51 protein-coding genes, 1 tRNA gene, 1 pseudogene and 1 riboswitch (1 of these 54 running past the window's edge) are annotated in these 55,997 nt (G+C 73.3%); of the genes and pseudogenes, 32 read left to right on the top strand and 21 right to left on the bottom strand.

Annotated elements, in window-relative coordinates; all coding sequences use genetic code 11:
* Positions 1-1,251, top strand: the 3' portion of a protein-coding gene (locus tag ACN20G_RS16725) for a DEAD/DEAH box helicase (RefSeq protein ID WP_424213590.1). The gene continues 534 nt to the left of window position 1, outside the view; the window shows 1,251 of its 1,785 coding nt (coding positions 535-1,785); its start codon lies beyond the left edge, outside the window; the stop codon is at positions 1,249-1,251.
* Positions 1,252-1,489: 238 nt separating this feature from the next.
* Here ACN20G_RS16725 and ACN20G_RS16730 read toward each other — a convergent pair whose 3' ends face one another.
* Entirely contained in the window at positions 1,490-2,560 is a 1,071-nt protein-coding gene (locus tag ACN20G_RS16730) for a hypothetical protein (RefSeq protein ID WP_424213591.1), read from the bottom strand.
* 372 nt (positions 2,561-2,932) lie between these two features.
* Here ACN20G_RS16730 and ACN20G_RS16735 point away from each other — a divergent pair, with 372 nt between their 5' ends.
* Together ACN20G_RS16735 and ACN20G_RS16740 are read left to right on the top strand one after the other, a co-directional pair.
* Complete coding sequence (locus ACN20G_RS16735; protein WP_424213592.1) at positions 2,933-3,574, top strand: IclR family transcriptional regulator; 642 nt, start codon at positions 2,933-2,935, stop codon at positions 3,572-3,574.
* A gap of 2,073 nt (positions 3,575-5,647) precedes the next feature.
* Entirely contained in the window at positions 5,648-6,445 is a 798-nt protein-coding gene (locus ACN20G_RS16740) for a S16 family serine protease (RefSeq protein ID WP_424213593.1), read from the top strand.
* Between the two features lie 1,738 nt (positions 6,446-8,183).
* Here the strand turns inward: ACN20G_RS16740 and ACN20G_RS16745 are convergent.
* From ACN20G_RS16745 to ACN20G_RS16760, 4 genes are all read right to left on the bottom strand, one after another.
* Positions 8,184-8,453, bottom strand: a complete 270-nt coding sequence (locus ACN20G_RS16745; protein WP_424215696.1) for a hypothetical protein — start codon at positions 8,451-8,453, stop codon at positions 8,184-8,186.
* A 557-nt stretch (positions 8,454-9,010) separates the two neighbouring features.
* Complete coding sequence (locus ACN20G_RS16750) at positions 9,011-9,331, bottom strand: hypothetical protein (protein WP_424213594.1); 321 nt, start codon at positions 9,329-9,331, stop codon at positions 9,011-9,013.
* Positions 9,332-10,403: 1,072 nt separating this feature from the next.
* Positions 10,404-11,054, bottom strand: coding sequence for an ArsR/SmtB family transcription factor (locus ACN20G_RS16755; protein ID WP_424213595.1), 651 nt, complete (start codon positions 11,052-11,054; stop codon positions 10,404-10,406).
* Between the two features lie 99 nt (positions 11,055-11,153).
* Positions 11,154-11,627 carry an Lrp/AsnC family transcriptional regulator gene (locus ACN20G_RS16760; protein ID WP_424215543.1) on the bottom strand — a complete coding sequence of 158 codons (474 nt, stop codon included), beginning with the start codon at positions 11,625-11,627 and terminating at the stop codon, positions 11,154-11,156.
* A 125-nt stretch (positions 11,628-11,752) separates the two neighbouring features.
* Here ACN20G_RS16760 and hppD point away from each other — a divergent pair, with 125 nt between their 5' ends.
* Positions 11,753-12,898, top strand: a complete 1,146-nt coding sequence (hppD, locus tag ACN20G_RS16765; protein ID WP_424213596.1) for a 4-hydroxyphenylpyruvate dioxygenase — start codon at positions 11,753-11,755, stop codon at positions 12,896-12,898.
* Positions 12,899-13,061: 163 nt separating this feature from the next.
* On the opposite strand, the gene ACN20G_RS16770 is transcribed toward hppD, so the two are convergent.
* Complete coding sequence (locus ACN20G_RS16770) at positions 13,062-14,828, bottom strand: tetratricopeptide repeat protein (protein ID WP_424213597.1); 1,767 nt, start codon at positions 14,826-14,828, stop codon at positions 13,062-13,064.
* Between the two features lie 98 nt (positions 14,829-14,926).
* Between ACN20G_RS16770 and ACN20G_RS16775 the strand changes: the two genes are divergently transcribed.
* Entirely contained in the window at positions 14,927-16,405 is a 1,479-nt protein-coding gene (locus ACN20G_RS16775; protein WP_424213598.1) for an FAD-binding oxidoreductase, read from the top strand.
* Positions 16,406-16,487: 82 nt separating this feature from the next.
* Here the strand turns inward: ACN20G_RS16775 and ACN20G_RS16780 are convergent, their stop codons facing one another.
* Positions 16,488-16,985 carry an SsgA family sporulation/cell division regulator gene (locus ACN20G_RS16780; RefSeq protein WP_424213599.1) on the bottom strand — a complete coding sequence of 166 codons (498 nt, stop codon included), beginning with the start codon at positions 16,983-16,985 and terminating at the stop codon, positions 16,488-16,490.
* Between the two features lie 256 nt (positions 16,986-17,241).
* On the opposite strand from ACN20G_RS16780, the gene ACN20G_RS16785 reads away from it, so the two are divergent.
* Positions 17,242-18,600 (top strand): RDD family protein, encoded by a 1,359-nt coding sequence (locus ACN20G_RS16785; RefSeq protein ID WP_424213600.1) that lies wholly within the window; start codon positions 17,242-17,244, stop codon positions 18,598-18,600.
* 103 nt (positions 18,601-18,703) lie between these two features.
* The gene (locus ACN20G_RS16790) at positions 18,704-19,438 is read left to right on the top strand and encodes an RDD family protein (RefSeq protein WP_424213601.1); all 735 of its coding nucleotides are present in this window, start codon (positions 18,704-18,706) and stop codon (positions 19,436-19,438) included.
* 27 nt (positions 19,439-19,465) lie between these two features.
* Here the strand turns inward: ACN20G_RS16790 and ACN20G_RS16795 are convergent, their stop codons facing one another.
* A complete protein-coding gene (locus tag ACN20G_RS16795) occupies positions 19,466-19,759 on the bottom strand; it encodes a hypothetical protein (protein WP_424213602.1) in 294 nt (97 codons plus the stop codon).
* A gap of 527 nt (positions 19,760-20,286) precedes the next feature.
* On the opposite strand from ACN20G_RS16795, the gene ACN20G_RS16800 reads away from it, so the two are divergent.
* Both ACN20G_RS16800 and ACN20G_RS16805 read left to right on the top strand, forming a co-directional pair.
* A complete protein-coding gene (locus ACN20G_RS16800) occupies positions 20,287-22,671 on the top strand; it encodes an immune inhibitor A domain-containing protein (RefSeq protein WP_424215544.1) in 2,385 nt (794 codons plus the stop codon).
* A 401-nt stretch (positions 22,672-23,072) separates the two neighbouring features.
* Positions 23,073-23,375 (top strand): hypothetical protein, encoded by a 303-nt coding sequence (locus tag ACN20G_RS16805; protein WP_424213603.1) that lies wholly within the window; start codon positions 23,073-23,075, stop codon positions 23,373-23,375.
* 14 nt (positions 23,376-23,389) lie between these two features.
* Here the strand turns inward: ACN20G_RS16805 and ACN20G_RS16810 are convergent, their stop codons facing one another.
* Together ACN20G_RS16810 and ACN20G_RS16815 are read right to left on the bottom strand one after the other, a co-directional pair.
* Entirely contained in the window at positions 23,390-23,992 is a 603-nt protein-coding gene (locus tag ACN20G_RS16810) for an isochorismatase family protein (protein ID WP_424213604.1), read from the bottom strand.
* Positions 23,993-24,166: 174 nt separating this feature from the next.
* Positions 24,167-25,495 (bottom strand): nicotinate phosphoribosyltransferase, encoded by a 1,329-nt coding sequence (locus tag ACN20G_RS16815; RefSeq protein WP_424213605.1) that lies wholly within the window; start codon positions 25,493-25,495, stop codon positions 24,167-24,169.
* A gap of 80 nt (positions 25,496-25,575) precedes the next feature.
* On the opposite strand from ACN20G_RS16815, the gene clpS reads away from it, so the two are divergent.
* From clpS to ACN20G_RS16855, 8 genes are all read left to right on the top strand, one after another.
* A complete protein-coding gene (gene clpS / locus ACN20G_RS16820; RefSeq protein ID WP_424213606.1) occupies positions 25,576-25,890 on the top strand; it encodes an ATP-dependent Clp protease adapter ClpS in 315 nt (104 codons plus the stop codon).
* Positions 25,887-26,510 carry a DUF2017 domain-containing protein gene (locus ACN20G_RS16825; protein ID WP_424215545.1) on the top strand — a complete coding sequence of 208 codons (624 nt, stop codon included), beginning with the start codon at positions 25,887-25,889 and terminating at the stop codon, positions 26,508-26,510. Before clpS ends, ACN20G_RS16825 begins: the two co-directional genes overlap by 4 nt.
* A gap of 354 nt (positions 26,511-26,864) precedes the next feature.
* Complete coding sequence (locus ACN20G_RS16830) at positions 26,865-28,304, top strand: amino acid permease (protein ID WP_424213607.1); 1,440 nt, start codon at positions 26,865-26,867, stop codon at positions 28,302-28,304.
* A gap of 77 nt (positions 28,305-28,381) precedes the next feature.
* Positions 28,382-28,804, top strand: coding sequence for a Mov34/MPN/PAD-1 family protein (locus tag ACN20G_RS16835; RefSeq protein WP_424213608.1), 423 nt, complete (start codon positions 28,382-28,384; stop codon positions 28,802-28,804).
* Between the two features lie 87 nt (positions 28,805-28,891).
* Positions 28,892-28,987 carry a putative leader peptide gene (locus tag ACN20G_RS16840; RefSeq protein ID WP_424213609.1) on the top strand — a complete coding sequence of 32 codons (96 nt, stop codon included), beginning with the start codon at positions 28,892-28,894 and terminating at the stop codon, positions 28,985-28,987.
* Between the two features lie 138 nt (positions 28,988-29,125).
* On the top strand, positions 29,126-29,404 hold the full coding sequence (locus ACN20G_RS16845) for a MoaD/ThiS family protein (RefSeq protein WP_424213610.1): 279 nt from the start codon (positions 29,126-29,128) through the stop codon (positions 29,402-29,404).
* Entirely contained in the window at positions 29,404-30,354 is a 951-nt protein-coding gene (locus tag ACN20G_RS16850) for a PLP-dependent cysteine synthase family protein (RefSeq protein ID WP_424213611.1), read from the top strand. The genes ACN20G_RS16845 and ACN20G_RS16850 overlap by 1 nt, the downstream gene beginning before the upstream one ends.
* A gap of 843 nt (positions 30,355-31,197) precedes the next feature.
* The gene (locus ACN20G_RS16855; protein ID WP_424213612.1) at positions 31,198-31,965 is read left to right on the top strand and encodes an MBL fold metallo-hydrolase; all 768 of its coding nucleotides are present in this window, start codon (positions 31,198-31,200) and stop codon (positions 31,963-31,965) included.
* An 86-nt stretch (positions 31,966-32,051) separates the two neighbouring features.
* On the opposite strand, the gene ACN20G_RS16860 is transcribed toward ACN20G_RS16855, so the two are convergent.
* Together ACN20G_RS16860 and ACN20G_RS16865 are read right to left on the bottom strand one after the other, a co-directional pair.
* Positions 32,052-33,320, bottom strand: coding sequence for a PTS transporter subunit EIIC (locus tag ACN20G_RS16860; protein ID WP_424213613.1), 1,269 nt, complete (start codon positions 33,318-33,320; stop codon positions 32,052-32,054).
* A gap of 329 nt (positions 33,321-33,649) precedes the next feature.
* Positions 33,650-34,948: a PTS transporter subunit EIIC gene (locus tag ACN20G_RS16865; RefSeq protein ID WP_424213614.1), complete on the bottom strand. Its 1,299-nt coding sequence runs from the start codon at positions 34,946-34,948 to the stop codon at positions 33,650-33,652.
* 243 nt (positions 34,949-35,191) lie between these two features.
* Between ACN20G_RS16865 and ACN20G_RS16870 the strand changes: the two are divergent.
* The 4 genes and pseudogenes from ACN20G_RS16870 to rdgB all read left to right on the top strand — a co-directional run.
* Positions 35,192-35,431, top strand: a pseudogene (locus ACN20G_RS16870) (glucose PTS transporter subunit EIIB); the annotation flags it as partial.
* A gap of 178 nt (positions 35,432-35,609) precedes the next feature.
* Positions 35,610-36,347 (top strand): ribonuclease PH, encoded by a 738-nt coding sequence (gene rph / locus ACN20G_RS16875; protein WP_424213615.1) that lies wholly within the window; start codon positions 35,610-35,612, stop codon positions 36,345-36,347.
* Between the two features lie 168 nt (positions 36,348-36,515).
* The gene (locus ACN20G_RS16880; RefSeq protein WP_424213616.1) at positions 36,516-36,920 is read left to right on the top strand and encodes a hypothetical protein; all 405 of its coding nucleotides are present in this window, start codon (positions 36,516-36,518) and stop codon (positions 36,918-36,920) included.
* 17 nt (positions 36,921-36,937) lie between these two features.
* Complete coding sequence (gene rdgB, locus ACN20G_RS16885) at positions 36,938-37,543, top strand: RdgB/HAM1 family non-canonical purine NTP pyrophosphatase (protein WP_424213617.1); 606 nt, start codon at positions 36,938-36,940, stop codon at positions 37,541-37,543.
* Between the two features lie 72 nt (positions 37,544-37,615).
* On the opposite strand, the gene ACN20G_RS16890 is transcribed toward rdgB, so the two are convergent.
* From ACN20G_RS16890 to bcp, 4 genes are all read right to left on the bottom strand, one after another.
* Positions 37,616-37,701 (bottom strand) — tRNA-Leu (locus ACN20G_RS16890).
* A gap of 20 nt (positions 37,702-37,721) precedes the next feature.
* Positions 37,722-38,420 carry an HNH endonuclease gene (locus ACN20G_RS16895; protein WP_424213618.1) on the bottom strand — a complete coding sequence of 233 codons (699 nt, stop codon included), beginning with the start codon at positions 38,418-38,420 and terminating at the stop codon, positions 37,722-37,724.
* Positions 38,417-39,034, bottom strand: a complete 618-nt coding sequence (locus tag ACN20G_RS16900) for an HNH endonuclease signature motif containing protein (RefSeq protein ID WP_424213619.1) — start codon at positions 39,032-39,034, stop codon at positions 38,417-38,419. The genes ACN20G_RS16895 and ACN20G_RS16900 overlap by 4 nt, the downstream gene beginning before the upstream one ends.
* A gap of 193 nt (positions 39,035-39,227) precedes the next feature.
* Positions 39,228-39,695, bottom strand: coding sequence for a thioredoxin-dependent thiol peroxidase (gene bcp, locus ACN20G_RS16905; protein ID WP_424213620.1), 468 nt, complete (start codon positions 39,693-39,695; stop codon positions 39,228-39,230).
* Positions 39,696-39,824: 129 nt separating this feature from the next.
* Between bcp and ACN20G_RS16910 the strand changes: the two genes are divergently transcribed.
* From ACN20G_RS16910 to ACN20G_RS16920, 3 genes are all read left to right on the top strand, one after another.
* On the top strand, positions 39,825-40,145 hold the full coding sequence (locus ACN20G_RS16910; RefSeq protein ID WP_424213621.1) for a DUF3618 domain-containing protein: 321 nt from the start codon (positions 39,825-39,827) through the stop codon (positions 40,143-40,145).
* Between the two features lie 48 nt (positions 40,146-40,193).
* Positions 40,194-40,538 carry a GroES family chaperonin gene (locus ACN20G_RS16915; protein WP_424213622.1) on the top strand — a complete coding sequence of 115 codons (345 nt, stop codon included), beginning with the start codon at positions 40,194-40,196 and terminating at the stop codon, positions 40,536-40,538.
* Between the two features lie 74 nt (positions 40,539-40,612).
* Positions 40,613-40,675: riboswitch (guanidine-III (ykkC-III) riboswitch) on the top strand.
* 33 nt (positions 40,676-40,708) lie between these two features.
* The gene (locus ACN20G_RS16920; RefSeq protein ID WP_424213623.1) at positions 40,709-41,029 is read left to right on the top strand and encodes a DMT family transporter; all 321 of its coding nucleotides are present in this window, start codon (positions 40,709-40,711) and stop codon (positions 41,027-41,029) included.
* Between the two features lie 96 nt (positions 41,030-41,125).
* Here ACN20G_RS16920 and ACN20G_RS16925 read toward each other — a convergent pair whose 3' ends face one another.
* Entirely contained in the window at positions 41,126-43,447 is a 2,322-nt protein-coding gene (locus tag ACN20G_RS16925) for a transglycosylase domain-containing protein (protein WP_424215546.1), read from the bottom strand.
* A gap of 350 nt (positions 43,448-43,797) precedes the next feature.
* Between ACN20G_RS16925 and ACN20G_RS16930 the strand changes: the two genes are divergently transcribed.
* From ACN20G_RS16930 to ACN20G_RS16950, 5 genes are all read left to right on the top strand, one after another.
* Positions 43,798-44,610, top strand: a complete 813-nt coding sequence (locus ACN20G_RS16930) for an ABC transporter permease (RefSeq protein ID WP_424213624.1) — start codon at positions 43,798-43,800, stop codon at positions 44,608-44,610.
* Positions 44,603-45,508: an ABC transporter permease gene (locus ACN20G_RS16935; protein WP_424213625.1), complete on the top strand. Its 906-nt coding sequence runs from the start codon at positions 44,603-44,605 to the stop codon at positions 45,506-45,508. Before ACN20G_RS16930 ends, ACN20G_RS16935 begins: the two co-directional genes overlap by 8 nt.
* A gap of 38 nt (positions 45,509-45,546) precedes the next feature.
* Positions 45,547-46,506, top strand: coding sequence for an ABC transporter ATP-binding protein (locus ACN20G_RS16940; protein WP_424215547.1), 960 nt, complete (start codon positions 45,547-45,549; stop codon positions 46,504-46,506).
* Positions 46,507-46,636: 130 nt separating this feature from the next.
* On the top strand, positions 46,637-47,539 hold the full coding sequence (locus ACN20G_RS16945; protein ID WP_424213626.1) for a DUF1707 domain-containing protein: 903 nt from the start codon (positions 46,637-46,639) through the stop codon (positions 47,537-47,539).
* 661 nt (positions 47,540-48,200) lie between these two features.
* Positions 48,201-49,643: a DUF445 domain-containing protein gene (locus tag ACN20G_RS16950; protein WP_424213627.1), complete on the top strand. Its 1,443-nt coding sequence runs from the start codon at positions 48,201-48,203 to the stop codon at positions 49,641-49,643.
* Positions 49,644-49,748: 105 nt separating this feature from the next.
* On the opposite strand, the gene ACN20G_RS16955 is transcribed toward ACN20G_RS16950, so the two are convergent.
* Both ACN20G_RS16955 and ACN20G_RS16960 read right to left on the bottom strand, forming a co-directional pair.
* Positions 49,749-50,105: a hypothetical protein gene (locus ACN20G_RS16955; protein ID WP_424213628.1), complete on the bottom strand. Its 357-nt coding sequence runs from the start codon at positions 50,103-50,105 to the stop codon at positions 49,749-49,751.
* A gap of 129 nt (positions 50,106-50,234) precedes the next feature.
* Positions 50,235-50,411, bottom strand: coding sequence for a hypothetical protein (locus ACN20G_RS16960; RefSeq protein ID WP_424213629.1), 177 nt, complete (start codon positions 50,409-50,411; stop codon positions 50,235-50,237).
* An 85-nt stretch (positions 50,412-50,496) separates the two neighbouring features.
* Between ACN20G_RS16960 and ACN20G_RS16965 the strand changes: the two genes are divergently transcribed.
* Complete coding sequence (locus tag ACN20G_RS16965) at positions 50,497-51,708, top strand: hypothetical protein (protein WP_424213630.1); 1,212 nt, start codon at positions 50,497-50,499, stop codon at positions 51,706-51,708.
* A 34-nt stretch (positions 51,709-51,742) separates the two neighbouring features.
* Positions 51,743-52,303 carry a very short patch repair endonuclease gene (locus ACN20G_RS16970; protein WP_424213631.1) on the top strand — a complete coding sequence of 187 codons (561 nt, stop codon included), beginning with the start codon at positions 51,743-51,745 and terminating at the stop codon, positions 52,301-52,303.
* 106 nt (positions 52,304-52,409) lie between these two features.
* Here the strand turns inward: ACN20G_RS16970 and ACN20G_RS16975 are convergent, their stop codons facing one another.
* Positions 52,410-53,582: a DNA cytosine methyltransferase gene (locus ACN20G_RS16975; protein ID WP_424213632.1), complete on the bottom strand. Its 1,173-nt coding sequence runs from the start codon at positions 53,580-53,582 to the stop codon at positions 52,410-52,412.
* Between the two features lie 321 nt (positions 53,583-53,903).
* Positions 53,904-54,917: an SEC-C domain-containing protein gene (locus ACN20G_RS16980; RefSeq protein WP_424213633.1), complete on the bottom strand. Its 1,014-nt coding sequence runs from the start codon at positions 54,915-54,917 to the stop codon at positions 53,904-53,906.
* A gap of 56 nt (positions 54,918-54,973) precedes the next feature.
* On the opposite strand from ACN20G_RS16980, the gene ACN20G_RS16985 reads away from it, so the two are divergent.
* Positions 54,974-55,969 carry a class E sortase gene (locus ACN20G_RS16985; RefSeq protein WP_424213634.1) on the top strand — a complete coding sequence of 332 codons (996 nt, stop codon included), beginning with the start codon at positions 54,974-54,976 and terminating at the stop codon, positions 55,967-55,969.
* Positions 55,970-55,997 lie beyond the last annotated feature (28 nt).

Genomic DNA, 55,997 nt, shown 5'->3' on the forward strand with positions numbered 1-55,997 from the left:
ACCAACCCCATCCCGTTCGTGACGTACGAGGAGGGCCACGACGGCATCCGCCGCTCCTCCGCCGACTACACCTACGGCTACGGGCACGCGCTGGGCGACGGCGTCGTCCGCCCCGTGATCTTCCTGTCGTACAGCGGGAACATGCGCTGGCGCACGAAGGCCGGCGACGAGATCGCGGCCCGGCTCGGCGAACCCATGACGAAGGACGCCATCTCGCAGGCGTGGCGCACGGCGCTCGACGCGCGCGGCGAATGGATGCCGAACGTGCTGCGCGCCGCCGACCAGCGGCTGACCGAGGTCCGCAAGGGCATCCCCGACGCCGGCGGCCTCGTCATCGCCGCCGACCAGGACGCGGCCCGCGCCTACGCCAAACTGATCCGCGAGATCACGGGCACCAAGCCGACGGTGGTCCTCTCCGACGACACCGGCGCCTCGAAACGGATCGACGAGTTCGCGGCGAGCCAGGACCGGTGGATGGTCGCGGTCCGGATGGTGTCCGAGGGCGTCGACGTGCCGCGCCTGGCGGTCGGCGTGTACGCGACGACGATCTCCACCCCGCTGTTCTTCGCGCAGGCCGTGGGCCGCTTCGTGCGGTCCCGCCGGCGCGGCGAGACGGCCTCGGTGTTCCTGCCGACCATCCCGTACCTGCTGGGCTTCGCCAACGAGATGGAGGTCGAACGCGACCACGTCCTCGACCGGCCCAAGAAGCAGGGCGAGGAGGACCCGTACGCCCAGTCCGAGGCGGAGATGGCCGAGGCCAACCGCCAGGAGGACGAGGACACCGGCGACGACGAGCAGATGTCCTTCGAGGCGCTGGAGTCCGACGCGGTCTTCGACCGGGTCCTGTACGACGGCGCCGAGTTCGGGATGCAGGCGCACCCGGGCAGCGAGGAGGAGCAGGACTACCTGGGCATCCCGGGCCTGCTGGAGCCGGACCAGGTGCAGATGCTGCTGCGCAAGCGGCAGGCCCGGCAGATCGCGCACTCGCGGCGCAAGCCCGACGCGGAGGCCGACCTGCTCGAACTCCCGGCGGAACGGCGGCCGGTGGTCTCCCACAAGGAACTGCTGGAGCTGCGGAAGTCGCTGAACACGATGGTCGGCGCGTACGTGCACCAGAGCGGCAAGCCGCACGGCGTGATCCACACCGAACTGCGTCGACTGTGCGGCGGCCCGCCCAGCGCCGAGGCCACGGCCGGCCAGCTGCGGGAACGCATCAAGAAGGTCCAGGAGTGGGCCACCCGCATGCGCTGACCGGACGGGGAACGAGAACGAGAACGGGGAACGGCGGAGGGGCCCGGACGCACGAAGCGTCCGGGCCCCTCTCGTCACCCCGTGCCGCGCACGGCGGTCCGCACGCCCGCACGGCCCGTGCGGCCGGCGGCGCACCGACCCGGTGCCGGGGGTCGGGGCGGCCGCGGGCCGTCGGCGGGCGCGTGACGTCGGGCGCGCGCGGTGTCAGGCACGTGGTTCAGGCGCGAGCGGCCGGACCTCAGACGGTCTGGCGGCGACGCTTGCCGGTGCCCGCGACGAGCGCGACACCCATGGCGACGGCGATGCCGGCGCCACCGAGGGCCCAGGTCGACGCGGCGTCGGCCCCGGTCTCGGCGAGCTCGCCACCGGGGGTGGTGGTCCCACCGTTGCCGCCACCGGCGTTCCCGCTGTTGTTGCCGCCACCGTTGTCGACGATCGGCTTGGAGCCGCCACCGTTCGGGTCGGGCTGGTTCCCACCACCGGTGTTGCCACCGCCGGTCTCGCCGCCGCCGTTGCCGCCGCCGTTGTTCCCGCCGCTGGTCTTCTCACCGATGCGGGACTTGTGGACGGAGGAGAAGGCGGTCGGCTCGTCCGGGGCGTCCTCGGCGAGGGAGATACCCATGGCCTGCAGGGTGATCGCACCCTTCTTGGCCTGCTTGTCGAACTTCAGACGGACGTCGACGCCGAAGGCCTCGCCCTTCTTGAGCTCGTCCGAGCCGACGGGGATGAGCGCGGCGTAGCCCATCTCACCCTCGAGGGGGATGATGAACAGGTCTTCCCACTCGTCGCCCGTGCCGAGGGCGTCGATGGAGATCTGCGCCCGCATGTGGTCGGGGTTGAAGTTGCCCCCCAGCACGAGGGCGACGGCGTAGCCCTTCTTGTGGGCCTTGCCCTTGCTGTTGTCGATGTCGACCTGGATCGTGCTCCACTTGCCCGGGGTGAAGGACTTCGGCACCCCGTGCAGGCTGAGCTCGGGGTCCTTCGCGAGCTTGCTCTGCTCGGCGCCCGGCTTGCCCTTGTCCTTGCCGGCCTCGGCGACGGGCTTGGTGTCCGGCTTGGCGTTCGGGACCTCGGGGGCGGGCTTGACGGCCTCGCCGGTCTCCGGGCCGGGAACGCCCGGCTTGACCTCGGGGGTCTTGGGGGTTTCGGGGGCCGGGGCCTCCGCGGCGGGCTGCGCGTCCGCACCGGGCAGGTCCGGGGTCGAGACGGGAGCCGAGGGGGCCTCGTCGGCCATCGCGGGGGTGGCCATGAGGACGGTGGGACCGACCACCGCGGCGGCGGCCACGGCGGCTATGCGCTTCAGCTTCACTGTGTGCTTCCCTCCACGGGCAGCCCGAAAGGACTGGCCGTCCCCCCGATCCACCCAAGCTTTTTGAACGTGATCAGCGTAATGGACTTGTAAAGTGTTGAACTGATAATTCGGTCACGATCTGTGTCACATCGCGATCACGAATGCCACATACGGGTGCCAGGCGCCCGGATTCTGGACGAGGTCTTCCGCTGAGCGAACCCGCTCGCTACTGTCCCCGCATCGAAACGCCCCGTGGCAGCGCCGCCGCGGGAGCGCAGCCGGTGCCATGGCCTTGAAACCGGCGGCCTCTCCGTGCGTCGCCGAATGGGACCGGCGGCGCCTCCGCCCCGCGAGAGCAAACCGCCGCTCACCGAAAGAGGGAGAGGCGTCGTGACCGCGGAAACCTCCCAGACTCTCGACCGAGGACTCAGAGTCCTCAAACTGCTTGCCGACACCGACCACGGACTGACCGTCACCGAGCTCTCCAACCGCCTCGGAGTGAACCGCACGGTCGTCTACCGCCTTTTGGCCACCCTCGAACAGCACGCCTTGGTCCGCCGTGACCTCGGCGGCCGCGCGCGGGTCGGCCTCGGGGTGCTCCGCCTGGGCCGCCAGGTGCACCCCCTCGTCCGCGAGGCGGCGCTGCCCGCGCTGCGCTCGCTCGCGGAGGACATCGGCGCGACCGCCCACCTGACCCTCGTCGACGGCACCGAGGCACTCGCCGTCGCCGTCGTCGAACCGACCTGGACCGACTACCACGTCGCCTACCGGGCCGGCTTCCGCCACCCGTTGGACCGCGGTGCGGCCGGACGGGCCATCCTGGCCGCCAGGCAGGGTGCGCTCATCGAACCCGGCTACACCCTCACCCACGGCGAACTGGAAGCCGGCGCGAGCGGGGCCGCGGCCCCCCTCGTCGGGGTCACCGGCCTCGAAGGGAGCGTCGGCGTCGTCATGCTCTCCGACGCCATCCCCGAACGCGTCGGCCCCCGCGTCGTGGACGCGGCCCGCGAAATCGCGGACGCCCTTCGCTGACCACACACGGCCCCGCCCGATCCCCCGACCACCCGCCGGGACCGGGCCCGGCCGCCCCCACCCACCCAAGCCCACCAGGGCCCCACCCACACCCCGTGACCCCGCCCGCCCCCACCCGGGCGGGCTTCGTCACACCCACCCCACGGAACACGCCAAGCCCCCCACGGACAACCCCACCGCACCGCCGGCCACCCCCGAAACCAATCCCCCCACCAACCACCCCGGGCAAGCCGACCGAGGCGGGAATTCCCCACGGAGAATCCCGGTACGGAAATCACCCCCCCCCGCGTGCGCGAAGAGAGGTTCCCTCACGCGACCTCGGCGGCGTGGCGATGGGAACATTCCCGCGCGTGGGGAGCGGCCGCTGGTCCGGAGTTCCAAGACCTTGCCCGGGAACATCCCCGCGTGCGCGGGGAGCGGGCGCCGGGGTCCCAGTGATCGTTCCCCGGCACGGGAGCATCCCCGCGTGCGCGGGGAGCGGGCGCCGGGGTCCCAGTGATCGTTCCCCGGCACGGGAGCATCCCCGCGTGCGCGGGGGCCGGCCCGTGATCAGTCCGGGGAGGTCGTCGCCGGTGGAACATCCCCGCGTGCGCGTGCGCGGGGGCTGAAGATCCACCGCCGGCGAACAGGGGAACATCCCCGCGTGCACGGGGGCTGGTCGGCCCCGGTCCCTTCGGGGCCCAGCCGGGGGAACATCCTCGCCTGCGCCTGCGCCTGCGCGGGGGCCCGTGGCTCCGGTCGGGCCCGCAGGCCCAGGGAACATCCCCGCGTGCGCGGGGGCTGGAGTCTTTCACCTGTGGGTTTGTGGCGGCCAGGTGGGGTTTTTGGCAAGAATTGGGGAATCCGGCATTTCGGGCATGGTAGGGGGCTTTATGGGGCGGGGTGTTCGGCTGTTGTCATCGTTGCGGATTTTCTTGGCGGGTGGGGCGCGTATGTCGGGATGGGGCGAGGTCCGCGCGCGTTGGAGCGGTCGTTCGGGGTTGGGGTGGCCGCCTGCCGGCGGCGGGTAGGTCAAAAGCTTTTCCCGGTGGCGGCGGGGGAGGGGCGCGGGGTTTCGGTGCGTGGCCGGGTGCGGCTGAGTGGGTGGGGGCCACGGGCTCGGGCGTGGTCGGGCTTTTCCGGCGTGGCGCGTCGGCAGGGGGAGGGGAAGGGGCCGGGCGGTGTCCACAGCGGTGGCCGTTGTGACCTTGGTTCTGGGTGCTCGGGCCGTGGCGGATCCCGTGGCCCGGGGCTTCCGGGGCTTGAGTGGGCGTTTCGGCTGGTGGGGGTGAGTGGGGGCGGGGCCCCGTGTGGTCTGGGTTCGTGGGGGTCACGGGCCCGGGTGGGGCGAGCTTGTTGGCTGGGTGGGGTTGGCCCTGCCACGGGACGGCCTGAGCACGGGTACCGAACCTGCCCCCCCGGCCCCCCTCCGCCGCCCCTGGGAAAAGCTTTTGACTTGCCCGCCGCCGGCAGGCGGCCACCTCGGCCACCGACGAGCCGCCGCTTGGCCGACCAGGGAAGCACTTGCGGCGTATTCCACCGCCGACCGCCGACCGCCGACCGCCGACCGCCGACCGCCGACCGCCGACCGCCGACCGCCGACCGCCGCCGACTGACGACGCGCCGACGCGCTGACGCGCGGGCGGGTTCGAGCCCGGCGGACGGTCTGGGCGCCTGCGGGATTCGGGCGGGCTGTGTGTTTGGCGGGGTTGGGTGGGTCCCGTCCGCGTGGGGGATTACCCGGTGCGGTGCGGTGCGGTGAGGTGCGGTGGGGTGGTGGGCCGGGCTTGGAGCCTTGCGTGGGGTGGCGTGGGCTTGTTGGCGTGTTTCGGGTGCCGGGTGCCGGGTGCCGGGTGCCGGGTGCCGGGTGCCGGGTGCCGGGTGCCGGCGTCGGGCGTCGGGCGTCGGGCGTCGGGCGTCGACGTCGGCGTCGGCGTCGGGCGTCGGGTTTGGCGGTCGGGCGTGCCTGCGCGTTCAAGACGATGTGCGGGGGCTCGCGCTCTCGGGTGGTGGCCGGCCGGCCTCGTGTGGTCGGCGGGGTGTGCCGGTGGGTGGTGGGGCCGTGGGGTGGGGGTGGGCGGATAGATTGGCCGGGTGCTGACTCGTCTGTCGCGCCTTCCGCGCCCCCTCGCCCTCGCCGTCTGCGCCGTGCCGCTGCTCGCGCTCTGCGCGGTCGCGGCCTTCGCTCCGCTGCCGTTCGTGGTGGCACGGCCGGGGCTCACCGCCGACGTCCTCGGCGCCCGCGACGGCAAGCCCGTGATCACCGTCACCGGCGCCCCGACCCGCAAGACGGACGGCCAGCTCCGCATGACCACCATCCTCGCCACCGGACCCTCCAGCACGATCACCCTCCCCGACCTGATCGGCGACTGGTTCGACACGAACCGCGCCGTCATGCCCCGCGAGTCCGTCTACCCGGCCGGTGACGACGACGCGGCGGTCGAGAAGCACAACCTGGAGGAGATGACCAAGTCCCAGACCGGCGCGGCCGAGGCCGCCCTGGGCTATCTGGGCAAGAAGCCCGGGGACGTGAAGGTGGAACTGAACCTCGCCGACGTGGGCGGCCCCAGCGCGGGCCTGCTCTTCGCCCTCGGCATCGTCGACAAGCTCGACGGGGACGGCTCGGGCGGCGGGCTCACCGGCGGCCGGATCATCGCCGGCACGGGCACCATCGCCGCCGACGGGACCGTCGGAGCGGTCGGGGGTGTCGCCCTCAAGACGCAGGCCGCCAAGCGGGACGGCGCGACCGTGTTCCTCGTCCCCAAGGCCGAGTGCTCCGACGCCGCCGCCGAGCTCCCGGACGGCATGCGGCTGATCCCCGTGGAGACCCTGAAGGGCGCGGTGGAAGCGTTGCGGGCCCTGAACAAGGGCGGCGACGTTCCGTCCTGCTGACCGTCGGCACGGTGCGTGTGGTGGTGTTCGGGCGCGGTGTGCGCCGGGGTCGGTGGGCGGGCCGGCGGGTTCGCCGGGGTTCGGAGACGGCCGGTGTGCGGTGGGCGTCCTGGCCGCGCCATGACGGCGGCAACGCCGGCCGCAGGATCCGCGAGCCAGGTCCGATCGCCCACCCGTCCATCCACCCGTCCACCCACACGCCCACAGGGCCTGCGTACGCCCTGCCGGGACACCGACAGCCTGGCCCCCGGGCCGCCCGGCGGCATGGCGATTCGGCAGGCCGCCGATGCCACCCCGGACACTTGGGCCCGCAGTAGTCGCTCCGGCACCCGCTCGAAGGCGACCGCCGTGAGGATCGGGTTCAGCACCCCCGCGCCCAGCCCGGCCGCCGCCATCGCCACGAGCGGTGGCGGATGCCGTCGGTGAGCGCGGCGACGACGAAGCGCGGCGCTTCGCACGGGAGGTGGGCGGCGGCGAATACGGGCCGCCGGGGCGGCCGCTCGCCACAAGGCCGCAGAGGGCCACGCTCGGCAACGCGGCCCCACCGAAGGCCGCCGCCGGTATCCCGCCCCGCCCCGCCCCGCCCCGCCTCGCCTTGCCCGCCCGGCCCTCGCCCGGCCCTCGCCCCGCCCCCGTCCCGGCCCTCGCCCCGCCCCCGTCCCGGCCCTCGCCCCGTCCCCGACCACGCTCCGGCCCTCGCCCCGCCTCCGTCCCGGCCTCCGCCCCGTCCCTCGCCCCGGCCTCCGCCCCGTCCCTCGCCCTGGCCTCCGCCCCGTCCCTCGCCCCGCTTCCGCCCCGGCCCCCGTCCGTCCCGGCCGCCGCCCGGTCCTGGCCCTCGCCCGCCCCTCGGCTCTCGATCCTCGCCCCGTCTCGGCCGCCGCCGGGTGCCCGGCCTCCGTCCCGGCCGCCGTCTGTCCCGGCCGCCCCGCCCCGCTCCGGCCCTCGCCCGGCCCGCCGTCACCGGCGCCGCACTCGGCCGCCGCCCGTCCCGGCCCCCGGTCCCGGCCCTCGGCTCTCGGTCCTCGCCCCGTCCAGGCCGCCGCCGGGCGCTTGGCCCCCGGCCCTCGCCCGATCCCCGGCCTCCGGCCGCCGGACCTCGCCCGGTCCTGGCCCTCGGTCCTCGCCCCGTCCCGGCCGCCGCCGGGCGCCCGGCCCCCGACCCCGCCCCCGTCCCCGACCCGGCCGCTGCCCGGCCCCCGGCCGCTGCCCGGCCCCCGGCCTCCGGCCCCCGGCCTCCGGCCCCCGGCCTCCGGCCCCCGGCCTCCGGCCCCCGGCCTTCCGGGCCTCGCCCGGTCCCGGCCCTCGGTCCTCGCCCCGTCCCGGCCGCCGCCGGGCGCCCGGCCCCCGACCCCGTCCCCGACCCGGCCGCTGCCCGGCCCCCGTCCGTCCCGGCCGCCGCCCCGCCCCGGGCCTCGCCCGATCCCCGGCCTCCGGCCCCCGGGCCTCGCCCGATCCCCGGCCTCCGGCCCCCGGGCCTCGCCCGGTCCCCGCCCTCGGTCCTCGCCCCGTCCCGGCCGCCGCCAGGCGCACGGCCCCCGACCCCGTCCCCGCCCCCGTCTGTCCCGGCCGCCCCGTTCCGCCCCGGCCCTCGCCCGGCCCGCCGTCACCGGCGCCGCACCCGGCCGCGGCCCGTCCCGGCCCTCGGCCCTCGCCCCGTCCCGGCCCCCGTGCCCGTCTCTGTCCGCCGCGTGCGGGTAGCGGGATGCCGGATCAGCCCTGGTCGAGTCCGATCGACAGCTCACGACCACCAACACCCCGCGCGACAGCCGGGACCGGCGCAGGCCCCCCGCCCGTCCCGCAGGCCCTCGACGCGCTTGTGCACGGCGGGCCGGCGCTCGGTGCCCGACCCCGGGCTCTCGTGGCGTCGGGGATCCGCCGCCGGCACGCCCCGCAGGACCATGCTCGGGAGCGGGGTCGACACCACGAACGTGCCCCCGTCGATCAGCAGCACGGTCCCGGCGGCCCCGGTCGCTCCGCTCAGCGTGCCGGTCGACGCCGTGCCCCGCATGCGGGCACCCCGTGAGATGGCGTTGTGGGTGGCTGCGACGTGGGGGAGGGTGCCGGCGGCCCGTTCGGCGAGGTCGGGGGCGAGGACGCAGCGGGGACATGGTGCCCGGGGTCTGGACGGGATCGAGCAGACCGGTTGGGGCGCACGGCAGTCAGAACCGGAGTTCCTCCGCCCGGTGCGGGAACGGGAGCGGGACCGAGGCGACCGCCACCGCCACACCGCTACCGCGCACAGCGGGTCGGACGCGATCGAGGCGTCGCGGCGTGCGAGCCGGTCGGTCAGCGGGTCGCCGAGGAGGGTGGCCGAGACCCACGGGCAGTCCGACGGAGAAGGCGACGACGCCGGCCCGGCTCGGGGAGGGGTGTAGTCGCGGACGGCTGATCGGACGGCGTGGTGGCCTCGGTGCAGGAACACGTCCATCCGGGCGCCGGCCGTGCTCTCGGTGGTCTCCAGAACGAACCAGGGCACGCCGATCAGGGAGAGGGACGTGCCGACGGTGGACACGGTGTTCGCGGCGAGCGGTCAGAGCGGCGGCCCCCGGCGCTTCACGGGTGGGCTCACGCAGGGGTGCGCCCGAGGGATCGGCCGACCGGGGGCGAGGGCGGGGTGTGGGAGGTGGGGGAGGGGGCTGTGAGCAGCCGGGTACCGACCGACACCAGGGCACGACCGAGCCGGTCGCGCACGGACCGGAGGGCGGACCGCGCCGGGCCCGAGCCCGAGGCGGAGTGGGCCAAGTGGGCTGAGTGGGCCAAGTGGGCCGAGTCGGCTGTGCGGGCCGTGCGGGCCAGGTGCTCCTGGGCCGCGAGGGCGCCGAGTCGGGCGGTGCGGAGGTGGTGCAGGTCCAGGTCGAGGGAGTCGAGGGGAGCGTACGGGGACATGGCGGAACTCCTTGTGGCAGGTGGGGTTCGTGAGGTGTGGGTATGTCAGGTGCGGGTGAGTGAGGGCGTGAGGGGGCCGGGGCTCGGCCTCGGGGCGTGTGTGGAGCCGGGCCCGGGGTGTCAGGCATCCGGTGGCTGTGGCTGTGGCTGTGGCTGTGGCTGTGGCTGTGGCTGTGGCCGTGGCCGTGACCGCAGAGGTGTCGGGGCCGGTCTTGCGTTCGAACTCGGCTGGTTCTGGAGGGCCTTGGGCGGCGTGCTCTCGGGCGGGGGCCGGTGTGGGCCCGGCCCTTGGGTGCGGTGCCGTCACGGGGTGTACGGAGGTCTACGGGTTCGTGCCGGGGCTTACGGGTGCGTGGCCGGTCCGGGGGCGGCACGGGTCGGTGGCGTACAACTGCGGGGTGGGCCGAGGGCTCACCGGGGTGGCGTGGGCGGTGGGGCAGGGCCTGCCCGGGTGGCCTGGGGGCGGCGCGGGGTGCCGTGGGTGCGCGGCGCGCGGGGCAGGGCGTGGGCACGGGTGGTGAGGGCGGCGAGGGTGTGGAGCTCGGCGCTGTGGGGGCCCGGTTCGTGGGCACGGGTGGTGCGCGCGGCGAGGGTGTGGAGCCGGGGCCGTGGGGCCGGTTCGTGGGCGCGGGTGGTGCGGCGGCGAGGGCGTGGGGCCGTGGGCCGTGGAGCTCGGGGCCGTGGGGCCGGTGCGCGCGTGGGCCGGGTTGTGGGGGCGGTGCGCGGGCCGGTGCCTGGCCGGCGGTTGTGCGCGGGGTGTCGGGTGGGGGCGGGCCGGGGGGCGTGTCGGCCCGGTCGGCCGGCACCGCTCGGTCTGCCGGGACTGCTCGGTCGGTCGGCACCGCTCGGTTGGTCCGCGCCGGTCGGCCGGGACCGCTCGGTTGGTTCGCGTTGGGCGGTCGGCGTTGCTCGGTCGGCCGGCACCCCCCCCGGTTGGCCGGGGATGTCCGAGGGGGTGGTGTTGTCGCGGGTGTGGGGTGTTGTCGGGTTTGGGTGGTGGGAGGGGCGGGGGTGTTGGTTGGGGTGGGGTTTTGGGTCGGGGGTTCCGGGGTTCGGGTCTGCCGGGGTGGGGTCAGGTCGGGGGGCGGGGGAAGGAGTGGACGTGGACGCGGATGGATTCGGCGCCGGCCATGTCCTCGGGGGCGGCGGGGTCCATGGCGCGGTAGCGCTCGACGACCGCGTGGAGCTCGTTGATCAGCTCCGTGTTGCGTTCCGGGGTGAGGCGGAGGGTGAAGTCGCTGATGTCGCTGGCGAGGCGCCATTCGCGGGGCCAGTGGGGGGAGTCGCCGAGCCAGGCGGCGACTTCGCGGGTGTGGATGTCGGCGACCTGGTGCATGACGAGGTTGATGTCGCCCCGGACGGTGGGGTCGGGGTCGAACATGAGGTCGTCGGAGAAGGCGACGCCGCCGTGGACGGCGCGCCACCAGCGTTCGCGGCCCTTGCCCTGGCCCGGGGCGTCCTCGATGAAGCCGTACTCGGAGAGCTGGCGCAGGTGGTAGCTGGTGGCCCCGCTGGACTCGCCCAGTCTCGCGGCGAGTTGGGAGGCCGTGGCGGGGCCGTGGCGGCGCAGGACGTTGAGGAGTTCCATGCGCAGGGGGTGGGCCAGGCCCCGGAGGTTGCGTGCGTCGACGGGACGCGGGTGGTGGCTCGGGTCGGGGAGGTTCGGGGGTGGGGTGTTCGGGTCGGGGGGCGGGGTGTCGGTGGGGGGATCGTTCGGCGGCATGACACGAGAGTAAGTGTGCAAAGGCTTCTTTGCAAGGGTTTTTGCAACGGGTTCTTTGCATCTCCTTCCCGAGTGGCCCGCGGCGTGTGTTCGACCTGGTCAGGGGGTGTCCGTCGCCGCCTGTTCGACCAGGGGGAGGACGCGGAAGGGGACCGGGTTCTCCATGACGATGGCCGTGGAGGCGCGGACGATGCCCTCGAAGCCGACGACGCGGTCGATGACCCGTTGCAGGTCGGCGTTGGAGCGGGCGACCAGCCGGCACAGCATGTCGCCGTGGCCCGTCGTGGTGTGCAGTTCGAGGACCTCGGGGACGCCGGCGAGGTGGGCGCGGACGTCCGTGCCCCGGCCCTGGGTGATCTCCAGGGTCGCGAACGCGGTGACCGGGTAGCCCAGGGCCGTCGGGTCGACCTGGGGGCCGAAGCCGCGGATGACGCCCCGGGACTGGAGGCGGTCCAGGCGGGCCTGGACGGTGCCGCGGGCGACCCCGAGGCGGCGGCTGGCCTCCAGGACGCCGATGCGGGGTTCGCGGGCCAGCAGGACGATCAGGCGGCCGTCGAGTTCGTCGATGCCCATCGGGACTCCGTTCGGGGTGGTCATCCTGTACGGATATTGCAGTCATCCTGGCCCGATGCCGGCCGGATTGACCAGGGGAATCGCGAACTGTTGCGCAGCTTGTGGTTCGGCGGGAATCTGCGCTCATGACTGAGACCCTCGATCACACCCCCGAGACCGCGCGTGAGGCCGATCCCTTCCCGGTCAAGGGCATGGACGCGGTCGTCTTCGCCGTGGGCAACGCCAAGCAGGCCGCGCACTACTACTCCACGGCCTTCGGCATGAAGCTGGTCGCGTACTCCGGACCGGAGACCGGCGAGCGCGAGACCGCGAGCTACGTCCTGACGAACGGCTCCGCCCGGTTCGTGCTGACCTCGGTCATCAAGGCGACCTCCGACCGGGGCCGGTTCCTGGAGGAGCACGTCGCCGAGCACGGTGACGGCGTCGTGGACCTGGCGCTGGAGGTGCCCGACGCGCGGGCCGCCTACAAGCACGCCGTGGAGCAGGGCGCGCGCGGTCTGGACGAGCCGTACGAGGTGTCCGACGAGCACGGCACCGTGGTGCTGGCCGCCATCGCCACCTACGGGCAGACCCGGCACACGCTGGTGGACCGCAGCCGCTACACCGGCCCCTACCTGCCCGGCTACCTGGCCGCCGCGCCGATGGTGGAGCCGCCGGCCAAGCGGACCTTCCAGGCGATCGACCACTGCGTCGGCAACGTCGAGCTGGGCCGCATGAACGAGTGGGTCGGGTTCTACAACAAGGTCATGGGCTTCACCAACATGAAGGAGTTCGTGGGCGACGACATCGCCACCGAGTACTCCGCGCTCATGTCGAAGGTGGTCGCGGACGGCACCCTGAAGGTGAAGTTCCCGATCAACGAGCCCGCGATCGCGAAGAAGAAGTCGCAGATCGACGAGTACCTGGAGTTCTACAACGGCCCCGGGGTGCAGCACATCGCGCTGGCGACCAACGACATCGTGGCCACGGTCCGCGCGATGCGCGCGGCGGGCGTGCAGTTCCTGGACACCCCGGACTCGTACTACGACACCCTCGGCGAGTGGGTCGGCGACACCCGGGTGCCGGTGGACACCCTGCGCGAGCTGAAGATCCTCGCCGACCGCGACGAGGACGGCTATCTGCTCCAGATCTTCACCAAGCCGGTGCAGGACCGGCCGACGGTGTTCTTCGAGATGATCGAGCGGCACGGCTCCATGGGCTTCGGCAAGGGCAACTTCAAGGCCCTGTTCGAGGCGATCGAGCGCGAGCAGGCCAAGCGCGGCAACCTCTAGCCGCCGATACCGCCGACACCTTCGATACCGCTCGTTCCCCCCGGGCGCGTCGGTCGGGCCGCACTCCCGCCGCGTCGCCCTCCGTGCCGCCGGACGCCTCCCCGTCCCGGCGCGCGGACACCGGTGCCCCCGGACGGTTCGCCGTCCGGGGGCACCGGCGTGCTCAGGGGTGGGGGTGGGCCGGTGCGGCGGCCGTGCGGGCCGGTCGCGGGGCCCGCTCCGGTTCGGGTTCGGCGGGCTTCGCGGCGGGCTTCTCGGGAGCCGGTTTCGCCGCCGGCGCCGGGCGGGCACGGGTGCCCGGCCCCGGCGGGTCGGCCGGCTGCGGGGCCCGCGGCTCGGGCGCGGGGTCGCCGCCGGGTTCGGGGGCGGCCGGCGCGGCCGGGGCGGGGTCCGGGGCGGCGGGTTCGGTCGGGAGTTCCGTGGCCGCCGGCCCCGGCTTGCCGGGCTTGGGCTTCGGCTTGGGCATCACGGGCGGCACCCAGGGGCGGGTGGGCAGCACGTTGCGGGGGCCGCCGGCGGGGGGTTGGCCGATGGTCTCCAGGGCCTCGCGGGCGATCGGGGCCCGCACCGGGGAGAAGGTGGGGTGGGTGCGCAGCGCGTCCTGGAGGTGTCGGCGGGCGGCGGCCACGTCGCCCAGTTCGCGTTCGATCAGCGCCCGGTGGTAGGCGAACTCGGAGCTGCGGCGGCCCAGTTCGGTCGCCTTCTTCGCGTAGTCCAGCGCCTCCGTGTCCATCCCGGCGCGGTGCAGGGCCCAGCCCAGGGCGTCGGCGACCGTCTCGTTGGGGTGCCGGCCCCATTCGCCGCGCAGTCGGGCCACCGCCGCCTCCGGCTCGCCGTGGTCGGCCTCGTACAGGCCGAGCACGACCTCCTCGTCCACGCCGTGCCCCGCGGACCGGGCCGCGGCCTTCCGCAGTTCCGCGTACGGGCCGTCGGGGGCGCCGGCCTCCGCGCCGCGGTCCAGGGAGTCGAGGAACTCGCCGAACTCCAGGGCCACCCGGGGGTCGGGGGCGTGGTGCAGGGCGGTGCGGTAGTCGCGTTCGGCGTCGGCGGTGCGCCCGGAGGCGGCCAGGGCGCGGGCCCGGCCGGCGAGGACCCGGACCTGGGAGGGGTCGGCCTTGAGGGCCGCGTCGTAGCTGCCGAGGGCCTGGGGGAGTTCGCCCTTCTCCTCGTGCAGGTCGCCGGCGAGGCGCAGCGCGTACGCCTTCTCGGCCGGGGAGCCGGCGGCCCCGGCGGCCGCGACGAGGGCGGTGGTGGCGTCCTCGCGCCAGCCCCGGTCGCGGTACAGCCGGGCCGAGACGATGTTCGCGGTGAGGGCGGGCCCGAGTTCGCGGAGCTTCTCGGCGGCGGCCTCGGCCTTCTTGTGCTCGCCCATGCCGGCGTAGGCGTCCACGAGGACGGCGTGCGCCGACCACTCCTTCGGGGCCTTCTCGCGGGCCTGCTCCGCCCACTTCCGGCCGGCCGCGAAGTCACCGCGCGCGACGGCCAGGGCCGCCGTGCCGACGGTCGCCTGGACGTTGCCCTTCGCGGTCGGGCGCAGGGCGAGCGACCGGGCGAACGCGGCCTCGGCCTTGGGCAGCCAGGCGGTGTCGGCGGTGCGGCGGTGCTGTTCGAGGTGCGCGGAGCCCAGCACGGCCCAGGAGCCGTCGTCGTCGGGGTGGGCGCGCAGCCAGGTCTCGCGGTCGGCGATCAGGGCCGCGAGGTCGACGGCGGCGGCCGGGGAGCCGGCGCCGACGGCCGCGGCGGCGCGCGCGCTCGGGTCCGGCGGGCGGGCGTCGTCGCGGTCGGCGACGGGCCTGACGAACAGGGCCGCCGCGATCAGGACGACGGCGATGCCCGCCGGCACCAGTGTCCGCCGTCCGGTGAAGGACACGGGCGGCACGGGGTGCCGGGCGTCCACGTCATCGTCCACAGCTGGGTTCACGGACTCCATGCAGCTCACTGTGCGTCAATATGAAGAACATTCCGGGCTGTCCGAAGAGGGTCGCGCACGGGTTCACACCGATGGCCCCGGCTGCCACCCTGACGCCCATGGAAGACGATCTTCGCGCCGCAGGCGCCGCCCCCGACCCGGCCCCCGACCCGGCCCCCGACCCGGCCCCCGACCCGGCCCCCGACCCGGCCCCCGGCCCGGCCCCCGGCCCCACGCGGCTGCGCGCCCTGCTCGCCGCCGCCCTGCCCGACGAGGCCGTGGTCACCGACCCCGACGTGATCGCCTCCTACGCCGGCGACATGGCCAGTTTCAGCCCCGCCGGCACCGCCCTCGCGCTCGTGCTGCCCCGCGACGTCGAACAGGTCCGGCACGTGATGCGGGTGGCGACCGAACTGCGGCTGCCCGTCGTGCCCCAGGGCGCCCGCACCGGCCTGTCCGGCGGCGCCAACGCCGTCGACGGCTGCGTGCTGCTGTCGCTGACCCGGATGGACCGGATCCTGGAGATCGACACCACGGAGCGGATCGCGGTCGTCGAACCCGGGGTCGTCAACGCCGTGCTGTCCCGCGCCGTGGCCGAAAAAGGGCTGTTCTACCCGCCCGACCCGTCGAGCTGGGAGAGCTGCACCATCGGCGGCAACATCGGCACCGGCGCCGGCGGCCTGTGCTGCGTCAAGTACGGGGTGACCGCCGAGTACGTCCTCGGCCTCGACGTGGTCCTCGCCGACGGCCGCCTCCTGCGCACCGGCCGGCGCACCGCCAAGGGCGTCGCCGGCTACGACCTCACCCGCCTGTTCGTCGGATCCGAGGGAACCCTCGGCGTGGTCGTCGGCGCCGTCCTCGCCCTGCGCCCGGCCCCGCCCCGGCAGCTCGCCCTCGCCGCCGAGTTCCCCTCCACCGCCGCCGCCTGCGCCGCCGTCGTGGCCGTCACCGAGGCCGGGCACACCCCCTCGCTGCTGGAGCTGATGGACCGCACCACCGTCGCCGCCGTCAACCGGTACGGGAACATGGGCCTGCCCGAGAGCACCGAGGCCCTGCTGCTGGCCGCCTTCGACACCCCCGACGCGCCCGCCGACCTCGCCGCCGTCGCCGAGCTGTGCCGGGCCGCCGGCGCGAGCACCGTGGTCCCCGCCGACGACGAGAAGGAGTCCGAACTCCTCCTCCAGGCGCGCCGGTTGTCGCTCACGGCGCTGGAGGCCCTGCGCCCGGCCACCATGATCGACGACGTGTGCGTGCCGCGCGGCCGGCTCGCCGAGATGCTCGACGGGGTCGCCGCCATCGCCGCCGCCCACGACCTGCTCATCGGGGTGTGCGCGCACGCCGGCGACGGCAACACCCACCCCGTGGTCTGCTTCGACCCCGCCGACGAGGACGAGGCCCGACGGGCCCGGATCTCCTTCGACGAGATCATGGACCTCGGCCTGCGCCTGGGCGGCACGATCACCGGGGAGCACGGCGTCGGGCTGTTCAAGCGGGCGTGGCTGGCCCGGGAGAGCGGCGAGGTGGGCATGGACGTGCAACGCGCCGTCAAGCGGGCCCTCGACCCCCTGGGGCTGCTCAACCCCGGCAAGGTGTTCTGAACCCGCCGGCCGCCGGGGCCGTGCGGGGCCCCGGGACGCCGTCGTGCGCGGGCCGACGCGGGCGCCGGCAGGGGACGGGCGCTCACGCCGTCCCGCGCCCGCCCTCGGGCCCGGTGTCCTCGCCGGGGCCCGACCACGGGTCGCGCAGCCACAGTTCGTCCGCCGGGGTCGGCGCCAGCAGCTCCGTCAGCTCCTCGTCCAGCCCCACGAGGTCCATCTCGGCGCCCGGCGGCACCGCCCGCAGGGTCCGTTCCAGCCACGCCGAGACCGGCAGGGCGGGCGCCTCCAACAGGGCGTCCCCGTCGGGCGAACTGAGCGCCATGCACAGCACCTGCGCCCCGTCGATCTTCGTGGGCCAGATCCGCACGTCCCCGTGGCCGCAGGGCCGGAACACGCCCTCGACCAGCAACTCCCGCGCGAAGGTCCAGTCCACGGGGGAGTCGGAGGCGGTGTGGAACGCGATGTGCACGGCGAACGGGTCCTCGCTCCGGTAGGTGAGCCGGGCCGGGACGGCGACGGCGCGCTCCGGGGACATGACCAGCTTCAGTTCCAGTTCGCGTTCGATGACGGTGTTCCGCATGGTGGTGCCTCTCTTCGCTCGCGCGGGCGCGGACGGGTGCCCGCACCAGCCGAGAGCGAGCTCCGGCCCGAGTGTGACGCGGGTTCGGGGAGGAAATCCCAGGTTGGCCGAAAATTGCCCCATGACCGAAAACGATCGGTACTGCCGAGGTTCGCCCGAAGGCTTGCAATATCCCGTTACCGCACCTGCCGGCACACGGTTCTTGGCTATGGTCCTGCCCTGCGACAGCCTCACGCCACGAACGGAGCCGGTGCCCGTGACAGCCATCCCCGGTGACGGCGAACCAGCCCGCGAGGGCTTCTACCCCGACCCGTCCGTCCCCGGCTGGGTGCGCTACTGGAACGGCGCCCACTGGATGCCCGGCACCAGCCGCCCCCTCGACCCCGGCGAGGTCGTCCCCGACCGCAACCCCGCCGCCCCGCCCCCGCCGCCGACCCCCGCGCCGGCCCCGGCCCCCGCCCTCGTCGAGGAGACCGGACCCGTCTTCCTCGACGACACCTCCCTCACCGAATTCCCCGCCGCCGGCGGCCCCCACGAACCCGAACCGGAACGCGACCACGTCCGCTGGCAGGCCGACCCCCAGCAGCAGAACGGCTACGGCGGCCCCCGCGACCACCTCATCTCCTGGGGCCGCGCCGACGAGGAACCGGAACCCCTCACCAGCCCCCGCGCACCCGCCCCCGCCGCCGCCGAACCCGTCGCCTCCGGCATCTCCCTGCGCCGCGCGCCCACCCCGGTCCGCGAACCCCGCCCCGAACCGGAACGCCGCCTCCCGCCCCGCGAGGCCGACCGCTTCCCCCTCCAGAGCGCCCCCTCCGAACCCCGCACCACCGCCCCCGAGGACTGGCCCCTGCCCGCCCCCGCCCCCACCGCGGCCCCCCGCGTCCGCACGCCCCCGCTGCCCCCCTCCTACGTCCCCGCCGCCCCACCCGTCCGCGAGCCCGTCCGCGAGCCCCGCCCCGTGCCCCCGGCGCCCGCCCCCGCTCCCGCCGCGCCGGCCCCCGCCCGGCCCCTGCCCCCGGCCCCCGAACCCGCGCCGTCCGCCGCGGCCGTGCCCGCCGCGTCGCCGGCCGCCGTACCCCCCGTGCCGTCCGCGCCCGTGCCCTCCGAGGAGAGCCGACGGGCCGTCGCGGAGATGGCGGCCCGCGCCGACCGCCCCGCCGGTCTCGGCCGCAGGCTCGCCGCCCGCCTCCTCGACACCCTCGTGTACGCGGCCGTCGCCGGCGCCACCGCCCTGCCCCTGCTGCCGCAGGCCCGTGCCCACCTCGACGCGAAGGTCGCCGCCTCCCGGGTGGCCGGACAGACCGTCACCGTCTGGGTCCTGGACGCCACCGTGCTCGGCCTGCTCGGGCTCGTGCTCGCCGCCGTCCTCGTCTTCGGCCTGGTCTGGGAGGTGCTGCCGACCGCGCGCTGGGGCCGCACCCCGGGCAAGCGCCTGTGCGGGGTGCGGGTCCTGACCCACCCCGGCCGCGAGCGCCCGGGCCTGGGCCGGGCCCTGGCCCGCTGGTTCCTGCTCGTGCTCCTCGGCCTGCCCGGCGCGCTCGCCGCCCTGGCCGACCCCGCCCACCGCCGCACCTGGCACGACCGGGCCGCCGGCACCCGCGTCGGACGCTGACGACGCCCCGCCGGGAGCCCCCGTACCCCCGTCCCCGTGACGTGGCTCGCCCGATCGGCGCGCCCCGATTGCGGGGCGGACGGGGGCGCGGTCGACTCGGGCCATGAGCACCGACCAGCCGCCGCCGGGCCCGCCGCCCGAGGACGACCCGTTCCTCAAGAAGCCCCACGAGCAGCCGCCGCCGGCGGGCGGCTCCCCGTACGGCGCGGGCTCCCCGCCGCCGCCCCCGCCGGGCTCCGGCTATCCGCCGCCCCCGCCGCCGTACTCGGGCGATCCGTACGGCGGTGACCCCTACGGCGGCGCCCCGGGGGGCGCGGGTGGAGCGGGCGGCGGGTTCGGGATGCCCGATCCGCTGGCCGGGATGCCGCCGTTGGCGAGTTTCGGCAAGCGGCTGGGCGCGCGCGTCATCGACCTGCTGATCGTGAGCGTGCCCTTCTACCTGCTCCAGTGGCTCTTCGACCGCAAGCGCTACACGGTGCAGACCAACAACGGCGAGGACGTCACCGAGGTCATCACCCGCGGGTACAACGGCAGCGGGCTGCTGTGGACGCTGATCGGCGTCGTGGCGTACGTGGCCTACGACTGGTTCTTCACGAAGAAGGACGGCCGCACCCCCGGCAAGCGGGCCATGGGCCTGCGGGTGGCGATGCTGAGCGACGGCAGCGTGCCGGCCTCGGGCGCGGCGCTCGGGCGCGCGGCGATGCTGTGGGTGCCCACGCAGCTGTGCTGCTCCTGTCTGTGGCCGCTGGCCCTGATCATCTCGATCCTCGTGGACAAGCCCTACTCCCAGGGCCTGCACGACAAGGTGGCCAAGACGGTGGTGGTCACGGCTCCCTGAGGTCGGTCCGGCCCGTCGGAGCGTCGGTCAGCGGCGCGCGGCGGGCCGGTCGGCGGTCGTCGGGCCGGTGCGGGCGGCGGCCGTCCGGGGCGCGGGCACCCGGGCGGCCGCCGTTTCGGCGTGTCCGCGTGTGGCGGCACGGGAACGCCGTCCGGGGGCGGGCAGCAGGAGGGCGACGAGCAGCCCGAGGGCGAGCGAGGCGGCGACGACGACGCCGACGCCCACGCCGGAGTCGGGGCGGGAGAGCAGCAGCAGGGCGAGGGCGGCGACCACGACGGTCGCGGCTCCCCAGGCGAGCTGGGCGGCGGTCGGACGTGGCATGGCGGGTTCCGTCCTGACGGCGGTGGTCGCGGGGCCGGCCGGGGGCCTCGCGCGGTCGGTGCTCCACCGTGGTGGATGCCCGAGCGGAGGGGGAGGCAATCGGCGGGGGCGGGGGTCGGTCGAAGCGGACCGGAGCACGAGGGGCGCACGGGTGCACGGGTGTTCGGAAACGGACTCCGCGCCGGCCTGTCCGAACGGGGGTGCGAGGCCCTAGGCTCCGTGCCACGCGCGGGCCTCGTGGGTCGGGTGGGATCGGGTGGGGCGGGGGAGCGGTCGCGGGTCGGCTTCCCGTGCGTCGTCCGATTACCGGAACTCTTGTCCCGCATAGTGCACTTGACCGGAACAAGTCAAGGTCTGTCTTTTCTCGCGACACTCCGGTCCAATGTCGTCACTTGAGACGCGCGCCGCGCGGAACCCCCCATTCCGTGGAGTTGTTCCGCCCTGTCCTTGTGCGGCCCGCGGGAGGGGAACGACATCAAGTGACCAGCAACGTCAAGAAGCACGCCCTGCGGACCGGCGCCATCGCCGTGACGCTGTCGGCGTGCGCGGTCTCGGCGACCTTCTTCGCCGTGTCCGCTCAGGCCACCGGCTCCGCGCCCGCCGCGCCGCCGGCCAACGAGACCGTCGTCACCGCCGGCCAGGACCCGACCACCCCGGCCAACGTGAAGGTCGACCACGACCTCGAAGGCCCGTTCAGCAAGCAGCAGGAGCAGGCCAAGAAGGCCGCCCTGGAGCAGGTGCTGTCGGGCAAGAAGGGCGCGGAGCAGCGCGGGGCCTCGAAGGTCGTCAAGCTCGACGACAAGAAGTACGTCGAGCTCGGCCGCGAGAAGACCGACAAGATCTTCACGATCCTCGTCGAGTTCGGCGACCAGGTGGACAACACCACCATGTACGACCCGGACGGCGCGGGCCCCAAGCCCCCGGTCGTGAAGTACGGCGGCACCCCCGGTCCGCTGCACAACAAGATCGCGCAGCCGGACCGCAAGAACGACAACAGCACGGCCTGGCGCAAGGACTTCAGCAAGGAGCACTTCCAGGACCTGTACTTCGGTACGGGCAAGGGCAAGGACTCCCTGAAGACCTACTACGAGAAGACCTCCTCGGGCCGTTACTCGGTCGAGGGCGAGGTCTCCGACTGGGTCAAGGTCCCCTACAACGAGGCCCGTTACGGCTCGAACTTCTGCGGTCAGAGCAACTGCTCCAACGTGTGGGACACCGTCCGTGACGGCGTCACGGCGTGGACCGCAGCGCAGAAGGCGGCCGGCAAGACCGACGCCCAGATCAAGGCGCAGCTGGCCCAGTACGACCAGTGGGACCGCTACGACTTCGACGGCGACGGCAACTTCAACGAGCCCGACGGCTACATCGACCACTTCCAGATCGTCCACGCGGGCGAGGACGAGTCGGCCGGTGGCGGCGTCGAGGGCCCGAACGCGCTGTGGGCCCACCGCTGGTACGCGTACGGCACCAACGCGGGCAAGACCGGCCCGGAGAACAACAAGGCCGGCGGCACCCAGATCGGCGACACCGGCATCTGGGTCGGCGACTACACGATGCAGCCCGAGAACGGCGGCCTCGGCGTCTTCGCCCACGAGTACGGTCACGACCTCGGTCTGCCCGACCTCTACGACACCTCCGGTGGCGGCGAGAACGGCGTCGGCTTCTGGTCCCTGATGTCGGCGGGCTCCTGGCTCGGCGCCGGCAAGGACTCGATCGGCGACGTGCCCGGCGACATGACCGCGTGGGACAAGCTCCAGCTCGGCTGGCTGAACTACGACAAGGCCAAGGCCGGCACGAAGTCCACCCACAAGCTGGGCGTGTCCGCGTACAACACCAAGGACAAGCAGGCCCTGGTCGTCGAGCTGCCCAAGAAGCCCGTCACCACCGAGGTCGTCAAGCCGGCCGAGGGCGCCACCCAGTGGTGGAGCAACATGGGCGACGACCTGAAGAACACCCTCACCCGCTCCGTGGACCTCACCGGCAAGACCTCCGCCGCGCTGTCCCTCAAGGGCTGGTGGGACATCGAGAAGGACTACGACTACCTCTACACCGAGGTGTCCACCGACGGCGGGGCCACCTGGACCGCGCTCGCCGGCACGGCCAACGGCCAGGCCATACCGGTCGACGCCGCGGGCTCCCCGGCCCTGACCGACGTCTCCGGCTCCTGGCAGGACCTGAAGTTCCCGCTCGACGCCTACGCGGGCAAGAAGTTCGACCTCCGCTTCCGCTACCAGACCGACGGCGGCGCGGGCGGCAAGGGCTTCACCGGTGACGCGATCACCCTGACCGCCGACGGCCAGACCGTCTTCGCCGACGGCGCCGAGAACGGCGACAACGGCTGGACCGGCAAGGGCTTCTCCCGGATCGGTTCGGGCTTCACCAAGGAGTACGCGCAGTACTACCTGGCGGAGAACCGTCGCTACGTCTCCTACGACAGCACCCTCAAGGTCGGCCCGTACAACTTCGGTTGGGCCAACTCCCGTCCCGACTGGGTCGAGCACTACCCCTACCAGGACGGCATGCTCGTCTGGCTGTGGGACACCTCCCAGAAGGACAACAACACCAGCGTCCACCCCGGCCAGGGCCTGATCCTGCCGGTCGACGCCAACGCCAAGCCCCTGAAGTGGGCCGACGGCACCCTCCTGCGCAACAAGATCCAGCCCTTCGACGCCACGTTCAGCTGGTACTCGACGGACGCGATCACGCTGCACAAGAACGGCACCTCGCTGTGGATCAAGCCGAAGGCCGGCAACGGCGTCTTCGACGACCACAAGGGCACCTACTGGTACGCGGAGAACCCGACCGGCAGCGTGAAGGTCTCCGACACCAACACCAAGATCAAGATCACCAAGGAGTCCTACGACGGCGAGCAGATCACCGTCGAGGTCGGCCCCTCGGTGACCAAGAAGTAACGTTTCGCCGCCGTTGAGGCAGAACGTGGGCCGCACCACCCCGCATCCCGTGCGGCCCACGTCACACCCCGCGAAACCCCAGGTCACACCATGATCGGCCGTCGCCCCCGGAGAACCCTCTGGCGGGCGGCGGCCGATCGCGGTTGGATGCGAGGGTCGCGGGGGAGGCGCACGGCACACGGGACGTGCCGCGCCCGTGCCCCCCGCGCCGACGCGCACGCCCGCCCGCACCCGGCCGCACCCACCGGCCGACCCGCACCGGGCCCCGACCGACGGCCTGCCCCGGGACCCGACCACCCCGGACACCGCACCGACCGGGCGCAGCACACGGCCCGGACGACCGCCGCCCGGGACCGCACGGCCCCCAGCGGGCCGCGCCGACGGGGAAGAGGTGCACCACCATGCCGGGAGGCGGCTTCGTGAGACTGCCGGGGGGCAGCGTCGTCGTGGCGCTCACCCTGCCCCACCCCGACCCCGACGCCGGCTCCGTCCGCGTCCTGGTCCACGCCGTCAACCGGGCCCGCGCCCTGACCCGGCTGCGCAACCTGGGCCTGCGCGCCGTCTACCTGCGGGGCAACACCGAACCGCCCACGCCCGACGAGATCACCGCCGTGCTGCACCACCCCGACGGCCTGCTCTGGCGCGCCGCCCCGGACCGGGCCCACGAGCTGTGGCACCCGATCCGGAGCCTGCTGCGCCGCTGAGTCCCTCCCCGGGCTCAGCCCACGTGCGGGGCGCCCTTGAGGGTCACGCCCGCCTCCGCGAGCTCGGCCAGGGCGCGCTCGGTGGTGTGCGGGGCCACGCCCGCGGTCAGGTCCAGCAGCACGGTGGTGCCCAGGCCGGCCTTGACGGCGTCCAGGGCGGTGGCGCGCACGCAGTGGTCGGTGGCGATGCCCACCACGTCCACCTCGGTGATGCCGCGTGCGCGCAGCCAGTCGGCGAGGTTCGCGCCGTTCTCGTCGGCGCCCTCGAAGCCGCTGTAGGCGGCGGCGTAGTGGCCCTTGTCGAAGACGGCCTGCACGGCGCCGGAGGCGACGGCGGGGGCGAAGTTGGGGTGGAAGCCGACGCCCTCGGTGCCGGCCACGCAGTGGACCGGCCAGGAGGTCTCGTAGTCCGGGACGGCCGGGGGGTGCGCGAAGTGCGCGCCGGGGTCGATGTGGTGGTCGCGGGTGGCGACGACGTGCGCGTAGGCGTCGCCGGCCCGGTCGATCAGCTCGGTGACGGCGGCGGCCACGTCGGCCCCGCCGGCCACCGCGAGGCTGCCGCCCTCGCAGAAGTCGTTCTGCACGTCGACGACGATCAGTGCGCGGTGCTGGGGCATGGCGGCGGTCCTTCGGGTCGGTGGGACGGGCGGGCCCGGTGGGGCGGGTGGGGGTGGTTCGGACGGGGACGAACGGGGGCTTCCCGGCTCGCGCCCGCGTGAAACGGGCCGCGCGCCGGGCCCTGGGGCACCGGCGCGCGGAGGCGCGGGTTCCGCGCGCCGGTCAGATGGTGCTCACACGTATTCGGTGGGGATGACGGGTTCGCCGCGGGAGAGCTGGGTCGCCGACAGGGGGAGCGCGGCGCGGGCGGCGCGGTGCCGGTCGCGGGCGGCCTCCAGGGGTTCGCGGCCGACCACCTCCCCGCCCGTGACCAGCGGCACCAGCAGTTGGGCGTCGGCGAGGGCGGCGGGCACGGGCCCGGTGCCGACGACCTCGGCCTCGGCGCTGCCGGCGGCGTCGCGGCGACGGGCGGCCCACTTGCGGCCGCCGATCGAGGTCTTGCCGCCGGCGGACTTCTTGGCGACGGGCAGCAGCGGGGCCTTGGGGTCGGCGGACTCGGCGCGGGCCACCAGCTTGTAGACCATGGAGCAGGTGGGGTGGCCGCTGCCGGTGACGAGCTGGGTGCCCACGCCGTAGGCGTCGACGGGGGCGGCGGCCAGGGAGGCGATGGCGTACTCGTCGAGGTCGGAGGTGACCACGATGCGGGTCTCTCGGGCGCCGAGCTCGTCGAGCTGGCGGCGGACCCGGTGGGCCACGAGCAGCAGGTCCCCGGAGTCGATGCGGACGGCGCCGAGCTCGGGCCCGGCCACCTCGACGGCGGCGCGGACGGCCTCGGCCACGTCGTAGGTGTCCACCAGGAGGGTGGTGCCGGCGCCGAGGGAGGCGATCTGCGCGGTGAACGCGTCGCGCTCGGTGTCGTGCAGCAGGGTGAAGGCGTGCGCGCTGGTGCCGACGGTGGGGATGCCGTAGCGGAAGCCGGCGGCGAGGTCGGAGGTGGAGGAGAAGCCGCCGACGTAGGCGGCGCGGGCGGCGGCCACGGCGGCCAGCTCGTGGGTGCGGCGGGCACCCATCTCGATCAGCGGGCGCTCGCCGGCGGCGGAGGACATCCGGGAGGCGGCGGCGGCGATGGCCGAGTCGTGGTTGAGGATCGACAGGATCACCGTCTCCAGCAGCACGCACTCGGCGAAGCTGCCCTCGACGCGCAGGACGGGGGAGCCGGGGAAGTAGACCTCGCCCTCCGGGTAGCCCTGGATGTCGCCGGAGAAGCGGTAGGAGGAGAGCCAGTCGAGGGTGCGCATGTCGACGACGGCGCGTTCGCGCAGGAACTCCAGCACGGCGGAGTCGAAGCGGAAGTTCTCGACCGCGTCCAGCACGCGCCCGGTGCCGCCGACGACGCCGTAGCGGCGTCCCTCGGGCAGTCGGCGGGTGAAGACCTCGAAGACCGAGCGCCGGTCGGCGTGACCGCCGGCGAGGGCGGCCTGGAGCATGGTCAGCTCGTAGTGGTCGGTGAAGAGCGCTGTCGACGGCACGTCCACCGGCAGGCCCAGATCCGCAGGGTTCATGCCGGGGATGCTAGCGCACATCTCGTCAATGTGACGAGATGTGGAGCCCGTTTGTGCGACGGACCCGGTCCGGTGGCAGCATGGGACGGGTGAGTGTTGCTCCCGTTGAGATCGAACGCACCGAATCGGCCGAGGAGACCTACGCGGTCCCGGAACCCGACGTCCCCTGGGTCACGTTGGTCCACAACGACCCCGTCAATCTCATGAGTTACGTGAGCTATGTGTTCCAGGCGTATTTCGGCTATTCCAAGGACAAGGCGCACAAGTTGATGCTCGACGTGCACCACAAGGGGCGCGCGGTGGTCTCCAGCGGCACCCGCGAGGAGATGGAGCGCGACGTGCAGGCCATGCACGGGTACGGGCTGTGGGCGACCCTCACCCAGGACCGCGGCTGATGAGCGTCTTCGAACCCCGTCCCGACGGCAAGGGGGCCCGCCTGGCCCTCGACCCGATCGAGAGCTCCATCCTGCGCTCCCTCGCCGTCCAGCTCCTGGAGCTGATCGGCCCCGGCCCGGGCGCCGCCGCCGACCCCCTCGCCGACCCGGCCGACGTGGACCCCTTCGAGGCGCTCACCGCGGCCCTCGCCGAGGGCCCCACCGAACCCCCGGCCGACCCCGCCCTGGCCCGGCTCTTCCCCGACGCCTACGGCGGCCCGGACACCGGCCCCGGCGCGGACCCCGAGGAGCTGCGCGCCCGCTCCTCCGAGTTCCGCCGCTACACCGAGAACGACCTGCGGGCCCGCAAGCGGGAGGACTCCCTCGCGGTGGTCCGCGCCCTCGACGCCCTGGACGCGGGCCCGGGGGAGGCGGTGCTCGAACTCGAACCCGCCGAGTGCCTGCGCTGGCTCGGGGCCCTCAACGACCTGCGGCTCACCCTCGCCTCCCGACTGGAGATCGAGGACGACGAGGACGGCGGCCTGCTGTACCGGCTGCCCGACAGCGACCCCCGTAAGCCGATGGTCATGGCCTACCTCTGGCTCGGCGGCCTCCAGGAGACCCTGATCGAGACCCTCTGAGGCCCCGCCCGCCCCGCTCCCCGCCGCCCCGGCGCATGTGTTCGCTCAGCGGACACTCAAATCCGCATAACGATCAGATCACCACAACGTGGTGATCTGATCCGTTTCAGGACCTCCGTCCCGATATTCCCGTGGCGTGTGTCACCTCTCGTGCCGGCTTCCACCCATAAGCCCGTGATAAATCTTCACGACCGCCGCCGGGGACGCCACCCATGACCCCGACGGCCCGCTTGAACCGGCAGACCGCCGGCGTGCAACTCCATCCGTATCCGGGGGGATCGAGGACCCGATCCGCGAGAGCGTCCCAGCGAGGGACCGCGACGCGGATCGGCGTGGAGAAAGGCGCACCAGAACATGACCTCCGTACAGGTCGCGAAGCACGACGAGAACCCGCCCGCCGGCAACGAACCCGGCGACGGCGAGGGCTACCACCGGGCCCTGGGGGCCCGCCAGATCCAGATGATCGCCATCGGCGGCGCCATCGGCACCGGCCTCTTCCTCGGCGCGGGCAAGGCCATCTCCAAGGCCGGCCCCAGCCTGATCCTGGCCTACGCCATCGCCGGCCTGGTCATCTTCTTCATCATGCGCGCCCTGGGCGAGCTGCTCATGTACCGCCCGGTCTCGGGCTCCTTCTCCGACTACGCCCGCGAGTTCATCGGCCCCTTCTGGGGCTTCGTGACCGGCTGGACCTACTGGCTCTTCTGGGTCGTCACCGGCATCACCGAGGTCACCGCCGCCGCCCAGTACATGGCCTACTGGACCGGCGACAGCTTCCCGCAATGGGCCTTCGCGCTGATCTTCACCGTCGTCCTCTACGGCGCCAACCTGATCTCCGTGAAGCTCTTCGGCGAGCTGGAGTTCTGGTTCTCCATGGTCAAGGTCACCGCCATCGTCGGCATGATCCTCATCTGCGCCGGCATCCTCACCATCGGCTTCTCCGACGCCGCCGACACCGCCACCGTCTCCAACCTCTGGAGCGACGGCGGCTTCTTCCCCAAGGGCCTCGGCGGCACCCTCATGACGCTCCAGATCGTCATGTTCGCCTTCCTCGCCGTCGAACTCGTCGGCGTCACCGCGGGCGAGTCCAAGGACCCCAAGACCACCCTCCCCAAGGCCATCAACACCGTGCCCTGGCGCATCGCCGTCTTCTACGTCGGCGCGCTGATCATGATCCTCTCCGTGGTCCCCTGGTCCGAGTTCCAGCCCGGCGTCAGCCCCTTCGTCGCCGCCTTCGAGAAGATGGGCCTCGGCGTCGGCGCCGCCATCGTCAACTTCGTCGTCCTCACCGCCGCCCTCTCCTCCTGCAACTCCGGCATGTACTCCACCGGCCGGATGCTCCGCGACCTCGCCCTCAACGGCCAGGGCCCGGCCTTCTTCACCAAGCTCACCCGCAACGGCACCCCGCTGGTCGGCACCACCTTCTCCGCCGCCCTCATGCTCGTCGGCGTCTGGATCAACTACGTCGCCCCCGGCAAGGCATTCGACTACGTCGTCTCCTTCGCCACCATCTCCGGCATGTGGGCCTGGATCATGATCCTGGTCTGCCAGATCCGCTACCGCGCCCGCGCCGACCGCGGCGAACTGCCCGTCTCCCCCTTCCGCGCCCCCGGCGCCCCCTTCACCAGCTGGTTCGCCCTCGCCTTCATCGCGATGGTGATCGTCATGATGGGCGCCGACCCCGACTCCCGCATCTCGCTCTACTGCGCCCCCCTGTGGGCCCTGCTGCTCGGCGTCTCCTTCCTGGTCCTGAAGGCCAAGAACAAGGCCGTCGAGGTCGGAGCCGACGCCCCCTGACCCCCTGCGGTCCACCATGCGGGCCGTCGCGTACCACACTTCGGTACGCGACGGCCCGCATGTCTATGCTGTCGCCCATGCTGACCCTCACCCAGGACCTCTACGACCGGATCGTGGCCCACGCCCGCGAGGACCACCCCGACGAGGCGTGCGGCGTCGTCGCCGGACCCGTCGGATCCGGCCGGCCGGAACGATTCGTACCCATGCTGAACGCGGCCCGCTCGCCCACGTTCTACGAATTCGACTCCAAGGACCTGCTCGCCCTCTACCGGGAGATGGACGACCGCGACGAGGAACCCGTCATCGTCTACCACTCCCACACCGCCACCGAGGCATACCCCTCGCGCACCGACGTCAGCTACGCCGGCGAACCCGGAGCCCACTACGTCCTCGTCTCCACCGCCGACACCGACGGCCTCGGCGAGTTCCAATTCCGCTCCTACCGCATCGTCGAAGGCGTCATCACCGAGGAAGAAGTCCGGGTCGTGGCCGGTTACTGACCCCGTTTGACCACGATGCGGGCAAAAAACGTCCGAGGGGTGAGATCACACTCCAAATGGCGGACGGGGAATCGTTACGATGCCCGCATGGTTCCCCACGACGTGAGCATCGAGACGCCTCTCCTGGTGGCGCGGCTGCACGTCGACCTGTGCCGCCTCGCCAGCGCGATCTGTCCCGCCTGACCGACCGCGCCCCGCCACGCGCACCCGCCGCACCCCCCCCCCGCACCACCCGCACCACCTTCCGCCCGGCACCCCGTGCCGCGCGCGGGGGCGCAGAGCCGCGCCCACCGCCCCTACGTGACGAAAACGGAGCCTGCCATGGCCATCGAGGTCCGCATCCCGACCATCCTCCGCACCTACACCGACGGCGAGAAGGCCGTCAACGGCCAGGGCGCCACCCTCAAGGACCTCTTCGCCGACCTCGACACCCGCCACCAGGGCATCGAGGCCCGCATCGTCGACGGCGGCCAACTGCGCCGCTTCGTCAACGTCTACCTCAACGACGAGGACGTCCGCTTCCTCGCCGGCATCGACACCGCCCTCACCGACGGCGACAACGTCACCATCCTCCCGGCCGTGGCCGGCGGCTCGAAGTAATGCGGTACGACTCCCCCCTGGCGGCGGTCGGCAACACCCCCCTGGTACGCCTGCCCCGGCTCTCGCCCGGCGAGGACGTCCGGATCTGGGCCAAACTGGAGGACCGCAACCCGACCGGCTCGATCAAGGACCGCCCCGCGCTCCACATGGTCGAGCAGGCCGAGAAGGACGGCCGGCTCACCCCCGGCTGCACCATCCTGGAACCCACCTCCGGCAACACCGGCATCTCCCTGGCCATGGCGGCCAAGCTCAAGGGCTACCGGATCGTCTGCGTCATGCCGGAGAACACCAGCCAGGAGCGGCGCGACCTGCTCGCCATGTGGGGAGCCGAGATCATCTCCTCGCCCGCCGCCGGCGGCTCCAACACCGCCGTCCGCGTCGCCAAGGAACTCGCCGAACAGCACCCCGACTGGGTCATGCTCTACCAGTACGGCAACCCCGACAACGCGGGCGCCCACTACGCGACCACCGGCCCCGAGATCCTCGCCGACCTGCCCACCGTCACCCACTTCGTGGCCGGCCTCGGCACCACCGGCACCCTCATGGGCGTCGGCCGCTACCTGCGCGAACACAAACCCGACGTACGGATCGTCGCCGCCGAACCCCGCTACGACGACCTCGTCTACGGGCTCCGCAACCTCGACGAGGGCTTCGTCCCCGAGCTCTACGACGCCTCCGTCCTCACCACCCGCTTCTCCGTCGGCTCCGCCGACGCCGTCGCCCGCACCCGCGAACTCCTCCGCGAAGAGGGCATCTTCGCCGGCGTCTCCACCGGAGCCGCCCTCCACGCCGCCCTCGGCATGGCCCGCAAGGCCGTCACCGCCGGCGAGAGCGCCGACATCGTCTTCGTCGTCGCCGACGGCGGCTGGAAATACCTCTCCACCGGCGTCTACACCGCCGCCACCACCGAAGAGGCCATCGAGGTCCTGCACGGACAACTCTGGGCCTGACCCCGCCCCACCAGCACCACCCGCACCACCCACGGCCCGGCCGGCACGCACCCGCGTACCGACCGGGCCGTCCTCACACCCACAACCGGAAGCACCCCACCGCACCCCCCGCTCACAACCCCCGCACCTGATCCCACACCGCCGGATCCGCCACCCCCACCCGACGCGTCCACTCCCACCCCGCCACCTCCTCCGCCCGATCCACCTCCACGAACCCCGGCCCACCCCCCGCACCCACCACCCCCGGAGGCACCACCACCACACCCGCCCGCACATCGTGATACCGCCGCGCCACCGGCGCCGCCCGCACCCACCGCTCCCCGTGCCCACCGTGCCCCGACCCGTGCCGACGCCCCCGCGCCGGACCCAACACCAACCACACCCCCGCACCCGCACCCCGCACCCAGAACTCACCCGGCACCGGCCCCGGCACCGGCCCACGACCCCGCCCCGGCCCCGACCCGTGCGCCACCGGCCGGCCCCGCACCCCCGCCCCGTGACCCACGAGCAACACCAGCCCCACCGCGACCACCGCGGCGACCGCCGGCCACCAGGAGGTGTCCATGCAACGACGGTAGCCGCGCCCGCCCGCCCCCGCCCGCCGAGCCACCCGCCCCCCACCCCGCGGCCCCGTCGCTCCCCCGGGTGACAGGACGGGTGAGTTGCCCCACAACGGCCGGCCGCGAAGACGCGGGGCACCCGTTCCCGCCTTACCCTCGGACCACGCACCGCCCTGCCGGCACCTCCCCCCGACCCCGGTCACCCTCCCGGCACCCCCCACGCCAGACCCCGCCCGACCCCTCCCACACCCGTCCACGGACCGTCCACGGAGGTTCCCGCTCCATGAAGCTCACCGTCGTCGGCAGCTCCGGGTCGTTCCCGTCCGCGGAATCGGCCTGTTCGAGCTACCTCGTAGAGGCCGACGGCTTCCGGCTGCTCCTCGACATGGGCAACGGCGCCCTGGGCGAGCTGCAGCGTCACTGCGGTCTCTACGACCTCGACGCGATCTTCCTGAGCCACCTGCACGCCGACCACTGCATCGACATGTGCGCGTACTTCGTGGCCCGCTACTACCGGCACGAGGGCGGACGCTGCGGCACCGTCCCCGTGTGGGGCCCGGCCGGCACGCAGCGCCGGTTGACCACCGCCTACGAGGACGTGCCGCACCCCGACTCCCTCGCCGAGGTCTTCGAGTTCCACACCCTGGGCACCGGCCCCGACCCGGTGGAGACCTTCGAGGTCGGCCCGTTCACGGTCCGCACCGTCAAGGTCAACCACCCCGTCGACGCGTACGCGATCCGCGTCGAACACGGCGGCCGATCGCTGACGTACTCGGGGGACACCGGGCTGTGCCCGGCGCTGGTGGACCTCGCCGAGGACACCGACCTCTTCCTGTGCGAGGCATCCTTCACCCACGGCAAGGAGGACCTGCCCGACGTGCACCTCAACGGCCGGCAGGCGGGGGAGTACGCGCGGGACGCGAAGGCCGGCCGGCTCGTGCTGACCCACGTGCCCCCGTGGACCGACGCCGCGCGCAACCTCGCCGACGCCCGCGAGGTCTTCCCCGGCACCACCGTCCTGGCCCACCCCGGACAGGTGCACGTCGTCTGACCGGCCGCGCCGCACGCACGACGAGGCCCCCGTCTCCCTCGGGTGAGGGAGACGGGGGCCTCGTCGTACGGGGTGGGGCGTCGTCCTTACTTGGACTCGGCCTTCAGCAGCTCGGCGAGCTCCTCGTCCGACTCGCGACCGGGGGTCGGGATGTTGAACTTGGTGATCGCGAAGCGGAAGATCACGTAGTACAGGGCGGCGAAGCAGAGGCCGACCAGGGCCAGGCCCAGCGGGTTCTTCGCGATGCCGAAGTTCAGCGCGTAGTCGACGAAGCCGGCGGAGAAGCCGAAGCCGTCCTTCATGCCGAGCGCCCAGGTCAGCGCCATGGAGACACCGGTGAGGACCGCGTGGATCGCGTAGAGGACCGGCGCGATGAACATGAAGGTGAACTCGATGGGCTCGGTCACACCGGTGACGAACGCGGTGGCCGCGAGCGAGGCCATCATGCCGCCGACGACCTTGCGGCGCTCGGGACGGGCGCAGTGGACGATCGCGAGGCAGGCCGCCGGGAGGGCGAACATCATGATCGGGAAGAAGCCGGTCATGAACTGGCCGGCCTGCGGGTCACCGGCGAGGAAGCGGGCGATGTCGCCGTGCTTGCCGTCGAACTCACCGGCCTGGAACCACGGGAAGGAGTTCAGGAGGTGGTGCATGCCGACCGGGATCAGCGCGCGGTTGGCGAGACCGAAGACGCCCGCGCCGACCGCGCCGGAGCCGACCAGCCAGGTGCCGAAGTTGTGCAGACCGGTGCCGAGGACGGGCCAGATCAGACCCATGACGATGCCGACGACCAGACCCGCGAAGGCCGAGAGGATCGGGACCAGGCGGCGACCGCCGAAGAAGCCCAGCCACTCGGGCAGCTTGGTGCGGTAGAACTTCTGGTACAGCAGGGCGACGACGATGCCCATGATCACGCCGCCGAGGACGCCGGCGTTGACCGGGGCCTCGTTCATGACGATCTTGCCGTCGACGACCGCGGCGACCTTCGGGAGGTTGCTGTCGGTGAAGGTGGAGAGCACCTTCTGGAAGACGAGGTAGCCGGTGACGGCGGCCAGGGCCGTCGAGCCGTCCGACTTCTTCGCGAAGCCGATCGCGATGCCGACGCAGAACAGCAGCGCCATGTTGTCGAGCAGCGCGCCGCCGCCCGAGGCCATGTAGGTCGCGATCTTGTTGATGAAGTCCGGGAGCGACTCCCGGCCGAGCATGTCCGGCTGGCCGAAGCGAACCAGGAGCGCGGCGGCCGGCAGCACGGCGACCGGGAGCATGAGGCTCCGGCCGATGCGCTGCATGACGGCCATGGCGCCCGCGCCCTTCTTCTTCTTTTCCGCCGCCGGGGCAGCGTTTGCCGTGGTCACTACGTCCTCCAGGGGGCAAGGCGCCGCCAGGGGACAAGGAAAAGGGGGGACGGCGGCGTCTCGAAAAGGTGGACCTCCGGGGCGGGCAAGGCCCTCGGTGGTCTAAACCACTTAGTGGTGTAGACCAGTTGTAGCACGGTCGGGTCCGCGTAAGGAACCCTCGCTTCCGGTGCCGAAGGACACATCCGGACACACACGACAAAGGCCCCCGGGAACCCGAGGTTCCCAGGGGCCTTCCGACCGGGCCCAACGTCCCGAACAAGACGTCCGATCAACCTTCCTCACACCGGGCGAAACCCACCGTCACCCTTCGACGACAGCGCGACCGCCTACTTCGTGTTCTCCTTCTGCATCTCCAGGATCTCCTCGTCCGACTCCCGCCCCGGCGTCGGAATGTTCCACTTCGTGATCGCGAACCGGAACACCGCGTAGTACACCACCGCGAAGCCCAACCCGATCAGGATGATCAACCACGGCTTCGTCGCCAGACTCCAGTTGATCACGTAGTCGATCAGACCCGCCGAGAAGCTGAACCCGTCCTTCGCCCCCAACGCCCACGTCACCGCCATCGACACACCCGTCAACACCGCGTGCATCGCGTACAACGCCGGCGCCACGAACAGGAACGAGTACTCCAACGGCTCCGTGATGCCCGTGACGAACGAGGTCAGACCCACCGACAACATCAGGCCACCCACCTCCGCCCGCCGCTGCGGCTTCGCACAGTGCGTGATCGCCAACGCCGCCGCCGGCAACGCGAACATCATGATCGGGAAGAACCCCGACGTGAACTGCCCCGCGTTCGGGTCACCCGCCAGGAACATGTTGATGTCACCGTGCACCGTCTGCCCGTCCGGCTTCGTGAAACTCCCGAACTGGAACCACACCGGCACGTTCAGGAACTGGTGCAGACCGATCACCAGCAACGCCCGGTTCGCCAGACCGAAGATCCCCGCACCCACGGCGCCCAGACCCACCAGCCAGTCCGAGAAGCTCTCCAGCCCCGAACCGATCGGCGGCCACACCCACAGGCACAGGGCCGCGAACGCGATCGCCACGAACGACATGATGATCGGCACCAGCCGACGCCCGTTGAAGAAGCCCAGCCAGTCCACCAGCTTCACCCGGTGGTACCGCTGCCAGAACCAGGCCGCCAGCAACCCCATCACGATGCCGCCGAACACCCCCGGATTCTGATACCCGAACGCCGCCACCGCGCCGTCCGCGGCCTGGCACCCCGTCGCCACCGCCTTCTGCCCGTCCGGACAGTCCTTCGGGAACGCGTGCAGCACCCCCCGGTACACCAGGAACCCCGCCACCGCCGCCAGCGCCGTCGACCCGTCCGCCTTCTTCGCCATCCCGATGGCCACACCGATGCAGAACAACAACGGCAGACCCAGGTCCGCGTCGAGCAGCGCGCCACCCGCCCCCGACATCACCCGGGCGACGTCCGTCCAGTTCAGACCGTCCGCACCGAAGACGTCCGGCTGCCCCAACCGGTTCAGGATGCCCGCCGCCGGAAGCACGGCGATCGGCAGCTGAAGACTCCGCCCCATCTTCTGAAGGCCCTGGAAGAGGCCGTTCCACCATTTCTGCTCGGGTACTGCTGCGGCGCTGCCGGCACTCATCGGCGTCTCCCTCGACCCAGCGGTGTTTCAGTGATGGCACACTGGTGTAGACCAGTTGCCGGTGGGGGTGTCACCGCAGCCCGCCGACCCGGCGGCCTGCCGTTGACCGCCATCATTCGGCAGCGGCCGGACGCGCGCTCGCGAAGTTGGGCCAACCGTGGGTTACCGTGACAAAGCGGAAAACGCCGGGGCCCCGCACGGGCAGGCGACCGTCGAGACTCGTTCTTCGTAGAACTCAGGGAGAAACACATGGCCACCAAGGCTGAGAAGATCGTCGCCGGGCTCGGCGGAATCGAGAACATCGAAGAGGTCGAGGGCTGCATCACCCGCCTGCGCACCGAGGTCATCGACCCCTCCAAGGTCGACGAAGCCGCGCTCAAGGCCGCCGGCGCCCACGGCGTCGTCAAGATGGGCACCGCGATCCAGGTCGTCATCGGCACCGACGCCGACCCGATCGCCGCCGACATCGAGGACATGATGTGAGCTGAGCCCCACGGCTCACCACACCACCGGCCGCCCGCACACCCCACCCCGGGGCCCGTGCCGGCGGCCGGCCCCGTTCCCCGCCCCGACCCCACCCCCGGCCACCCCCGACCACCCCCCCGGGCCCACACCACCCGAACGGACCACCCCACCCCGCACACCCACTAGGCTCGACGACATGTCTCGCATCGACGGCCGTACCCCCGAACAGCTCCGCCCCGTCACCATCGAACGCGGCTGGAGCAAGCACGCAGAGGGCTCCGTCCTCGTCTCCTTCGGCGACACCAAGGTCTTCTGCACCGCCTCCTTCACCGAAGGCGTCCCCCGCTGGCGCAAGGGCTCCGGCGAAGGCTGGGTCACCGCCGAATACTCGATGCTCCCCCGCGCCACCAACACCCGCGGCGACCGCGAAGCCGTCCGCGGCAAGATCGGCGGCCGCACCCACGAGATCTCCCGCCTCATCGGCCGATCCCTGCGCGCCGTCATCGACTACAAGGCCCTCGGCGAGAACACCATCGTCCTCGACTGCGACGTCCTCCAGGCCGACGGCGGCACCCGCACCGCCGCCATCACCGGCGCCTACGTCGCCCTCGCCGACGCCATCGAATGGGGCCGCGGCAAGAAGCTCGTCAAGGCCGGCCGCAAGCCCCTCATCGACACCGTCTCCGCCGTCAGCGTCGGCATCGTCGACGGCACCCCCCTCCTCGACCTCCGCTACGAAGAGGACGTCCGCGCCGAAACCGACATGAACGTCGTCTGCACCGGCGACGGCCGCTTCGTCGAGGTCCAGGGCACCGCCGAAGGCACCCCCTTCGACCGCAAGGAACTCAACGCCCTCCTCGACCTCGCCGCCGGCGGCTGCGTCGACCTCGCCGCCCTCCAGCGCACCACCCTCGGCCTCGACACCGAAGCCTGAGCCCCCAGGGCGACACCGGCACCACACGCCGGCACCACACCGGACGACGGGCCGGGACGGGCAACCGTCCCGGCCCGTCCCCGCGTCCCCACCGATGACGAGGGCACACCCGGACGGCCCACCCCGCCCGAAAACGCCCACCACCACGACACCGGGGGACCCCACCACATGCGAACCACCCAGCGACCCGCCGCCCCACGCCGCCGCCTCGCCGCACTCGCCCTCGCCACCGCCCTCACCCTCCCCGCCCTCGCCTCCTGCTCCGCCCTCTCCACCGCCATCGACTGCGCCAACACCGCCGTCACCATCACCCAAGGCGTCGCCGACCTCCAGCAGGCCGTCGGCAACGCCGGCAACAGCCCCCAGGACGCCAAGACCGCCCTCGACCAGATCGACGCCAACCTCAAGAAGATCGGCGACCAGACCGACAACGCCGACCTCGGCAAGGCCGTCGACTCCCTCAAGCAGGCCGTCGCGAACGCCCACACCGCCGTCGACAACGGCACCACCCCCGACGTCAAACCCATCAGCGACGCCGCCGCCGAACTCTCCAAGGTCTGCACCCCCGGCTGACCGGAATAATCGAGGGCATGACCAGCCGCCTCGTCCTCGCCACCCGCAACCAGGGCAAAGTCACCGAACTCCGCGCCCTCCTGTCCGACGCCGACCTCCCCCACGAGGCGGTCGGCGCGGACGCCTACCCCGAGATCCCCGACGTCAAGGAAACCGGCGTCACCTTCGCCGAGAACGCCCTCCTCAAGGCCCACGCCCTCGCCCGCGCCACCGGCCTGCCCGCCATCGCCGACGACTCCGGCCTCTGCGTGGACGTCCTCGGCGGCGCCCCCGGCATCTTCTCCGCCCGCTGGGCCGGCCGACACGGCGACGACAAGGCCAACCTCGACCTGCTCCTCGCCCAGCTCTCCGACATCGCCCCCGAACACCGCGCCGCCCACTTCCACTGCGCCGCCGCGCTCGCCCTCCCGGACGGCACGGAACGCGTGGTCGAAGGCCGCCTGCTCGGCACCCTGCGTACGGAACCCTCGGGCGCGGGCGGCTTCGGCTACGACCCGATCCTGGAACCCCTGGGCGACACGCGCACGTGCGCGGAGCTGACGAAGGAGGAGAAGAACGCGATCTCGCACCGAGGCGAGGCATTCCGCGTCCTCCTCCCGATCCTCAAGGACCTGCTGGGCTGAGGGGGCCGGCACCCGCCCGGGAACACGCAGAGGGCCCGGCTCCAAAGAAGCCGGGCCCTCGTGTCGAGCCAGTGCGGCGGAAGGGACTCGAACCCTCACGCCCAAAAAGGACAATGGGACCTAAACCCATCCTGGCTACCAAATTACAGCACCGCCGCAGGCCCTGACATGCTAGCCCTTAGGCGGTGCCGTGAACCATTGCCTCAGGTGGTCGGATCCTCGTTCGTCGCGCGCCCCCGCGACACCAGGTGTCCGTGACGGCGTGGCAGTTGGGGCAGAGCAGTCGCAGGTTTTCCCGTCGGTCGTCCCGACGGTCCCCGTTCACGTGATCCACTTCAAGGGTCATGGGCCGGCCGTGCCATGACGGAGGGGTACCGCACCCCGCGCACACCTCGGGGACCCCGACCTCGCCCAGGGCGCGACGCAGCAGGTATCCCGGGGTTCGACGTTCGCTCTCGTGGCGGATCAAGACGTCCGTGGCCCGGCGCCAACGCTCCGGCCTGATCAGACCGCGGTAGTGGGCCTGGCCGAGGAAGTGCTCCGTCGACAGGCCGGCCTCGGCGATCCATGCCTTCAGCAGGGTGCGGTTCGTGGTGTTCTCGGGACGGCCCAGCCGTCGCAGCGCGTCCGCGTACCCGAGGGAGTTCCGCACCACCTCGCGTAGTCCGTCCGGTGCGGGGCTTCGGCCCTGCCGTCGGGTTCGCACATCCGAGAAGTGCGACACGTCGACACCGTGTCGGGCGAACCGCGACAGCAGCGAACGCTTGGCGGCGTTCGGCCCGAGTCCGAGCCGTTGGATCGCCTCGGTGGTGTTCCCGGAGGTACGGGCCACTTCGACCAGCCGTTCACGGTCGATCCGGATGCCGTAGCCCCTCATCGACGGTCTCCCTTGCGGCGCCGGTAGCCGTCCGTGGTGGAGTGACAGTTCGGGCAGAGCAGGCGCAGGTTCTCCGGTGCGTTGTCCCGCCAGTCGCCGTTCACGTGGTCCACCTCCAATGGCAGCGGTCGGCCCTGCCAGGTGGGGGGTATCCCGCACAGTGCGCAGGCATCGGGTGTGCCGAGGGCCACGAGCCGCCGTCGCAGTTGTCGTCCGGGCGTGCGCCGATCCGCTTTCTCGCGCCCGTGGGCGCGGGGGCGGGAGCTGAAGTGCGAGGTGTCCACCCCGTACTTGGTCAGTCGGCGGCCGATGTGGGTCACATTTCCTCCGACCGGGTCCAGGCCGAGGCGGCGGACCACTTCCGCCGTGCTCATCGATATGGCTGCCACTTCGGCGAGTCGTTCGCGGGACCATTTCGCGTGATCGCGGGAGAAGTGTGAGGCGTCGATGCCATGGCGCTGCATGAGGGTGGTGACGTACCGCCGCTGGCCCTGGGTCGCATCCGGTATGCCCAGGTGTTCCATGGCCTCGGTCAGGTTTCGGGCCTCGGCGGCGGCCTCCGCCAGGCGGTCCGGGGTGTAGCGGCGGCGGGGGTGGGGTGGGGTTTCGGGCATCGGGTCCTCGTTCGTCGTGGCGGTTCGGGCGGGTGTGCCGGGCGCGGATGTTTGTGCGCGTCGGTTCACCTGGTCGGCTCAACGAACGGGTTCCGGTTCGGTCACGGCGTGTGAGGTGGAGTGGTGGGACGCGGAAGGAGCGGGAGCCCGCGGCCCGGTGGGGTCGGGGTCCCGCTCCTTGGGGGGCCGGGTGTCAGAGGCCGAGGTCCTTGATGATCTTCGCGACGTGGCCGGTGGCCTTGACGTTGTAGAGGGCGCGTTCGACCTTGCCCTCTTCGTCGAGGATGACGGTGGAGCGGATGACGCCGGTGACGGTCTTGCCGTAGAGCTTCTTCTCGCCGTAGGCGCCGTATGCCTCCAGGACCTTCTTCTCCGGGTCGCCGACGAGGGTGACCTCGAGGTGTTCCTGTTCGCGGAATTTGGCGAGCTTCTCGGGCTTGTCGGGGGAGACGCCGATGACGTCGTAGCCGTGGCCGGTGAGGAAGGCGAGGTTGTCGGTGAAGTCGCAGGCCTGCTTGGTGCAGCCGGGGGTGAGGGCGGCCGGGTAGAAGTAGACGATGACCTTGCGGCCCTTGTGGTCGGCCAGGGAGACGGGGTTGCCGTCGGCGTCCGGCAGGGTGAATGCGGGGGCGGTGTCGCCCGGCTGGAGGCGTTCGCTCATTCTCGGACAGCTCCTCGGGGAGGGGATCGGTACGCGACGAGACTAAGCTGACAGCCTGTTGACGGCGGACCTCGCCCCACAGAGTCAGACAGACCCAGCGGATCACCCCCGACCGACGGAGGCAGCGCGGTGCCGGAAGCCAGGACCCCCGCACAGATCGAGGCGGACATCGTCCGCCGGCGGGAACAGCTCGCCGAGACCCTCGACGAGATCGGAGTGCGGCTGCACCCGAACACGATCATCGGTGACGCGAAGGCCCGGGTGGCCTCGACCGTGGATCAGACGGCGGGGCGTGCTTTCGCCGCCGTGAATCGGACGGTGACGGACGTGCAGTCGAGTTTGCGGGACGAGTCGGGTGCGCCGCGTCCGGAGCGGATTCTTCCGGTGGCGTTGGTGGCTGTCGGGGTGGTGGGGTTGTTGGTGCTGTCGTTGCGGCGGCGCAAGGGTTGAGCGGGCCCTCCGGCGTACAAGGGAGGCTCGGGCAGGTAGGTTCACAGGGTGAGCGAGAACACCACCACCCACGACAAGCTGCCCATTCGCATGCTGCACGATCGCGTCCTCGTGCGGTCCGACTCTCCTGAGGGGGAGCGGCGCTCGGGGGGCGGCATCCTGATTCCGGCGACGGCTGCGGTCGGCAAGCGTCTGGCCTGGGCCGAGGTGGTCGCGGTGGGGCAGAACGTGCGCACCGTGGAGCCCGGTGACCGGGTGTTGTACGACCCGGAGGATCGGGCGGAGGTCGAGGTGCGGAGTGCGACGTACGTGTTGATGCGGGAGCGTGATCTGCACGCGGTGGCCGCGGAGCGGTTGGAGGGGTCGGAGGATTCGACGGGCCTGTACCTGTAGGGGTTCGGGTCGGCTCGGGTTCTGTGACGTTGTGCGACGGGTCGGTGACGAGGGTCACCGGCCCGTTTCGCTTGGGTTTGCTACGGTGGGGGACCCCGACGAGACGCGCCGTACCGGGCTGGACAAGACGACGCATTCCTTGTTCGAGCGTTCGTCGTGGAGGTGCCGTCGTGGCGTGGGTCCTGTTGGTCGTGGCCGGTCTGCTGGAAGTGGGCTGGGCGATCGGGATGAAGTTCACCGAGGGGTTCACGCGGCTGTGGCCGAGTGTGTTCACGGGTGCGGGGATCGTGGCGAGCATGGTGTTGTTGAGCTATGCGGCGAAGACGTTGCCGATCGGTACGGCGTACGGGGTGTGGGTCGGCATCGGTGCGGCGGGTGCGGCGTTGTTGGGGATGTTCGTGTTGGGGGAGCCGGTGACGGCGGCGCGGATCTTCTTCATTTCGTTGTTGGTGGTGGCGATCGTGGGGTTGAAGGCGACGTCGGGCCATTGAGGTGACGTTGTGTGATGACGGTTGAGGCCCCCGGGACGTGTTCCCGGGGGCCTCGTCGTGCGTGGGGTGTGCTGTTCGGCGGGGTGGGTGGTGGGGTCAGCGGCGGGTTTGGGGGGCGTCGGACTGGTCGCCGCCGGTGGTGCCGCCGTCGGTCTGGCCTTGGGTTTGGCCGCCGTTGCTCTGTCCGCCGTTGCTCTGTCCGCCGTTGGTGGTGCCGCCGTCGGTTTGTCCGCCGTTGGTCTGGCCGCCTTGGCTTTGGCCGGTGGTTTGGCCCTGGTTCTGGCCGCCGTTGGTCTGGCCTTGGTTTTGGCCTTGGGATTGGCCCTGGTTCTGGCCTTGGGTTTGGCCGGTGTTGGTCTGGCCGCCGTCGGTGGGGCTCGGGGGGCGGGGGGTGGGGCGGCCGGGGGTTCCGGTGGTGCCGCCGTTGTCTTGGCCGGCGTTGGTCTGGCCGGTGGTCTGGCCCTGGTTGGTCTGGCCGGTGGTGTCCGTGCCGGGGGGCCGGGGGCCGGGCGGGAGGGGTGGGGGTTCGGCGCCGCCGGGTTGGAGGTCGAGTTCGAAGTCGAGGGGATCGGAGTCGGCGAGGGCGGCCTTGGTGTAGGCGGCCCAGATCCGGGCGGGGTATTTGCCGCCGCTGATGCGGGCTTCGCCGAGGGCGCCGTAGAGGGATTGCAGGGTGCCCTTGTCGGGGTCCTGTCCCATCATCGCGACGACGGTGACGAGGTCGGGGGTGTAGCCGGCGAACCAGGCGGAGCGGTCGAGTTCTCCGGTGCCGGTTTTGCCGGCGGCGGGGCGGCCGGCGCCTTGGGCGGTGGTGCCGGTGCCGTTGTCGACGACGCTGACGAGCATGGAGGTGGTGGTGTCGGCGGCTTCGCGGGTGACGGCCTGGCGGGTGTCGCGGGCGGGGAGTTCGATGGTGTCGCCGCGTTTGGTGATCTTCTCGATGAAGGTGGCCGGGGTGTGTTTTCCGTGGGCGGCGAGGGTGGCGTATGCCTGGGTCATGTCGAGGACGCTGGCCTGGAGGGTGCCGAGGGCGATGGCGGGGCCGGCGTCGAAATTGGGGGTGTCGGCGGGGATGCCGAGGTCGATGGCGGTTTTCTTGACCTTGTCGCCGCCGACGTCGACGGCCATTTGGGCGTAGACGGCGTTGACGGAGAGGTCGGTGGCGGTGCGGACGGTGATGTCGCCGTAGCTGCGTTGGTCTTCGTTCTCGGGGTCGAAGGGGATGGTGCTGCCGACGACGGGGCGTTTGTTGCGTCCGTTGTAGAGGGTGTTGGGCGTGATGGGGGCGCGGTTTTGGGTGCGGCTGTTGTTTTCGACGGCGGCGGTGAAGACGAAGGGTTTGAAGGTGGAGGCGACCTGGTAGTCGTGGCGGGTGGCGTTGTTGACGTATTGCTTGAGGTAGTCGATTCCGCCGTAGAGGGCGACGATTTTTCCGGTGATGGGGTCGATGGAGGAGGCGCCGACGCGGACGAGTTTGTCGGCGGGGTGTTCGGTGGGGTCGAGTTTGTCGGTGACGGTGGTTTCGACGGCTTTGACGAGGTTGGTCTGGCGGGTGCGGTCGAGGGTGGTGGTGATGCGGTAGCCGCCTTCGGCGAGGGTTTTCTCGTCGAGGGTCTTGGTGGCGAGGATGTGGTCGCGGACGGCTTCGACGAGGTAGCCGCGTTGTCCGGAGAGGCCGGCGGCGGGCTTGATTTTTCCGGGTTCGGGGAATTTCATGGCGGCGCGTTCTTCGGCGCTGAGCCATTTTTGTTTGACCATGCCGTCGAGGACGTAGTTCCAGCGGGCGAGGGCGCGGGGTCGGCCTTGGGGGTGGGCGACGACGTCGAAGGCGCTGGGGGAGTTGAGGAGGGTGGCGAGGTAGGCGCCTTCGGCGGTGGTGATCTTGCCGATGTCCTTGCCGTAGTAGGCCTGGGCGGCGGCTTGGACTCCGTAGGCGTTGCGGCCGAAGTAGCTGGTGTTGAGGTAGCCCTCGAGGATGTATTCCTTGGATTTTTCGCGGCCGAGTTTGATGGCGATGAAGAATTCTTTGGCTTTGCGTTTGAGGGTTTGTTCCTGGCCGAGGTAGTAGTTTTTCACGTATTGCTGGGTGATGGTGGAGCCGGATTGTTTCCCTTTGCCGGTGGCGGTGTTCCAGGCGGCGCGGAGCATGGCTTTGGGGTCGACGGCGCGTTCGGAGTGGAAGTCGCGGTCCTCGGCGGCGAGGACGGCGTCCTGGACGGTGCGGGGGATTTGGTGGAGGGCGACGTTCTGGCGGTTGACCTCGCCGTCGCGGGCGAGGACGGTGCCGTCGGAGTACAGGTAGACGTTGGATTGGGCGGTGGCGGCGGAGTTGGCCGGGGGGATGTCGACGAGGAGGTAGCCGGCGATGAGGGCGCCGATGACGAGGAGGGCGCCGAGGAGGGTGGTGCCGAGGAGCATGCGCCAGGTGGGGAGGGCGCGGCGCCATCCGGTGCGGGGGCGGCGTGGGGGTTTGCCGGGTGGGGGTCCGTCGGGGGTGGTGGGCCCGTTCGGCGCGGTGGGGTGGGGTGGGGTGTGGGGATCGCGAGGGTCGGGTCCCGGTGGTGGTGTGGGGTCGTTCAACTCCGGGCTCCTCGGGTCCTCGGGGTGGTGTGGTCTCCGCGCCGTGCGGGGGTGAAATGTCTGGTCTGTACCTCCGCTGTCTACCCGATGGGCCGGGTTTCGGACGCGGGGGCCCGGAATTCGCTCGCAGGGATCGCCCCTCCGCACTAAGGTCGCCCGCTTCGACCCATGGGGAAGGGAGGCGGGAAGTGCGGCTGTATTCGATGGTGGCGCTCGGGGGGTTCCGGCGGTACGCGACGTACGGGGCGGCCACGGCGGCGGGGTGTCTGGCGAACGTCGTGTTCGGTTTCATCACGGCGTACACGTATGTGGCGCTGTGGGGGCAGCGGGCCGAGCTGGGCGGGTACGACCGGGCGCAGGCGGTGACGTTCGTGTGGGTGACGCAGGCGTTGCTGGCCTCGGTGTCCTTGTTGGGGGGCGGTTTCGAGACGGAGTTGCAGGAGCGGATCCGTACGGGGGACGTGGCGGTGGACCTGTGTCGGCCGGCGGACCTTCAGGCGTGGTGGTTGGCGGCGGATCTGGGGCGGGCGGTGTTCCAGCTGTTGGGGCGGGGGTTGGTGCCCTTGGCGTGTGGGGCGCTGGTGTTCGAGTTGGCCTTGCCGGGGGAGGTGGGGCGGTGGGTGTTGTTCGCGGTGGCGTGGGTGTTGGCGTTGGTGGTGAGTTTCGCGTTGCGGTTCGTGGTCGGGTTGCTGGCGTTCTGGTTGTTGGACGGCGCGGGTGTGAACGTGATGGCGTCGGTGTTGACGTTGTTCTTCTCGGGGATGGTGGTGCCGCTGACCTTGTTCCCGGGGGTGTTCGGGGAGCTGGTGCGGGTGCTGCCGTGGGCGGCGATGTTGCAGGTGCCGGTGGACGTGTTGTTGGGGACGAACGGGGCGGCGGGCGGGGTCGCGGGGGCGGTGCGGTCGCTGGGCTTCCAGGCGGTGTGGGCGGTGGTGCTGCTGGGGCTGGGCCGGATGGTGCAGGCGGCGGCGACGCGTCGGGTGGTGGTTCAGGGTGGCTGAGGCGGTGGCGGTGCGGGCGGTCGGGGGCGGCGGTGAGGATCCGGCCGGTTCGGGGCGCGGGATGGCGGTGCCGGGTTTCGGGGTGTGGGCGCGGGCCGCGGCCGGGGTGCGGGGCTATCTGTTGATCGCGGGGATGTGGGTGCGGGCGACGATGGCGTACCGCGCGTCGTTCGTGTTGACGGTGGCGGGGAACGCGGCGGTGACGGGGCTCGACTTCGTCGGGATCTGGATCATGTTCACGCACGTGGAGGCGTTGGGCGGGTTCTCGCTGCCGGAGGTGGCGTTGTTGTACGGGTTGTCGTCGACGGCGTTCGGGCTGACGGACCTGGTGGTGGGGAATTCGGACCGGGTGGGTCAGCGGGTGCGGGACGGGTCCTTGGACGTGATGTTGACGCGGCCGGTGCCGGTGTTGGCGCAGGTGGCCGCGGACCGGTTCGCGTTGCGGCGGGTGGGGCGGCTGGTGCAGGGGGTGCCGGTGTTGGCGTGGGGGTTGGCGGCGTCGCCGGTGGTGTGGACGGTGGACCGGGTGCTGCTGGTGCCGGTGGCCGTGGTGGCGGGGGCGGCGTTGTTCGCGGCGGTGTTCGTGGCGGGCGCGGCGTTCCAGTTCGTGGCGGGGGAGGCGGCGGAGGCGCAGAACGCCTTCACGTACGGGGGGACGGCCCTGTTGCGGTACCCGCCGACGGTGTTCGCGCGGGAGGTGGTGTGGGCGGTGACGTGCGTGGTGCCGTTGGCCTTCGTGAACTGGTGGCCGGTGTTGTACCTGCTGGACCGGCCGAACCCGCTGGGTCTGCCGGGGTGGGTGGCCTGGTGCGGGCCGGTGGTGGCGGCGCTGGTGTTGGCGCCGGTGTCGTGGGCGTGGCGGTCGGGGCTGCGGGCGTACCGCGGCACGGGAAGTTGAGAGCGAAGGGTCGGGTCGTGGACGGAGCGGAGCGCGTGATGGCGGAGGAACTGATCTCGGTGCGGGACCTGGTGAAGGTCTTCGAGGTGCGGCGTCGGGTGGGGCCGTTGCGTCGGGAGCGGCGGTTGGTGCGGGCGGTGGACGGGGTGGACTTCACGGTGCGGCGCGGGGAGGTGGTGGGGTACGTGGGGCCGAACGGGGCGGGGAAGTCCACGACGATCAAGATGCTGACGGGGATCCTGACGCCCACCTCGGGCCGGCTGCGGGTGGCGGGCATCGACCCGGCGCGGGAGCGGACCCGGCTCGCGCACCGGATCGGGGTGGTGTTCGGGCAGCGCACGACGCTGTGGTGGGACCTGCCGCTGCGGGACTCGTACGCGCTGTTCCGCCGGCTGTACCGGATCCCGCGGGCCCGGTTCGAGGAGAACCTCGCGCGGTGCGTGGACCGGCTGGAGCTGGGCGCGCTGCTGGACGTGCCGGTGCGTCAGTTGTCCCTGGGGCAGCGGATGCGGGGGGACATCGCGGCGGCGTTGCTGCACGACCCGGACGTGCTGTACCTCGACGAGCCGACGATCGGCCTGGACGTGGTGTCGAAGGCGCGGGTGCGGGGTTTCCTGCGGGAGTTGAACGCGGAGCGGGGCACGACGGTGCTGTTGACCACGCACGACCTCCAGGACATCGAGCAGTTGTGCCGTCGGGTGGTGGTGATCGACCACGGGCGGGCCGTGTACGACGGGCCGTTGGAGGGACTGCACGCGGTGGGGGAGAGCGAGCGGACGCTGGTGGTGGACCTGGCGCGGGAGGAGCCGCCGATCGAGGTGGAGGGGGCGAGGGTGGTGCGGGTCAGCGGGGTGCGGCAGTGGTTGGCGTTCCCGGCGGGGGAGTCGGCGGCGCCGCTGGTGGCGGCGGTCGCGGCGAGGTATCCGCTGGTGGACCTGTCGATGCGGGAACCGGACATCGAGGAGGTCATCGCGCGCATGTACGCGGGGCGCGGCTGAGTCGAACCGGTTCGGGGCGGGATCAGGGATCGTTCAGGGTCGGGTGGGGGTCGGGACCAGGGAAAGACCAGGGTCGGGGCCCCTCCTCGGGGCGTATCGCGGGTGGGGGCGCGCGCATACTCTGGGGCACATGAGTGACGAGCGGGCCCAGGAGCCGTTGCCGGAGAAGACCTCGCTGGAGAAGGCCCCGGAGGGGACGGGAGCCGGGGGACCGGGGACCGGGACGGGGCCGGCGCCGGGGGCGGGGTCGCGGCCCGAGGCGGTACCTGCCGTTCCGGCGGCGTCCGGTCCGGTGGCGTCCGGTCCGGGGGCGGTGCCGGGAGCCCCGGCGCCCGATCCGGCGCTCGCGTTGCGGGCCTCGGACGCGGACCGGGACCGGGTGGTGGAGCGGCTGCGGGACGCGGTGGCCGAGGGCCGCCTGGACATGACGGAGTTCGAGGAGCGGATGGAGGCGGCGTACGCGTCGCGGACGTACGCCGAGCTGGAGCCCCTCACCCGTGACCTGCCGCCGGTGCCCGGGACCCCGATGCCGTTCGCGGCGCACCCGCCCGTCCCCGCGGGGACCGGGGCCGGCGTGTCGCCGGCGCGGCCCGGGGAGGGCTCGGGGATCGTGTGGGCCGAGCGGGTGGGGGTGAGCGCGGCCACGACGGCGTCCGGCCTGGGCGTCGGCGTGATGTCCGGTTTCCAGCGGCGCGGCGCGTGGACGGTGCCGCAACGGTTCGACGCGGTCGCCTTCTGGGGTGGTGGGGAGCTGGACCTGCGCGAGGCGTACTTCGCGACGCGCGAAGTGGTGATCAACTGTGTCGCGATCATGGGCGGGGTACAGATCGTGGTGCCGCCCGGGGTCGAGGTGGACCTGCGCGGTTTCGGGTTCATGGGAGGTTTTGACCACGATCACCGCAAGGCGGGTCCGGTGGAGCCGGGGGCGCCCCGGGTGGTGGTGACCGGGTTCGCGTTCTGGGGCGGGGTGGAGATCAAGCACAAGCCGCTGAAGGGGCGGGAACTCCCGGGATCCGGCCGCAAGGAACTGTAGCCGGCGCCCGCCGGGCCGGGTGTGAGACGCGGCGCGCGGGGCGGAGGGGAACTTCCCGGAGGCCCCGGGAGTCGGCAGAGGGGGCGACACACGCAGAAAGGCTCAGGTGGGACACGTGGCACACACGGGACGCGGGGACGGCGACCCGGCCGCCGACGGCGGCGGTGACGGCGGTGGCCGCGTCGGCGGTCGTGACGGCGGTGGCCGCGCCGACGGTCGTGACGGCGGCGGTCGCGCCGACGGTCGTGGCGGCAGCGGCGGTGCCGCCGGTCGTGGCGGCGGCAGCGGCGGTGGCGCTGGTGGTGACGGCGGCAGCGGTCGGGACACCGGCCCGGGCGACGCCCGGGAGGGCGGTCCGGGCACCGGTCGGGACACCGGCCTGGACTCCGCTCGGGACGGCGGTCGGGACGCCGCTCGTGACGGCGGTCCGGACGGTGGCCGTGACGTGGGTTCGGGCGACGCTCGGGATGATGGTCCCGGCGCGCGCCGGGACATCGGCCGGGGTGACGGCCGGGGAGACGAGGGCCGGACGCCGTTGAGCAAGCCGACGCCGGAGCCCATGCCCGGCTCCGGGCCCACGCCCGGCTCCGAGACTGCGCCCCGCCCCGGGCCCGGGGCTGCGCCCAGGCCCGCGACCGGGCCCGCGTCCGGCCCCGGGCCCATGCCCGGCCCCGGGGCTGCGTCCGCGACCGGGTCCGCGACGCCGGTGGCGGAGGACGCCGTCCCGACCACGACCCGTTCCGCGTCCGCCCCCAACCCGCGCCCCTGGCAGCGGGGTGGTGCCGGTGCCGGTAGCGGTGCCGAGGCCGGTGTGTCCGCGGCCGGGGGGCCGGGGCGGGGCGGGTTCGTGTTCAGCGCCGCCGACGAGGAACGCCGCCAGGGCGTACGCCGCATGAAGGCCCTGGCCACGGTGCTGCTCGGCGTGGTCGCCGTGATCTACGTGCTCGCGACGGTCGCCGAACGCTTCTGGGGCGCCGGCCCGTGGGCCGGGTACGTGGCGGCGGCGGCCGAGGCCGGCATGGTCGGCGCGCTCGCCGACTGGTTCGCCGTCACCGCCCTGTTCCGGCGCCCGCTGGGCCTGCCGATCCCGCACACGGCGATCATCCCGACGAAGAAGGACCAGCTCGGGGTGTCCCTCGGCGAGTTCGTCGGCGAGAACTTCCTCTCCTCCGACGTGGTCCGCACCCGTCTGCACGCCCTCGGCATCGGCGGCCGGCTCGGGTCCTGGCTCGCCGAGCCCGCCCACGCCGACCGCGTCACCGCCGAGCTCGCCACCGCCCTGCGCGGCGCGCTGACGGTGCTGCGGGACTCGGACGTGCAGGCCGTGGTCGGCGAGGCGATCACCCGGCGGGCCGAGACCGCCGAGGTCGCGCCCGGGGTCGGCAAGACCCTGGAACGGATCGTGTCCGACGGCGGTCACCGCAAGGTCGTGGACCTGGTGTGCGCGCGGGCCCACGACTGGCTCGTCACGCACGCCGACTCGATCACGGACGCCGTGCAGGGCGGCGCCCCCGGTTGGACCCCCCGGTTCGTTGACCGCAAGGTCGGCGACCGCGTGTACAAGGAACTGCTGCGGTTCGTCACCGAGATGCGCGACATGCCCGAGCACCCGGCGCGCGGCGCGATCGACCGCTTCCTGACCGACTTCGCCGCCGACCTCCAGTCCGACACGGAGACCCGGGCGAAGGTGGAGCGCCTGAAGTCGGAGATCCTGGCGCGCGGCGAGGTCCAGGACGTGATCGCGTCGGCGTGGTCGGCGATCCGCGCGATGATCCTGTCGGCCGCCGAGGACGAGCGCAGCGAGCTGCGGCTGCGGGTACGGGCCGCGTTGATCTCGCTCGGCGCGCGGCTCGCGGCGGACGGCCGGCTCCAGGAGAAGGTGGAGGGCTGGATCGAGGGTGCGGTGGTGTACGTGGTGACCACGTACCGCACCGAGATCACCTCGCTGATCACGGACACGGTCGCCTCGTGGGACGCCGAGCACACCTCCCGCAAGATCGAGGCGCACATCGGCCGTGACCTGCAGTTCATCCGCATCAACGGCACGGTCGTCGGCGCGCTCGCCGGCCTGCTGATCCACACCCTGACCCAGACCCTCTTCTGAGGACCCGGGCCGGGGCGCGGACCGGTCCGGTTCGGTCCGGGGCGAGGCCCGGGACGGTACGGTCCCGTTCCGTCCCGGGCCGTCCGCCCCTTGTGCCCGGGGGTGTCAGATGCCGGTCTCGTCGCGGGTCGCGGTCGTGCCCTCCGGGCAGTCGCGCAGGTCGGACGCGAACCAGGCCGCCGCCGAGACCGTCGCCGTGACCGCCAGCACCGCCGGCCACGCGCCGATCCTCTTCGCGAGTGGGTGCGAACCGGCGAACCCGGCCAGGTACAGCGTGCCCAGCCCGGCCACCGCCGGCGCGCCGCCCACCCGGTGCCAGCGCAGGCCCGCCGCGACCCCGGCCGCGCCCAGCACGAGCCCGCCCAGCGGGCGCTTCTTCGTGAACCGGGCCACGCCGTAGCCGCCGATCAGCCCGACGGACGCGATCGCCGCCGTCGGTATCCGTCCCGAGATCCCCGCCATGCCCTCGTCCCTTCGCGACCGCCCCGCCCACGCGGCGGGGCCCGCCGTCGAGACTAACGCGCCGGCCCGGCCGCCCGACCGGCCGCCCGTTCGCCTCCGGCCGCGTGGCCGGATCCCGCCGGGTCCCCGCTAGCGCGTCCCGCGTGAGAGGGCCACGAGGGCGACGACGCCCACCGACACCCCGCCGATCACCCCCGCCGGCACCTCCTCCCGCACCGCCGCCGGCAGCAGCGCCAGCAGCCCCAACACGACCAGGAACGCGACGGCGCCACCCAGGGCCCCCGTCAGCACGCGCTTGAGATTCACACCCGGACAACGCGCCGACCACCCGTCCGGGTACGCCGTTCGGCCCAGGGGATCGACCGGCCGCGTCCCGGGGCACACCCCGCGCATGACGACGAATCCGATCAGCCCGATCACCCCGAGCCTCCTCCGCCCGCCCCGGCTCGGACCCGCCCTCGAAGCCCTCGCCCGCCGCCAGCGCCGTGTGCTGTCCCGCACCCAGCTCCTGGCCGCGGGCGTCACCCCCGAGGCCCTGGCCCGACGTTGCCGGCCCGGCGGGCCCTGGCAGCGGCTGCTGCCGCGCGTCCACCTGTTGCAGACCGGGCCGCCCGACCGCGCCCAGCGGGCCTTGGCCGCCGTCCTGTACGCCGCGCCGCCCGCCGACCCCGCGCCGCTGTCCGGGGCCGACGCCGTGTTGAGCGGCGGCGCGGCCCTCGCCCTGCACGGGATCGCGGGCGCGCCGGCCGAGCCCGTCACCGTGCTGGTGCGGTCGGGTCGGCGGCCCGCCGCGTGCCGGTGGGCCAGGCCCCGGGCCACCGGGCGGCGACCCGCGCCGTGGCGGGTGGCGGGCGTGCCCAGCGCACGGCCCGTGCGCGCCGTCGCCGACCTCGCCGCGGACCTCGTACGGGCCGCGTCGGGCGGGTCCGGCGGGCCGGGCGGGTCGGGTGGGTCGGCCGGGGGTGGTGGGCCGGGCGGGTCCGGTGGGGGCGCGGAGAGGTTGCGGGCGGTGTGCGCGGCGGTGGTGCAGGCCGGGTGGTGCGGGCCGGCGGAACTGCGGGCGGAGCTGGCGGCGGCCCGGGTGCTGTCGCACCCGTGGGTGCGGCCGGTGGTCGAGGAACTGTCGGCGGGGGTCCGTTCGCCGGCGGAGGGCCGGGCCCGGGAGCTCGTGGCGTCGGCGACGGACCTGCCGACCCCCGTGTGGAACGCGCCGCTGTGCACGCCCGACGGGGCGTTCCTGGCGGTCCCGGACGCGTACTGGCCGGACGAGGGCGTGGCGCTGGAGGTGGACTCGGCCGAGTACCACTTCGCGCGGGACGCCTGGCAGGCCACGGTGCGCCGCCGGTTGCGGATGCAGGCGCACGGGGTGCTCGTCGTCGGGGTCACGCCCGCGCTGGTCCGGGACCGGCCGGCGGAGGTGCTGGCGGCCCTGCGGGCCGCACTCGCCCCGGCACCGAGGCGGGACCGGGACGAGGCGGGTCGGGCCCGGGCGCAACGGGAACGGGCGCGGGCGCGGGACGCCGTGCGGGCGGAGGCGGGCGTGCGGGCGGTGGGGGCGGCGCCGACGCAACTGGCCCTGCCGATGCGGCTGCCCGGGCACTGAGGCCGGTGTCGGCGGGGCCCGGCACAATGACGGCGTGACGCCGACGCCCGAACCCGAACCCGCGCCCGAACCCGAGCCCGTGCCCCGACCCGAGCCGGAGGCCGTGGCCGAGGCCGAGGCCGAGCCCGCGTCCCGGCCCGGGCCCGCCGCCGGGGCGCGGGAGCTGCCCACGACGGACGCGGTCCGGGCGCGGATGTCGCGGCAGAAGAGCCGTGACACGGGGGTGGAGGTCGCGCTGCGGCGGGCGCTGCACGCGGCGGGGTTGCGGTTCCGCGTGCACCGCAAGCCGGTGAAGGGGGTGCGGCGGGAGGCGGACGTCGTGTTCGGGCCGGCGCGGGTCGCCGTGTTCGTGGACGGGTGCTTCTGGCACGGCTGCCCGCTGCACGCGACGTGGCCCGCGAACAACGCCGAGTTCTGGCGCGCCAAGATCGAGGGCAACCGCGCCCGGGACCGGGACACCGACGCCCGGTTCGCGGCGGCCGGTTGGCTGTCGGTGCGGGTCTGGGAGCACGAGTCGCCGGCCGAGGCGGCCGACCGGGTCGCGGCGGCGGTCCTGGCCCGCCGCCCGGCCCCGCGCACCCGCCCGGACGCGTGAGGCTCCGTCCCGCGCGGGGTCACGGTGGCGGCGTCACGGGCGGGGGCGCGGGCGCGGGACGGGCGCGTGCACGGGCCGGCGCCGGCGCGGGCTCGCGGCTGTGCCGTCAGGCGTCGGGCAGCGGCCGGGTCAGGGGCCACCCGTCGCGGGTGCGGGCCCAGGGCAGGGCGACGACCTCGTCGAGCCGGGCCTCGTCCAGACGCACGCCGAGCGCGGCGGCGAGGACGTGCGCGGCCAGGCGGGGCGGGATCGCGTTGCCGATCTGCTGGGCGACGTCGCTGCCGCTCCACGGGTAGTCGTGGGGGAAGGTCTGGAGCCGGCCGGCCTCGGAGAGGGTCAGGCGGGGCAGTTCGGTGCCGTCGGGGGCTTCGAGCCGGTTGCGGGAGACCTTGCCGGTGACGGTGAACGCGGGCTCGGCCGAGGTGCGGCGGCCCCGGAGGCGCGCGTCGCCGCCGGTGCCGTAGTTGGAGACGACGGTGAACGCGTCGGTGCGGCCCAGGGCCGCGCCCATCGTCACGCAGGGCCGGCGGCCGGCGGGGACGGTCGCGGGGCGGACGCTGCGCGCGTTCTTGTGGAAGCGGGCGTGGGTGGGTTCGGGGAGCGCGGCCTCGCCGTCGAGGCGGGCGACGAGGATCGCGCGGCGACGGGTCTGGGGGACGCCGAACTCCTCGGTGTGCAGGATGCCGTGCGCGACGGAGTAGCCGAGCCGGTCGCGGAGCACGCGCCCCATGGCCTCCCACACCGGCAGCACGGCCGGGACCTGCTCCAGGACGATCGCCCGGTAGGGGGTGCCGGCCTCGTGCGCGCTGAGCGCCCACCACAGGGGCCGCAGGACGAGCCCGGTGCGGGGGTCCTCCAGCAGGTGGAGGTCCTCCTGGATCTCCTTGCGGGCGGTGTCGCCCTCGGCGGCGGCGAGGCGGTCCACGAAGGACAGGACGAGGTCGAGGGCGCGCCGGCCGGCTCCGGCGCCGGCGACGGTGTACGTCTGGCAGGGCGGGCCGCCGGCCAGCACCTCGGCCTCGGGGAAGTCCATGGGCCACACCAGCTGCACGTCGCCGGCGTGGGTGGCGAGACCGGCGGCGGCGCGGGTGGCGCAGGCGTTGGGGTCGATCTCCACACCGGTGACGGCCAGCCCCAGCCAGTGCGCGGCGACGTCGAGGCCGCCGGGTCCGGCGAACAGGTCGACCAGGCCGCGAGGCGGCGCGGGCGCCGGGGCGGCGGGGCCGGCCGGGGCGGCCGGGGCCTGGGTCGTGGTGGGGGAGGGCGGGGCGGCGGTCATGTGACGGCAGTCTAGTTGCGCGGACGCGGGCCGAGCCCGGCCCGCCCGGATCGTCTCGGGATCCGGTCCGGGGCGGGGCCGGGGCGGTCCGTGGCGGGGCCGGGGCAGGCCGGGAACGGATCCCGGGCAGGTCGGGAACGGGTCCGAGTCGGGTCCCGATCGGGTCCCGATCGGGTCCCGGTCCGGGTCCCGGGTCCGGGTCCGGGTCCGGCTCCCGCCCGTGCCCGGCCCGGCCGGCTCGGCGCGCCCCGCACCGTGCCCGGCCCCGCCCGCCCCGCCCCGCCCGATCCGCGCCGCGTGCCCGCGTCGTCCCGTGCGGGCTCAGGGGCCGGTGGGGTCCGGGGTGCCGTGGCAGTCGGCGTAGGCGCGGCCGGAGCCGCACCAGCACGGGGCGTCGGCGGCCGGCGGCCACGCCTCGGCGCGGCCCCGGGCGGCGAGGGTCGTGGCGTACTCGGCGAGGAGGCTGGGGGAGGCCGGCGAGGTGTGCTCGGACGCGGCGAATGCCTCGTAGGAGGGGACGCTGGCGGTGACCACGCCGAGGTTGGCGGTGCCGGACCGGAGCAGCGTGCGGAGCTTGTGCTCCACGTCGGCGAGGTGCGCGTCGTGCGAGGGGTACTCGCCGGCGAGGGTCGGGTAGGCGGTGAGGAGTTCGCCGAGTTCCTCGGCCGGCCAGTGCAGCAGGGCCACGGGGAAGGGGCGGGAGAGGGCGGCTCGGTGGTCGCCCAGTTCGGCGCGCAGGCGGGCGATCTCGGCGCGGAGCTCGGCGGGGTCGTCGGAGCCCAGGGCCCAGATCCGCTTGGGGTCGTGGAGTTCGTCGAGGGGGATCGGGCCGGTGTGCCGGGTGTCGGCGACCATGTCGCGGTCGTCGTGCGGCAGGCCCAGCAGGCGGCGGACCCGGTGCCGGCCGGTGAGGAGGGCGGTGGTGGCGCGGGTCAGCGGCTGGTCCTCGTGGACGAGGAGGTCGACGGCGGCGTCGAACGCCTCGTGTGCGGCGTCCAGCTCGTCGTGGGCCTCCAGGGTCTCGGCGATCACCTCCCAGGGGGCGGGATCGGCCGGGGCGGCGGCGCGGATGCCGGAGATCAGGACCCGGGCCTCGGCCTCGTGCCCGTACTCCCACAGGTTCGCGGCCTGGAGCGCCTTGACGAGGTGGGGCTGGTCGGGGGCGTCGGCGAGGAGGTTGTCGTAGAGGGTGGCGGCCCGGTCGCGGGCGTCGGCGAGTTCGAGGTGCGCGGCGGCGCGCAGCAGGAGGGGTTCGCGGTCCTCGGGGTGGCGGTGCGCCGTGCGAATGAGGCGCTCGGCTTCGGCGATGTGCTCGGCAGGCGTGTCGGGGCGCATGGTTCACACCGTACTGCCGCTGGTCAGTTGGCGGGGGAGGACCTAGGGTGCCGCGCGTGCGGGATCGGATACCGGTGGTGGTGCACGGTCGGGGCCGGGGCGGACGCGGTCGGGGCCGGTGGGGTCGACGGCGCTCGGGGCCGGCGGCCGTTCTCTGGGTGGGCGCCGAACTGGCCACCACCCTGGGCGTGGTGGTGATGCTGCTGGTGGTGCACCAGTTGTGGTGGACGAACCGGCAGGCCGCGGCCGGGGCCCGGGATCGGGTGGCGGCGATGGAACGGGAGTGGGCGGCGGGCGGGGCGCTGCCGGGCGCCGGGGCGACGGACGGCTCGGATGGCGCGGGCGGTCCGGGTGGCGCGGGTGGTTCGGACGGCTCGGGTGGTTCGGCGTCGGCTTCGGAGGGGCCGGAACCCGATCCGAGGGTGGGCACGGACGAAGACGGCGACGGTGACGGTGACGGGTCGGCCGGCGTCCGTACCCCCGGCGCCGGCGGGTCCGGGGGCGGTGGGGCGACGCGGCGGCCGGGGTCCGGGACGGCGGGCGGTGGTTCGGGCACGGGCTCGGGTACCGGCTCGGGCTCGGGCTCGGGTACGCGGGGGCCGGCGGCGCCCCCGTCCGGGACCTTCGCGGTGCTGCGGATCCCGCGTCTGGGGATCGCGGTGCCGGTGGCGGAGGGGGTGGGGAAGACGGCGGTCCTCGACAAGGGGTTCGCGGGCCACTACCCGGGCACGGCCGGGCCCGGCGAGGCCGGGAACTTCGCGCTGGCGGGGCACCGCAACACGCACGGCGAGCCGTTCCGGTACGTGAACCGGCTGCGGGCGGGCGACGAGTTGCAGGTGGACGTGCGCGGCCGGCGGTACGTGTACGTCGTGGACCGGATCCTGACGCAGACCACCCCGCGCGACGTGTCGGTGGTGGCCCCGGTGCCCGCGTCCTCGGTGCACCCGGGGCAGGGGTACACGGCGCCCGGCTCGTACATCACGCTGACGACGTGCACCCCCGAGTTCTCCTCCACCTACCGGCTCGTGGTGTGGGGGAAGCTGCGGGGGTGAGGGCGGGGGCGGGCCGTACTGTGGCCGG

Source organism: Streptomyces dryopteridis (assembly GCF_049606955.1).
Classification (GTDB): domain Bacteria; phylum Actinomycetota; class Actinomycetes; order Streptomycetales; family Streptomycetaceae; genus Streptomyces.

Coding starts and splice junctions, on each gene's coding strand:
- ACN20G_RS16745 (WP_424215696.1), bottom strand. CDS start 8,453: ATGCGGGGCACGGCGTCGACCGGCACGCTGAGCGGAGCGACCGGGGCC.
- ACN20G_RS16750 (WP_424213594.1), bottom strand. CDS start 9,331: ATGTCCCCGTACGCTCCCCTCGACTCCCTCGACCTGGACCTGCACCAC.
- ACN20G_RS16755 (WP_424213595.1), bottom strand. CDS start 11,054: ATGCCGCCGAACGATCCCCCCACCGACACCCCGCCCCCCGACCCGAAC.
- ACN20G_RS16760 (WP_424215543.1), bottom strand. CDS start 11,627: ATGGGCATCGACGAACTCGACGGCCGCCTGATCGTCCTGCTGGCCCGC.
- hppD (WP_424213596.1), top strand. CDS start 11,753: ATGACTGAGACCCTCGATCACACCCCCGAGACCGCGCGTGAGGCCGAT.
- ACN20G_RS16770 (WP_424213597.1), bottom strand. CDS start 14,828: ATGGAGTCCGTGAACCCAGCTGTGGACGATGACGTGGACGCCCGGCAC.
- ACN20G_RS16775 (WP_424213598.1), top strand. CDS start 14,927: ATGGAAGACGATCTTCGCGCCGCAGGCGCCGCCCCCGACCCGGCCCCC.
- ACN20G_RS16780 (WP_424213599.1), bottom strand. CDS start 16,985: ATGCGGAACACCGTCATCGAACGCGAACTGGAACTGAAGCTGGTCATG.
- ACN20G_RS16790 (WP_424213601.1), top strand. CDS start 18,704: ATGAGCACCGACCAGCCGCCGCCGGGCCCGCCGCCCGAGGACGACCCG.
- ACN20G_RS16795 (WP_424213602.1), bottom strand. CDS start 19,759: ATGCCACGTCCGACCGCCGCCCAGCTCGCCTGGGGAGCCGCGACCGTC.
- ACN20G_RS16805 (WP_424213603.1), top strand. CDS start 23,073: ATGCCGGGAGGCGGCTTCGTGAGACTGCCGGGGGGCAGCGTCGTCGTG.
- ACN20G_RS16810 (WP_424213604.1), bottom strand. CDS start 23,992: ATGCCCCAGCACCGCGCACTGATCGTCGTCGACGTGCAGAACGACTTC.
- ACN20G_RS16815 (WP_424213605.1), bottom strand. CDS start 25,495: ATGAACCCTGCGGATCTGGGCCTGCCGGTGGACGTGCCGTCGACAGCG.
- clpS (WP_424213606.1), top strand. CDS start 25,576: ATGGGACGGGTGAGTGTTGCTCCCGTTGAGATCGAACGCACCGAATCG.
- ACN20G_RS16830 (WP_424213607.1), top strand. CDS start 26,865: ATGACCTCCGTACAGGTCGCGAAGCACGACGAGAACCCGCCCGCCGGC.
- ACN20G_RS16835 (WP_424213608.1), top strand. CDS start 28,382: ATGCTGACCCTCACCCAGGACCTCTACGACCGGATCGTGGCCCACGCC.
- ACN20G_RS16840 (WP_424213609.1), top strand. CDS start 28,892: ATGGTTCCCCACGACGTGAGCATCGAGACGCCTCTCCTGGTGGCGCGG.
- ACN20G_RS16845 (WP_424213610.1), top strand. CDS start 29,126: ATGGCCATCGAGGTCCGCATCCCGACCATCCTCCGCACCTACACCGAC.
- ACN20G_RS16850 (WP_424213611.1), top strand. CDS start 29,404: ATGCGGTACGACTCCCCCCTGGCGGCGGTCGGCAACACCCCCCTGGTA.
- ACN20G_RS16855 (WP_424213612.1), top strand. CDS start 31,198: ATGAAGCTCACCGTCGTCGGCAGCTCCGGGTCGTTCCCGTCCGCGGAA.
- ACN20G_RS16865 (WP_424213614.1), bottom strand. CDS start 34,948: ATGAGTGCCGGCAGCGCCGCAGCAGTACCCGAGCAGAAATGGTGGAAC.
- rph (WP_424213615.1), top strand. CDS start 35,610: ATGTCTCGCATCGACGGCCGTACCCCCGAACAGCTCCGCCCCGTCACC.
- ACN20G_RS16880 (WP_424213616.1), top strand. CDS start 36,516: ATGCGAACCACCCAGCGACCCGCCGCCCCACGCCGCCGCCTCGCCGCA.
- rdgB (WP_424213617.1), top strand. CDS start 36,938: ATGACCAGCCGCCTCGTCCTCGCCACCCGCAACCAGGGCAAAGTCACC.
- ACN20G_RS16895 (WP_424213618.1), bottom strand. CDS start 38,420: ATGAGGGGCTACGGCATCCGGATCGACCGTGAACGGCTGGTCGAAGTG.
- ACN20G_RS16900 (WP_424213619.1), bottom strand. CDS start 39,034: ATGCCCGAAACCCCACCCCACCCCCGCCGCCGCTACACCCCGGACCGC.
- bcp (WP_424213620.1), bottom strand. CDS start 39,695: ATGAGCGAACGCCTCCAGCCGGGCGACACCGCCCCCGCATTCACCCTG.
- ACN20G_RS16925 (WP_424215546.1), bottom strand. CDS start 43,447: ATGCTCCTCGGCACCACCCTCCTCGGCGCCCTCCTCGTCATCGGCGCC.
- ACN20G_RS16940 (WP_424215547.1), top strand. CDS start 45,547: ATGGCGGAGGAACTGATCTCGGTGCGGGACCTGGTGAAGGTCTTCGAG.
- ACN20G_RS16945 (WP_424213626.1), top strand. CDS start 46,637: ATGAGTGACGAGCGGGCCCAGGAGCCGTTGCCGGAGAAGACCTCGCTG.
- ACN20G_RS16950 (WP_424213627.1), top strand. CDS start 48,201: ATGCCCGGCCCCGGGGCTGCGTCCGCGACCGGGTCCGCGACGCCGGTG.
- ACN20G_RS16955 (WP_424213628.1), bottom strand. CDS start 50,105: ATGGCGGGGATCTCGGGACGGATACCGACGGCGGCGATCGCGTCCGTC.
- ACN20G_RS16965 (WP_424213630.1), top strand. CDS start 50,497: ATGACGACGAATCCGATCAGCCCGATCACCCCGAGCCTCCTCCGCCCG.
- ACN20G_RS16975 (WP_424213632.1), bottom strand. CDS start 53,582: ATGACCGCCGCCCCGCCCTCCCCCACCACGACCCAGGCCCCGGCCGCC.
- ACN20G_RS16980 (WP_424213633.1), bottom strand. CDS start 54,917: ATGCGCCCCGACACGCCTGCCGAGCACATCGCCGAAGCCGAGCGCCTC.